This is a genomic window from Sphingobacterium sp. IITKGP-BTPF85, assembly GCF_001006065.1.
Lineage (GTDB): Bacteria > Bacteroidota > Bacteroidia > Sphingobacteriales > Sphingobacteriaceae > Sphingobacterium > Sphingobacterium anhuiense.
The window spans coordinates 1-57,671 of sequence record NZ_ASZT02000016.1 but is presented as its reverse complement, the minus strand read 5'-3'; the positions used below and the strand labels follow the sequence as shown (position 1 = coordinate 57,671).

At 37.8% G+C, this 57,671-nt stretch carries 60 protein-coding genes and 4 pseudogenes; 20 read left to right on the top strand and 44 right to left on the bottom strand.

The annotated features are described in order from the left end of the window. Nucleotides 1-37 precede the first annotated feature (37 nt). The 4 genes from L950_RS05310 to L950_RS05300 form a co-directional block, all read right to left on the bottom strand. Complete coding sequence (locus L950_RS05310) at nucleotides 38-403, bottom strand: response regulator (RefSeq protein WP_021188089.1); 366 nt, start codon at nucleotides 401-403, stop codon at nucleotides 38-40. Between the two features lie 101 nt (nucleotides 404-504). Next, nucleotides 505-1,239: a sensor histidine kinase gene (locus L950_RS29535; protein ID WP_197086265.1), complete on the bottom strand. Its 735-nt coding sequence runs from the start codon at nucleotides 1,237-1,239 to the stop codon at nucleotides 505-507. Next, nucleotides 1,173-1,982 carry a response regulator gene (locus L950_RS29530; protein WP_197086264.1) on the bottom strand — a complete coding sequence of 270 codons (810 nt, stop codon included), beginning with the start codon at nucleotides 1,980-1,982 and terminating at the stop codon, nucleotides 1,173-1,175. Before L950_RS29530 ends, L950_RS29535 begins: the two co-directional genes overlap by 67 nt. A 176-nt stretch (nucleotides 1,983-2,158) precedes the next feature. Beyond that, nucleotides 2,159-3,253: an acyltransferase family protein gene (locus L950_RS05300; RefSeq protein WP_021188088.1), complete on the bottom strand. Its 1,095-nt coding sequence runs from the start codon at nucleotides 3,251-3,253 to the stop codon at nucleotides 2,159-2,161. A 164-nt stretch (nucleotides 3,254-3,417) separates the two neighbouring features. Here L950_RS05300 and L950_RS05295 point away from each other — a divergent pair, with 164 nt between their 5' ends. The 5 genes and pseudogenes from L950_RS05295 (at nucleotide 3,418) to L950_RS29510 (ending at nucleotide 7,874) form a co-directional block, all read left to right on the top strand. Next, entirely contained in the window at nucleotides 3,418-4,632 is a 1,215-nt protein-coding gene (locus L950_RS05295) for a DUF763 domain-containing protein (RefSeq protein ID WP_021188087.1), read from the top strand. Between the two features lie 548 nt (nucleotides 4,633-5,180). Then, nucleotides 5,181-5,480 carry a DUF488 domain-containing protein gene (locus L950_RS05290; RefSeq protein WP_231576879.1) on the top strand — a complete coding sequence of 100 codons (300 nt, stop codon included), beginning with the start codon at nucleotides 5,181-5,183 and terminating at the stop codon, nucleotides 5,478-5,480. Between the two features lie 41 nt (nucleotides 5,481-5,521). Further along, a pseudogene (locus tag L950_RS37095) lies at nucleotides 5,522-6,735 on the top strand (trans-sulfuration enzyme family protein). Between the two features lie 327 nt (nucleotides 6,736-7,062). Next, entirely contained in the window at nucleotides 7,063-7,386 is a 324-nt protein-coding gene (locus tag L950_RS29515) for a WG repeat-containing protein (RefSeq protein ID WP_021188083.1), read from the top strand. A gap of 233 nt (nucleotides 7,387-7,619) precedes the next feature. After that, the gene (locus tag L950_RS29510) at nucleotides 7,620-7,874 is read left to right on the top strand and encodes a hypothetical protein (RefSeq protein WP_197086263.1); all 255 of its coding nucleotides are present in this window, start codon (nucleotides 7,620-7,622) and stop codon (nucleotides 7,872-7,874) included. 20 nt (nucleotides 7,875-7,894) lie between these two features. Here the strand turns inward: L950_RS29510 and L950_RS35005 are convergent, their stop codons facing one another. From L950_RS35005 to L950_RS34995, 3 genes are read right to left on the bottom strand one after another with little or no spacing between them, the layout of a single operon-like run. Then, complete coding sequence (locus tag L950_RS35005; RefSeq protein WP_052764314.1) at nucleotides 7,895-9,070, bottom strand: hypothetical protein; 1,176 nt, start codon at nucleotides 9,068-9,070, stop codon at nucleotides 7,895-7,897. After that, nucleotides 9,010-9,915: a hypothetical protein gene (locus L950_RS35000; RefSeq protein ID WP_052764313.1), complete on the bottom strand. Its 906-nt coding sequence runs from the start codon at nucleotides 9,913-9,915 to the stop codon at nucleotides 9,010-9,012. The genes L950_RS35005 and L950_RS35000 overlap by 61 nt, the downstream gene beginning before the upstream one ends. Nucleotides 9,916-9,947: 32 nt before the next feature. After that, on the bottom strand, nucleotides 9,948-10,079 hold the full coding sequence (locus tag L950_RS34995; RefSeq protein ID WP_260292297.1) for a hypothetical protein: 132 nt from the start codon (nucleotides 10,077-10,079) through the stop codon (nucleotides 9,948-9,950). A gap of 483 nt (nucleotides 10,080-10,562) precedes the next feature. Between L950_RS34995 and L950_RS29505 the strand changes: the two genes are divergently transcribed. Together L950_RS29505 and L950_RS29500 are read left to right on the top strand one after the other, a co-directional pair. Then, a complete protein-coding gene (locus L950_RS29505) occupies nucleotides 10,563-11,108 on the top strand; it encodes a family 10 glycosylhydrolase (protein WP_197086262.1) in 546 nt (181 codons plus the stop codon). Then, complete coding sequence (locus L950_RS29500) at nucleotides 11,074-11,961, top strand: hypothetical protein (RefSeq protein ID WP_197086261.1); 888 nt, start codon at nucleotides 11,074-11,076, stop codon at nucleotides 11,959-11,961. The genes L950_RS29505 and L950_RS29500 overlap by 35 nt, the downstream gene beginning before the upstream one ends. A gap of 77 nt (nucleotides 11,962-12,038) precedes the next feature. On the opposite strand, the gene L950_RS05265 is transcribed toward L950_RS29500, so the two are convergent. The 3 genes from L950_RS05265 to L950_RS05255 form a co-directional block, all read right to left on the bottom strand. Further along, complete coding sequence (locus L950_RS05265; RefSeq protein WP_231576876.1) at nucleotides 12,039-12,830, bottom strand: lipid II:glycine glycyltransferase FemX; 792 nt, start codon at nucleotides 12,828-12,830, stop codon at nucleotides 12,039-12,041. Next, nucleotides 12,827-13,162 (bottom strand): hypothetical protein, encoded by a 336-nt coding sequence (locus tag L950_RS31980; RefSeq protein ID WP_231576875.1) that lies wholly within the window; start codon nucleotides 13,160-13,162, stop codon nucleotides 12,827-12,829. The genes L950_RS05265 and L950_RS31980 overlap by 4 nt, the downstream gene beginning before the upstream one ends. A gap of 276 nt (nucleotides 13,163-13,438) precedes the next feature. Further along, entirely contained in the window at nucleotides 13,439-14,422 is a 984-nt protein-coding gene (locus tag L950_RS05255; protein WP_021188080.1) for a lipoate--protein ligase, read from the bottom strand. A gap of 356 nt (nucleotides 14,423-14,778) precedes the next feature. Here L950_RS05255 and L950_RS27590 point away from each other — a divergent pair, with 356 nt between their 5' ends. The 3 genes from L950_RS27590 (at nucleotide 14,779) to L950_RS05240 (ending at nucleotide 18,208) form a co-directional block, all read left to right on the top strand. After that, nucleotides 14,779-16,305: an NYN domain-containing protein gene (locus tag L950_RS27590; RefSeq protein WP_021188079.1), complete on the top strand. Its 1,527-nt coding sequence runs from the start codon at nucleotides 14,779-14,781 to the stop codon at nucleotides 16,303-16,305. A 708-nt stretch (nucleotides 16,306-17,013) separates the two neighbouring features. Next, nucleotides 17,014-17,541, top strand: a complete 528-nt coding sequence (locus tag L950_RS05245) for an RNA polymerase sigma factor (protein WP_231576874.1) — start codon at nucleotides 17,014-17,016, stop codon at nucleotides 17,539-17,541. Further along, nucleotides 17,531-18,208 (top strand): hypothetical protein, encoded by a 678-nt coding sequence (locus L950_RS05240; RefSeq protein ID WP_021188077.1) that lies wholly within the window; start codon nucleotides 17,531-17,533, stop codon nucleotides 18,206-18,208. The genes L950_RS05245 and L950_RS05240 overlap by 11 nt, the downstream gene beginning before the upstream one ends. A 78-nt stretch (nucleotides 18,209-18,286) precedes the next feature. On the opposite strand, the gene L950_RS05235 is transcribed toward L950_RS05240, so the two are convergent. The 3 genes from L950_RS05235 to L950_RS05225 are packed head-to-tail and all read right to left on the bottom strand — an operon-like array spanning nucleotide 18,287 to nucleotide 21,779. Continuing rightward, complete coding sequence (locus tag L950_RS05235) at nucleotides 18,287-19,522, bottom strand: Glu/Leu/Phe/Val dehydrogenase dimerization domain-containing protein (RefSeq protein WP_021188076.1); 1,236 nt, start codon at nucleotides 19,520-19,522, stop codon at nucleotides 18,287-18,289. 18 nt (nucleotides 19,523-19,540) lie between these two features. Beyond that, nucleotides 19,541-20,668 carry a 4-hydroxyphenylpyruvate dioxygenase gene (hppD, locus tag L950_RS05230; protein WP_021188075.1) on the bottom strand — a complete coding sequence of 376 codons (1,128 nt, stop codon included), beginning with the start codon at nucleotides 20,666-20,668 and terminating at the stop codon, nucleotides 19,541-19,543. 25 nt (nucleotides 20,669-20,693) lie between these two features. Continuing rightward, the gene (locus L950_RS05225; RefSeq protein ID WP_021188074.1) at nucleotides 20,694-21,779 is read right to left on the bottom strand and encodes a homogentisate 1,2-dioxygenase; all 1,086 of its coding nucleotides are present in this window, start codon (nucleotides 21,777-21,779) and stop codon (nucleotides 20,694-20,696) included. A 455-nt stretch (nucleotides 21,780-22,234) separates the two neighbouring features. On the opposite strand from L950_RS05225, the gene L950_RS05220 reads away from it, so the two are divergent. Further along, nucleotides 22,235-23,209: a fumarylacetoacetate hydrolase family protein gene (locus L950_RS05220; RefSeq protein WP_021188073.1), complete on the top strand. Its 975-nt coding sequence runs from the start codon at nucleotides 22,235-22,237 to the stop codon at nucleotides 23,207-23,209. 30 nt (nucleotides 23,210-23,239) lie between these two features. After that, nucleotides 23,240-24,145, top strand: coding sequence for a flavin reductase family protein (locus L950_RS05215; protein WP_021188072.1), 906 nt, complete (start codon nucleotides 23,240-23,242; stop codon nucleotides 24,143-24,145). Nucleotides 24,146-24,289: 144 nt separating this feature from the next. On the opposite strand, the gene L950_RS31975 is transcribed toward L950_RS05215, so the two are convergent. The 4 genes from L950_RS31975 to L950_RS05205 all read right to left on the bottom strand — a co-directional run bounded on the left by L950_RS31975 (nucleotide 24,290) and on the right by L950_RS05205 (nucleotide 26,883). Then, nucleotides 24,290-24,703, bottom strand: coding sequence for a hypothetical protein (locus tag L950_RS31975; RefSeq protein WP_231576873.1), 414 nt, complete (start codon nucleotides 24,701-24,703; stop codon nucleotides 24,290-24,292). A gap of 76 nt (nucleotides 24,704-24,779) precedes the next feature. After that, the gene (locus L950_RS31970; RefSeq protein ID WP_231576872.1) at nucleotides 24,780-25,457 is read right to left on the bottom strand and encodes a hypothetical protein; all 678 of its coding nucleotides are present in this window, start codon (nucleotides 25,455-25,457) and stop codon (nucleotides 24,780-24,782) included. After that, entirely contained in the window at nucleotides 25,427-26,056 is a 630-nt protein-coding gene (locus tag L950_RS31965) for a hypothetical protein (protein WP_231576871.1), read from the bottom strand. Before L950_RS31965 ends, L950_RS31970 begins: the two co-directional genes overlap by 31 nt. Nucleotides 26,057-26,448: 392 nt before the next feature. Continuing rightward, on the bottom strand, nucleotides 26,449-26,883 hold the full coding sequence (locus L950_RS05205; RefSeq protein WP_021188070.1) for a GNAT family N-acetyltransferase: 435 nt from the start codon (nucleotides 26,881-26,883) through the stop codon (nucleotides 26,449-26,451). Nucleotides 26,884-27,454: 571 nt separating this feature from the next. Between L950_RS05205 and L950_RS05200 the strand changes: the two genes are divergently transcribed. Further along, a complete protein-coding gene (locus tag L950_RS05200) occupies nucleotides 27,455-28,417 on the top strand; it encodes a beta-ketoacyl-ACP synthase III (protein WP_031287038.1) in 963 nt (320 codons plus the stop codon). A gap of 94 nt (nucleotides 28,418-28,511) precedes the next feature. Here the strand turns inward: L950_RS05200 and L950_RS05195 are convergent, their stop codons facing one another. The 10 genes and pseudogenes from L950_RS05195 to L950_RS05170 all read right to left on the bottom strand — a co-directional run bounded on the left by L950_RS05195 (nucleotide 28,512) and on the right by L950_RS05170 (nucleotide 37,239). Then, nucleotides 28,512-30,194, bottom strand: a complete 1,683-nt coding sequence (locus tag L950_RS05195; RefSeq protein ID WP_021188068.1) for a sodium/sugar symporter — start codon at nucleotides 30,192-30,194, stop codon at nucleotides 28,512-28,514. 37 nt (nucleotides 30,195-30,231) lie between these two features. Beyond that, nucleotides 30,232-31,559 (bottom strand): annotated as a pseudogene (gene xylA, locus L950_RS05190) (xylose isomerase). Nucleotides 31,560-31,570: 11 nt separating this feature from the next. Continuing rightward, nucleotides 31,571-33,046 carry a xylulokinase gene (locus L950_RS05185; protein WP_021188067.1) on the bottom strand — a complete coding sequence of 492 codons (1,476 nt, stop codon included), beginning with the start codon at nucleotides 33,044-33,046 and terminating at the stop codon, nucleotides 31,571-31,573. Nucleotides 33,047-33,560: 514 nt separating this feature from the next. Continuing rightward, complete coding sequence (locus L950_RS37090) at nucleotides 33,561-33,806, bottom strand: glycoside hydrolase family 95-like protein (RefSeq protein WP_410528094.1); 246 nt, start codon at nucleotides 33,804-33,806, stop codon at nucleotides 33,561-33,563. Nucleotides 33,807-33,860: 54 nt separating this feature from the next. Further along, nucleotides 33,861-34,961, bottom strand: a pseudogene (locus L950_RS28445) (glycosyl hydrolase family 95 catalytic domain-containing protein); the annotation flags it as partial. Next, nucleotides 34,922-35,581 carry a glycoside hydrolase family 95 protein gene (locus L950_RS28440; protein ID WP_262506997.1) on the bottom strand — a complete coding sequence of 220 codons (660 nt, stop codon included), beginning with the start codon at nucleotides 35,579-35,581 and terminating at the stop codon, nucleotides 34,922-34,924. The gene L950_RS28440 and the pseudogene L950_RS28445, both read right to left, overlap by 40 nt. A 2-nt stretch (nucleotides 35,582-35,583) precedes the next feature. After that, the gene (locus L950_RS34990; protein WP_021188064.1) at nucleotides 35,584-35,949 is read right to left on the bottom strand and encodes a glycoside hydrolase N-terminal domain-containing protein; all 366 of its coding nucleotides are present in this window, start codon (nucleotides 35,947-35,949) and stop codon (nucleotides 35,584-35,586) included. A 139-nt stretch (nucleotides 35,950-36,088) separates the two neighbouring features. Continuing rightward, nucleotides 36,089-36,421, bottom strand: coding sequence for a sugar phosphate isomerase/epimerase family protein (locus L950_RS29490; RefSeq protein ID WP_231576878.1), 333 nt, complete (start codon nucleotides 36,419-36,421; stop codon nucleotides 36,089-36,091). A gap of 104 nt (nucleotides 36,422-36,525) precedes the next feature. After that, nucleotides 36,526-36,807: a hypothetical protein gene (locus L950_RS29485; RefSeq protein WP_197086258.1), complete on the bottom strand. Its 282-nt coding sequence runs from the start codon at nucleotides 36,805-36,807 to the stop codon at nucleotides 36,526-36,528. A gap of 222 nt (nucleotides 36,808-37,029) precedes the next feature. Then, nucleotides 37,030-37,239, bottom strand: a complete 210-nt coding sequence (locus L950_RS05170; RefSeq protein ID WP_156169532.1) for a hypothetical protein — start codon at nucleotides 37,237-37,239, stop codon at nucleotides 37,030-37,032. 483 nt (nucleotides 37,240-37,722) lie between these two features. Between L950_RS05170 and L950_RS29480 the strand changes: the two genes are divergently transcribed. The 4 genes from L950_RS29480 (at nucleotide 37,723) to L950_RS27585 (ending at nucleotide 38,723) form a co-directional block, all read left to right on the top strand. Beyond that, nucleotides 37,723-37,878 (top strand): hypothetical protein, encoded by a 156-nt coding sequence (locus L950_RS29480; protein WP_197086257.1) that lies wholly within the window; start codon nucleotides 37,723-37,725, stop codon nucleotides 37,876-37,878. 20 nt (nucleotides 37,879-37,898) lie between these two features. Next, nucleotides 37,899-38,306: a hypothetical protein gene (locus L950_RS05165; protein WP_197086256.1), complete on the top strand. Its 408-nt coding sequence runs from the start codon at nucleotides 37,899-37,901 to the stop codon at nucleotides 38,304-38,306. Further along, nucleotides 38,293-38,448 carry a hypothetical protein gene (locus tag L950_RS29475; protein ID WP_021188061.1) on the top strand — a complete coding sequence of 52 codons (156 nt, stop codon included), beginning with the start codon at nucleotides 38,293-38,295 and terminating at the stop codon, nucleotides 38,446-38,448. Before L950_RS05165 ends, L950_RS29475 begins: the two co-directional genes overlap by 14 nt. 98 nt (nucleotides 38,449-38,546) lie before the next feature. Then, on the top strand, nucleotides 38,547-38,723 hold the full coding sequence (locus tag L950_RS27585) for an IS3 family transposase (protein ID WP_084825381.1): 177 nt from the start codon (nucleotides 38,547-38,549) through the stop codon (nucleotides 38,721-38,723). Between the two features lie 106 nt (nucleotides 38,724-38,829). Here the strand turns inward: L950_RS27585 and L950_RS05160 are convergent, their stop codons facing one another. The 13 genes from L950_RS05160 to L950_RS05100 form a co-directional block, all read right to left on the bottom strand. After that, the gene (locus L950_RS05160; RefSeq protein ID WP_021188060.1) at nucleotides 38,830-39,081 is read right to left on the bottom strand and encodes a CPCC family cysteine-rich protein; all 252 of its coding nucleotides are present in this window, start codon (nucleotides 39,079-39,081) and stop codon (nucleotides 38,830-38,832) included. Nucleotides 39,082-39,264: 183 nt separating this feature from the next. Next, nucleotides 39,265-42,156 (bottom strand): RHS repeat domain-containing protein, encoded by a 2,892-nt coding sequence (locus L950_RS05155; RefSeq protein WP_156169531.1) that lies wholly within the window; start codon nucleotides 42,154-42,156, stop codon nucleotides 39,265-39,267. A 61-nt stretch (nucleotides 42,157-42,217) separates the two neighbouring features. Further along, nucleotides 42,218-42,823 (bottom strand): DUF6443 domain-containing protein, encoded by a 606-nt coding sequence (locus L950_RS05150; protein ID WP_156169530.1) that lies wholly within the window; start codon nucleotides 42,821-42,823, stop codon nucleotides 42,218-42,220. A 37-nt stretch (nucleotides 42,824-42,860) separates the two neighbouring features. Then, entirely contained in the window at nucleotides 42,861-44,504 is a 1,644-nt protein-coding gene (locus L950_RS05145; protein ID WP_021188057.1) for a PKD domain-containing protein, read from the bottom strand. After that, on the bottom strand, nucleotides 44,501-45,304 hold the full coding sequence (locus L950_RS05140; RefSeq protein ID WP_197086255.1) for a hypothetical protein: 804 nt from the start codon (nucleotides 45,302-45,304) through the stop codon (nucleotides 44,501-44,503). The genes L950_RS05145 and L950_RS05140 overlap by 4 nt, the downstream gene beginning before the upstream one ends. Beyond that, nucleotides 45,261-45,872, bottom strand: coding sequence for a hypothetical protein (locus tag L950_RS05135; protein WP_021188055.1), 612 nt, complete (start codon nucleotides 45,870-45,872; stop codon nucleotides 45,261-45,263). The genes L950_RS05140 and L950_RS05135 overlap by 44 nt, the downstream gene beginning before the upstream one ends. 8 nt (nucleotides 45,873-45,880) lie before the next feature. Beyond that, a complete protein-coding gene (locus L950_RS05130; RefSeq protein WP_156169529.1) occupies nucleotides 45,881-46,843 on the bottom strand; it encodes a hypothetical protein in 963 nt (320 codons plus the stop codon). 889 nt (nucleotides 46,844-47,732) lie between these two features. Further along, complete coding sequence (locus tag L950_RS05125; protein ID WP_156169528.1) at nucleotides 47,733-47,957, bottom strand: hypothetical protein; 225 nt, start codon at nucleotides 47,955-47,957, stop codon at nucleotides 47,733-47,735. Between the two features lie 182 nt (nucleotides 47,958-48,139). Then, complete coding sequence (locus L950_RS05120) at nucleotides 48,140-48,610, bottom strand: DUF5675 family protein (protein ID WP_231576870.1); 471 nt, start codon at nucleotides 48,608-48,610, stop codon at nucleotides 48,140-48,142. Next, the gene (locus L950_RS05115) at nucleotides 48,588-49,139 is read right to left on the bottom strand and encodes a DUF6266 family protein (protein WP_021188050.1); all 552 of its coding nucleotides are present in this window, start codon (nucleotides 49,137-49,139) and stop codon (nucleotides 48,588-48,590) included. The genes L950_RS05120 and L950_RS05115 overlap by 23 nt, the downstream gene beginning before the upstream one ends. A gap of 71 nt (nucleotides 49,140-49,210) precedes the next feature. Beyond that, nucleotides 49,211-49,855, bottom strand: a complete 645-nt coding sequence (locus L950_RS05110) for a DUF6266 family protein (RefSeq protein WP_021188049.1) — start codon at nucleotides 49,853-49,855, stop codon at nucleotides 49,211-49,213. Nucleotides 49,856-50,300: 445 nt separating this feature from the next. Continuing rightward, nucleotides 50,301-50,684: a helix-turn-helix domain-containing protein gene (locus tag L950_RS05105; RefSeq protein WP_021188048.1), complete on the bottom strand. Its 384-nt coding sequence runs from the start codon at nucleotides 50,682-50,684 to the stop codon at nucleotides 50,301-50,303. A 111-nt stretch (nucleotides 50,685-50,795) separates the two neighbouring features. Then, nucleotides 50,796-52,076 carry a hypothetical protein gene (locus tag L950_RS05100; RefSeq protein ID WP_021188047.1) on the bottom strand — a complete coding sequence of 427 codons (1,281 nt, stop codon included), beginning with the start codon at nucleotides 52,074-52,076 and terminating at the stop codon, nucleotides 50,796-50,798. Nucleotides 52,077-52,355: 279 nt separating this feature from the next. Here L950_RS05100 and L950_RS05095 point away from each other — a divergent pair, with 279 nt between their 5' ends. The 3 genes from L950_RS05095 to L950_RS05085 all read left to right on the top strand — a co-directional run bounded on the left by L950_RS05095 (nucleotide 52,356) and on the right by L950_RS05085 (nucleotide 54,564). Beyond that, nucleotides 52,356-52,685 carry a hypothetical protein gene (locus tag L950_RS05095; RefSeq protein ID WP_021188046.1) on the top strand — a complete coding sequence of 110 codons (330 nt, stop codon included), beginning with the start codon at nucleotides 52,356-52,358 and terminating at the stop codon, nucleotides 52,683-52,685. A gap of 170 nt (nucleotides 52,686-52,855) precedes the next feature. Then, nucleotides 52,856-53,854: a helix-turn-helix transcriptional regulator gene (locus L950_RS05090; RefSeq protein ID WP_021188045.1), complete on the top strand. Its 999-nt coding sequence runs from the start codon at nucleotides 52,856-52,858 to the stop codon at nucleotides 53,852-53,854. A gap of 275 nt (nucleotides 53,855-54,129) precedes the next feature. Then, nucleotides 54,130-54,564 (top strand): hypothetical protein, encoded by a 435-nt coding sequence (locus tag L950_RS05085; protein ID WP_021188044.1) that lies wholly within the window; start codon nucleotides 54,130-54,132, stop codon nucleotides 54,562-54,564. A 52-nt stretch (nucleotides 54,565-54,616) separates the two neighbouring features. On the opposite strand, the gene L950_RS05080 is transcribed toward L950_RS05085, so the two are convergent. From L950_RS05080 to L950_RS29470, 4 genes and pseudogenes are all read right to left on the bottom strand, one after another. Further along, on the bottom strand, nucleotides 54,617-54,940 hold the full coding sequence (locus tag L950_RS05080) for a RagB/SusD family nutrient uptake outer membrane protein (protein ID WP_031287033.1): 324 nt from the start codon (nucleotides 54,938-54,940) through the stop codon (nucleotides 54,617-54,619). Beyond that, nucleotides 54,919-55,446 carry a RagB/SusD family nutrient uptake outer membrane protein gene (locus L950_RS34985; RefSeq protein WP_031287031.1) on the bottom strand — a complete coding sequence of 176 codons (528 nt, stop codon included), beginning with the start codon at nucleotides 55,444-55,446 and terminating at the stop codon, nucleotides 54,919-54,921. The genes L950_RS05080 and L950_RS34985 overlap by 22 nt, the downstream gene beginning before the upstream one ends. 35 nt (nucleotides 55,447-55,481) lie before the next feature. Continuing rightward, the gene (locus L950_RS34980) at nucleotides 55,482-55,994 is read right to left on the bottom strand and encodes a RagB/SusD family nutrient uptake outer membrane protein (RefSeq protein WP_031287029.1); all 513 of its coding nucleotides are present in this window, start codon (nucleotides 55,992-55,994) and stop codon (nucleotides 55,482-55,484) included. A gap of 121 nt (nucleotides 55,995-56,115) precedes the next feature. Then, nucleotides 56,116-57,671: pseudogene (locus tag L950_RS29470) on the bottom strand (TonB-dependent receptor); the annotation flags it as partial.

Below are 57,671 nucleotides of genomic sequence, written 5' to 3'. Positions count from 1 at the left end.
AAGTGATTTTATCAAAGGTTTTTAAGTAATTCAAATGCTACTCCAGATATTTAGCAACTATATTTTCAAGATCTTCTAAATCAAATGGCTTAGCAAGATAATCATCTGCACCTGCATCTGCTGCAAGAGACGCGATATCACTATTTGCTGTAACGTAAATAACGGGTATATGTTGAAATAAAGGATGTTGTTTCAATAGTTTTGTTGCTTCTTTCCCTCCAATATCCGGAATCCAATTGTCCATCAAAATCAAATCGGGTGTCAGTTCAGCAACCTTCTCAATAATATCGTGAGATGTCTCAGATATGGCAATATGATATCCCGCATCTTCTAAAATAATGGTCACAATTTCTAAAATGGAAACATCATCTTCAAATATTAAAATCTTCTTTCTATTATCCATGGCTCTATCTTTAAACTGTTCGTGCTAATTTTTTTGTAGTATGTTCATTTTCATCAAGGGTGATACTGAGGTTTTTCACATTTTTGGAAACTCGGGTAACTTTAGTGTACTACTCTTAAAGGAAGTGTAAAATAAAATGTGGTACCTTCAACTGCTTTACTCGTCATACCATATTGTCCCTCATGTTGACGGATAATTTCTGCACAGATATACAAACCCAATCCCAATCCCTGAAAGCGTACCGAAGTCTCCTCTACCCTATAAAATTTATCAAATATTGGCGTTTGATTTTGAGGCGGAACACCAATACCAAAATCTTGCACACTGACTTTCACTTCCTTATCATCCTTTTCCGTATGAATTATAATATGGTCAGAATCTGGTCCATACTTAATTGCATTGCTCATAAAATTGATCAAAACTTGTTCAATACGCATCTCGTCTCCAAAAATCGGGATTTCCAATTTTTCACCTGTGCGTTCAATATTTAATATTCTCTTTTCCTGAGTCTGATGCATCGTATCGACCACTGTATCAATCACAGCATCTAAATCAAAAAATTGGTGATCGACATATAATTTACCATTATCAATTTTTGAAATATCGAGCAGGTCTGCAACCAAAGTACTTAGTTTATTTAATTGTCCTTCAACCCGGTTCATATATTTATATGCTTTTGAATGTGGCTCGTCTTTTAAAGAACGATTCAGAAGTTGCACATAACCACGCATGCTTGTAAGTGGTGTTTTTAACTCATGCGACGCAATACTTAAAAATTCATCTTTCTTCTGTGAAAGCTGTTTTTGATCATCAATATCTGTAAAAGTACCAACCAATGGGTAATGAATTGATCCTCTTCAATAGGTACAATTCTTAAAAGATGATAACGGTAAAGTTGTGCATCTAGAGGTTTTATTCGAACCTCCATTTCCAGAGCAGTTCCTTTTTGAATGTGTGATCTTAAAGTTACCAGAATAGCTGGATCGTTTGGATGACATTCTGGAAAATCATTTTGCGTCCTAGAAAAAGTAAACCAGTTACGATTAACAAAATCAATCCTCACATCCGGTGTTACCGTAAATGCTATCTGTGGAAGAGCTTCTAATATCAAACGTAAATGATTGGCTTTGGCGACTAACGAATACTGGGCTTTTTTACGGCGTTCAATTTCGGCCTTTAAATCTTCTTGCACGGCATTAAGAACCAAAGTCTGTTCATATAGTCGATAAAAATTTTTTACTTTGAGCAGTAATATATTCATATCAACTGGTTTGGTCACATAGTCAATACTGCCAGATTTATATCCCTGTTCTATAAATCTCTTGTCACGATTAGCTGCTGATAAAAATATAATCGGAATATCTTTGGTTTTGGTATACTTTGCCAAGTGATCAGCCACTTCAAATCCATCCATATCGGGCATCTTTACATCAAGAATAATAAGAGCATATCGATTCTTAAATGTCTTTCTCAATGCTTCGTCTCCTGAAAAAGCGGTATCTACACTAAAACCTCTAGACTCTAACAGTTGTTGCAAGGAATAGATATTCTCTGGTTTATCGTCAACAATTAAAATCATAATTTAGTTCTTCTACTATTTGACTGTTTTTTATTTTGGGTATTAAATAAACTGTTTTTGTGCCGTAAGTTTATATAATCCTCCACGATAGTAAAATCAAAAATCAATCCAAATAGTTGCCATCTACTAGGTTAGCGAAAAAGATATAAATCACATTTTAAATCTTCACGAAATACTTATTTTATACAACAGGTATAAATCAGAAATACGATATAAAAATTCCCGACAGTTAATATGATTGGAGCAAGTTCCGGCCACTGGTTCTCTAAACCAAATGTCAAAGAATGAACTACTGATCTGAAGTTAACAAATTCACCAATAAAATAAGCAACAATAGAATTCATGCCATATATTTTTAACCATCTAAAGGGCTTAACCACCTTTTTAACATCAATCACATAATAAAATATAGCCATCAGGATAAAGCAGATTCCACCTGAAAACAAGGTCATACTACTGGTCCAGATACGTTTAATAATAGGTATTTGAAAATGCAATAATACTCCTGCCAATAAACATATAAAACCGATAGTGATCAAATCACGAAAAACTCTATTGGGATTAATACGTGCATTTTCTTTAATGATTTTACCTGCAAAACAGCCCATCATCACGGTAACTGTAAAGGTCAGACTGCTCCATATCCAAGAGTAGTCATAGGTGTCTGAAAAATCCCAAATGCCCTGATCCCAGTACACTCCATCCATCCAGGAACCTAATATTTTTTTATCCACACGAATTGCAAAGTTTTCTTGTGGGCTATAATTGCCGTCCAGTACAAATGGGATAGTATATACAACTAATAAACAGATGCTCAAAGTAATTACTTTTCGTATCGGCAAATTAAAGTAAGCTAATGAAGTGAATAAATATCCCACAGCTATGGCCTGCAATGTATTGGAATAAAGTTTGAAATAATGCCAATCAAAACTCAGTAGATTTCCCTGTATAATCATCCCTAGCAACCAAAGTATAGCAAAACGTCTAAAAATATGCCTATATATCGGTCCAACAGGTTGTCCGATCTTACTGTCAAGAGAAAAAGGAACAGTAACACCGGTCATAAATAAAAACAAAGGCATAATCAAATCCCATAATCGGAAACCTTCCCAAACTTCATGATCAAATTGATACAAAAAGGCATGATAATAAGAATTGTCCCATACCTGACCGATCGCTACTAGCACAGGTTGTAAAGCAACCAATAAAAATAAGTCAAATCCTCTTAGAATATCCAGTGACTCCAGTCGCTGTGATTTTTGGTCTTGCATAATTAAGTTTAGTTTAGGAGTGTTGTTTTGTAAGCGAATATATACAATGAAGACGAATAAACAACTGTTGCTATAGCCATTTTACCTGGTAAATCAAGATATAAAAAAATGAACTGTAATTTTTATTTACTACATTTACACTAATAATATTAGCAAAAAACAACATGAAACGTTCCGGGACAGCCGATTTACCTCTTCACTATGGAAAAGTGCCTGCTTGGCTTTATGAACGTATGTCGGCTTTGGGACTTTCTATAGTAGAGGCAATTTTAACGGAATATGGTAAAGATGAAGTACTTCGTCGTTTGTCCGATCCATTTTGGTTTCAAAGTTTTGGCGCTGTACTCGGTATGGACTGGCATTCTTCCGGCATCACCACATCGGTAATGGGTGCTTTAAAACGAGCCATCAATCCAAATTCCACATCTTTAGGTCTATACATTTGTGGCGGAAAAGGTAAGTTATCCAAAGAAACCCCAATGGAGCTATTGCGGGTAGCCGATCATGCTGGTCTTGCAGGAGAGGAATTAGTGCGTGCGAGCAAATTGACTGCAAAAGTGGACAACACCGCAATACAAGATGGATACCAATTGTACCTGCACAATTTCATTGTGTCCGATAAGGGAAATTGGACAGTTGTCCAACAGGGAATGCATGATCATGATGGGACTGCTAGGCGTTACCATTGGCATTCGGAACAATTAAAATCTTTCATCGATGAACCGCATACCGGTATTAACGGAATATCACAGGGACGAATATTAAACCTGACAGCTTCGGGCGCTTCTTCCAATAGACAGGGAATTCTCGCCATTGCAAAAACAGATCCTGCAAAAACAATACAAGAATTTGCACATTTGATCATGCCTAAAAAACACGATATCCAATCTTCTGATGTTGATCTTAAAAGGCTTGGCGCCTTATTATATGTAACTCGTGAACTACAGACCGACAATTTTGAAGAACTGTTGCTTTTAAAAGGTGTAGGCCCCCGCACCATGCAGTCCCTAGCTTTGGTCAGTGAGGTTATACACGGTGGTCCGGCCCGTTTTCAAGACCCGGCCCGTTTTTCATTTGCACATGGTGGTAAAGATGGCCACCCTTTTCCCGTGCTAATAACAATATATGACAATAGCATTGCTGTTTTAAGAAAAGGAATAGAAAAATCAAAATTGGGACAGTCTGATAAATTACGTACGATTAATAAACTGCATCAGATTGTTCTTCAGACTGAGGCGAATTTCAACCCTCAGTTTGATATTCAAGAAATCATTGAGCAGGAACGACGAGATTCATGGAAATATGAAGGTAGAACTGTCATGGGAAAAGCCCAGAAACCCGACCCAAATAAACCAGGCATTCAACTATCTCTTTTTTAAACTGATACTGCACTCAATTTCCAACAAGCTTCATCCATTCTCGCTAAAAACGAATCAGATTTCCTATCAATAAAGATGGAAATAAAAAGCTCCGAAATGGGGTTTCGGAGCTAACTAAACATAAATTGACCAAAGTAATAACAACTAATTACATGTCATTTTCTAGTTCTGCTCCTTCACATCATTTTATATCATTTTACCACCGTGTTCAAGGCAAATTTCAATACGATCATGTCATGATATTTGGTCTAAAATAAATATCGCATGTATAATCATTTGCGACTTACCACAATTACTGAAATAGGTATACAAATTACTGTTTAACATGCTTCATAAAGTGTGACATCGACTACAATCTATTAATAGTCGATGTCCTTTTCCATATTGATTCCTTTACCAATGAAATAAATAAGCGGTTTGTACTTATATTAATTATGCATAAATAGATTTGCTATCAGGATTTATCACTAAATTTAAACTATGCGACCAGATATAAGTATTAAACGTATCTATGAAGAAACCGATAGTCATGACGGTTATCGAGTTTGGTGGATAGACTATGGCCAAGAGGTCTTACTAAAGAAAAAGCTCATATTGACGAATGGGCTACTGCGATTGCACCTTCTACCGCAACCCGGCTCGCCTATACTCATGTTCCGGAACGATGGGACACCTTTAAAATCCAGTACAAAAACGAACTCCTAAAAAATGAACAGTTAATTTCTTATCTGGATAAATGGGAAGAGCATCCCATCATAACATTACTTTATGCTGCTAAGGATAAAGAGCACACGCATGCGCTTGTATTGCAGGAATATCTGATATTTTGCTACAATTCCCGAAAGTAATTTTAATAATAAAATCATCATAAACCTAAAACCTACACCCAATGAATAACAAAAGCATCGATTTTGGAACACTTGCCATACATCAATTGCATACTGATGGTCACCATTCTCATTTAGCACCCATATATGCCAGTTCCACTTTTACTTTTGACAGTGCCGAACAGGGTATGCGAAGATTCTCCGGTGAAGATTCTGGCTATATTTACTCCCGGTTTGGAAACCCAACTACTGATGCCACAGCTCAAGCTATAGCCGATCTTGAAACCTGGAAGATCTTAAATGAAGACGGAACGCCAATGCGCGCCAGGGCGCTGTTAACCTCAAGTGGACAGGCGGCGATGTCTACCTTATTTATTTCTTGCTTAAATGCCGGAGATGCACTATTGGCTACGCCTTCTCTTTATGGTGGCACTCATGAATTTATCACGAAAATGCTCCCTAAATTTGGGATCAAAACCTATTTTTCGGATATGACAGATGTTACTGAACTGGAAGCACTTTTGAAAGCAAATCCCGAAATTAAGCTTGTTCATTTTGAGTCCCCCGCTAATCCAACGATGCAATGCATCAATATTGAACGTGTTGTTCAGATTTCAAAAAATATCAGAAGCTAGTTTCTGTAGACAACACTTTTGCAACGCCTTATTTACAACAGCCGTTTAAATATCAGGTGGATTTTATTTTTCATTCCACTACAAAGTTTTTAAATGGACATGGTAGTGCAATCGGTGGTGTCCTGATTGGCCGTGATCTAAATGCCATGCAGACTTACGTGCACCAGACACATAAATTACTGGGTGTAAACAGTAATCCATTTGATGCATTTTTAGTTTTGCAGGGAATAAAAACGTTACCATTAAGAATGGAACAGCATTGCCGAAATGCCATGGATGTAGCCTATTTTCTGAATAATCATCCGGAGATTGCTAGCGTACATTATAACGGTCTACCGAGCCACCCAGATTTTGAAATTAGCAAAAAGCAGATGCGACATGCGGGATCCGTCATGAGTATTGAGCTAAAAGGTGGATATGAAAAATCAATTGATTTTGTCAATAAGCTACAGATATGTACACGAGCAGTTTCAATCGGCACCGTAGATACTTTGGTCTCGCATCCGGCCTCAATGTCCCATGCAGGTATACCTCGGGAAATCAGACTGAAAACCGGTATTACGGATGGTCTTATCCGCATCAGTGTTGGGCTGGAGTCCATCGAAGATTTAATTGCAGACCTCGAACAAGCTTTGCAATAAACTGAGCGGATCAGAATTTACATCAGAACCTTTTTATTAGATTTTTATTTTTAGTCCTATGAGATATTTCACACTGTCCTTGTTTTTAGTATTTACATACTGTAATCTGTTTGCGCAACGAAGCGACCCATGGTATGCATTTTACAATCAAGACAGTACTCTTATTGGTTTTAAAGATGGACTTGGCCACATGAAAATCAAACCAAATTTGAAGGTGTCACAAGAGCAAATCGTTTTGATGACATCCTAGCTGCTACTGAAAAAAATAATGGTCAATGGAATTCATTCTATCTAACAAAATCAGGCCGTAAAATTGGTCACGATAGCTTGCATATCATCGACAATGGCGCCGATTGTGAAAGTGAGGGGTTTATCCGATTTAGAGATCCGCAAACCTCTTTAACAGGTCTTTTTAACCGGAATGGCGATATCGTCATTCCCGCGATTTACAGTGGCTTGACTCGCGTTCATAATGGTCTTCTGGTTGCTTTAAAAGGAGCTACAAAAAAACGCGTCGGAATAGACAGCTTAATAACTTGGGTTGGTGGTGAAGAAGTACTTTTAGATACCAGTAATAACGTTATAATTGCAGATTTTGAATACCAACCAACCCTAAATTTTTCTCTCTTCAAAAAACAAAAGAATCTTTAGATGATCCCTCTCGAATTTCTTTTGTCGGAACTGACGGTTTACATTATTCCTTTATTAATTTTCAGAAAGAATTTGAAAATTGGTTAAAGACAGATTTACTCGTTGATTTAACAAAGTCAAAATTATTAAAGGCAACTTATTCACAAGTCACTTGGGAAACGTCCATTGCATGGGAAGCATCAGATAAGATCATGTTTATGGAACGCAATTTTGATCTTATAAAAAATAATTTGATGGAAACTACAAGCTCAGAAACGGACTATTTCATTTCTGCAGATGGCTTAAATCCTTTTATGTTCGATGCTCCAGAATTTCAGAAATATTTTAATAATTGTGGTGAATCAAAAGATTGGCTATATCCGACCATGTCTATAATTATATCCCATAAGAACAAAAAGGATTTGGTTCAGGATCATCTTGAATTCTTAAGAACAGATGAAGGGTATAAACTTTTATGTGTCACCATCAGAAAAGGTCAGTTAAAATAGCTTACACATGCAGACCTATATTACGATTTATCTTGAGGTGGAAAGAAAAATGACCTCGGACTAATTTTAAAATAAATCCAGACTGCTTTTGCCATTTTAATCAATTCTCCAAAGGATAAATTACGGGATCGAAATGCGAGCGTCAACGATAATGAAAAACTAACAGCAAAATTAAAAAAACCAATAAGCCCTATACCTAAAATGCCCCAGATCCACATATCAGTAGTCAGCGACATGTTATTCCCAAATAATCCTAAAGCTAAATTTCCGCTCGCAAAAGTAATGTGCCTAATATCTAAATTAAGACCTAAAAACATACCGACTGAAGCTGTTGTTCCCATAAAAACCCCGAACCAGATATTAGAAACGATCCCTGCCCATTTCTTTTCATAAAAACGGGCAACTTTTGCAGTTTTCTCCTTACCGAATACTTTCTTTAACACCGGTTGTTCCTCGATTCGATAATACACTGAATTGTGTTTATCACGGTTAGAGATACTACCGGCAATAATTCCTGACAAAAACAAAAAAACACCTGCTATGCAAGCATGCAAGATCATAGGAGTTTCGGTCGGATTAAGATCATTGACCAAGGTCATCCATTTCCCTGCTGCCGCATTATAATGGAAAAGTTCCTGTATACCCCAAATTAAAACAAGACTTACGGGAAAAGCCATTATCACATTACCTACAAATGCAATGAATTGTGAACGAAACAATCTTGCAAAAAATACTGCAAAATTCCAGTATCTATGTCTGGTCTCATCTTGTCCTGATGCCCCATTCTCAATTGCAGCAACTAAAGCAGAAGCAGTCATTGCGGGTTGCTTTGTCGCCAAGGTTGCTCCAAATAGATAAATAGCTGTAAATCCGATCGCATAATTTATACTATAAAGTAAAGCATGTCCAAATTCGCTTGTCTCTACTTTACCTAAAAACAATTTCAGGATACACATAACGCCTACAATGATGCCGCCACCACAGGCCGAGCGAAACATGTTCCAATATTCTTTCTTGCTGGAGGTAATATAATGCTCTCCGGTCTGTGCGGTATGGTGCGTGATTTCGTAAGCCAATAATTGTGTACTCTGTCCAACAAGTTTGCGAATATTACTCTTACGGCAGTTGTAACCAATTAACGTCTGAGCAAAAGCAATACTTTTATCAACCTTTTCCTGCTCTTTATCAATAACCAAAAAAGAAATGATGCTTTAATTCTTTCCAATTGTTGCCGGATCCTTAATAAAGATTGATTGACCTTAATTGAGATGCCAAAACGATGAGAGTTTGCAAAGGCGGTATCAATATAATTTTCACATTGCTTATGCAAAACCAGGATTTGTTTATAAGCAAGATCATCGGAGGTCATAAAATGCAAGTTACCCGCTAAAAAACGATCGTTAAGTTCGCTAAACTCACGCATGATGGCAATAAATGGACTATCAAAATTTTGAAATTCAGGAACCATCTTGTTGACATCTGTTTCCATTGCCCTACCTGTAATACGTTGAACCAAAACTTCAAGACCATAGAGAATCTCCTTGATTTTGAAGTTGACATCGCTCTCGTATAATGAATTGAAATCACATATCAGATAGAGTCGTTGCAACTGATCATTGGGAATGACGGCAACCCAATCTGCATCTTGCGAATGATAGAAAAGCTGATTTAACACATATTGCAATGTTGATTTGGGAGGTTGTGAAGGAAGGTATTTCTCCGTTATTCTCTTTTTGATCTCATACCTAAAATCGGCATAACTGATAATTCCGGTATCTGAAATTAATTGATCAAAATCTTTATGATCAATAACTCGACGCACATAAGAAGAAAAACTGAACCTGACATCAGGTGAAGCTTCTAAATAAATCAATAATGGCGCAATATCGACCTGGTAATATAACGATCGTCGCTTTGGTCTAAAGATATCTATTAATGCAGCCAAAAAGTCCAGCTCGATGTAGGCTGGATCACTAAGTTGAGCCTCGAATCTCTCAAAAAGTTGTTTTATCTCTTGACTGGCATTTACTTTTTCTCTCATGTAGAACAGCTTGAAATTGCGTAATAATAAAATTAGAGTATGATGATGCTATTTACATTATAAAATACAGCAGGCATATGGCTGTTAAAAATTTCTCTTGTACTATTGGAAATTTCTAAAATGGTAAAACCTAAAGTCATCGTAATAATTCGTATACTTTTCATTTTTTACATTTCTTCAATGATAATGCCACTTTATCATTGCGTACAGAGAACTGATATGTTCCTCATCATCATATTAAGAGTTCTCTCAACTGACCTTATTGCTTAAATATACGACACAAATGATCAAATTGTGAGGAAAATAGTTAAAATCTGTTAAAATTCATGATCAATTATATTAATCGGCATACTAAATGCGTTTAGTATGTATTCATAATTTAGGTTAATAATTGGTTAGTTAAAACGCCTGGAGTTCCCCGCTTCAGGCGTTTTTTAGTACACCATATAACGTTGTCTTTTAGAAATTTAACGCTATCCTTAATTTTTGCTAGATCAAACAATAAAAATCACTTTGTCTAATTAATGATTAAAACGAACCAAAAGCTATAACCATTTAGTCCAATTTGATGAAAAATATTTATATTGCAGCTTAAACAGTATAAATCGAAACATAACCAAAACCGTGTTTCAATAAAGCTATAAATTATGAATCACCTTCATTTGTCACGCATGCGTTTTTACATTCTTTTTTTCTTTGGGCTATTTCTATTTACCGCTTCTGAAACCAAAGCGGCCGAAAAGGATGGTCAGCCTATGTTCTGGACTTGGTTGGATTACAGACCTACAAGCAATTTTGATTCCTTATGCCGTGAAATGCAATATCTAGGTATTGACGGAGTGATGCTCAATGCACCATCACCCGACGATTACAGAGTTGCTATCCCGATAGCACATAAGTATGGGATTAAAGTTGTGGCTTGGTTATGGACCATGAATCTAGAACATGATCGCGAGAAGATATTAAAGGAACATCCGGAATGGTTCAGTGTAAACCGTAATGGAAAAAGCCTAGCAGATACAACAGCATACGTCGGTTATTATAAATTTTTATCTCCAGTCTTACCTGAAGTCAAAGACTATATTAAAAAGAAAATTGAATCATACTGTGCTGTAGAGGGCTTAGATGGTATATCGATCGATTATCACCGCTATGTAGATGTTGTGCTCCCAACTACACTTTGGCCAATATAATATTGTTCAAGATCGCGAATATGCGGCATGGGATTATGGTTATCATCCCGTCGCAATCCAAAAATTTAAGGAACAATATGGCTATGATCCTAGAACACAAAAAGATCCTTCCAGTGATCTTAAATGGAGACAATTCCGTTGTGATCAGATTACAGATGTGGCTAATATGATCGCAGACGTTGTACATGCTAGTGGAAAAATTATGGCAGCATCGCCATTTCCAACCCCTAAAATGGCATCCCGTATGGTAAGACAAGATTGGGGAAAGTGGAATCTGGATATGGTATTCCCAATGGTATATAGTAATTTCTACACGGAAGATGCTAGTTTCGTCAGAGACTGTACAATTGAAAATGCAAGAGATAAAAATAAAATGACCAGCTTATATTGTGGGCTGATGGCTAGTAATAGCGATGCTATGTTTACAGAGATGGACGAAGCTTTAAATCATGGTGCACAGGGAATCGCAATTTTTACGGTAAACAGCATCCGTGATCCTAAAGTCAAAGAAAAATTTAAAAATTATACTGCACAGGCAAAAGCAAAAAAAGCGGCTAACGATGGAATAATGCCTCTTGTTGGGACGAATAAGGTTGAAAAAGATCCTTTCAAAAAAGAAGGTATTATGAATTTGATCACAGCTAAAATCCAAAAGATGGTATCTGGTTCAGAAACTGCAACCAGCCTTCCTGCGGTAAAATTATCAAGTTTCAAAAAAGTAGCTTCCTATGATGTTACAGAACGTTATTTGGTGTCTGATAAAATCAGTAATAAAAAATTCCACGTCACTTTTTATTTTTATGGAGGTATCCTATCAGGCTGGAATGTAGACGCAGTAAAAGAAACCGTGTAAAATTACTCATCCAAGAAATCGGAACATATTTCAATATAGAAAAGGGTTGATCATAGCGATGATCAACCCTTTTTAATTTAACTCAAGTGGTAACTCTGGTTCTTGAATTCCATAGAAGTATAATATTTATATTTCTCATTATCCAGTGGATAATCCCAACAGCCCATACGATGAAAGATTTCACCACCAAAACCCGTTTTAAATCGGTACAATCCATACATCGGATGTGACTCATCTGCCTGCGGAGCAACTCCAAAAAAATCATATTCAGTACAGCCTTTTTCTTTTGCGATTTGCATAGCACGCCATTGCAATGCATAGGTTGCCATATAATTTCTATTTTCTGTGGCTGATGCTCCGTAAAGATATGTCCCCCTATTTGCTGACACGACTAAAAACATGGCTGCTAACGGTTTGCCCTCGACCTCAGCAACTAATAAATGAACATCTGCCGGTGAAAGGGTATCATTAGCACGAGCAGAAAGTACAATTCTAAAATAGCTGATATCATGTAAAAAGAAATTATTCCGCACTGCAGTCTGTTTATACAGGTCATACCAAATCGCTAAACTATCCATACCAAGAGAGCGAATGTTGACTCCTTTTCGCTTTGCTAAATGGACATTATAACGCGTTTTGGCCTTCATTGCACCTAATAAGCTATCTTCATCTTTTCTCAAATCCATAAAAATGGTATTTGAAGGTAAAATATCGGTATTGGCTTTTCTTAAGTTCCAATTATTGGTATTAAAATTAAAACGGATTTCCTGAATTTTTTTATCCGGAACTCCTAACCAGTTGCCATTGATATCATAACAGTCATCGTCTTTTGCCCAATGTGATTCCCAAGATAAATCATAACGAATCATAATGCAGTTTTAGGTAAACAAGATCTTAAACTCTCGGACAATTGCTCCAAGAAATAGCCTTGATTTTCAACCGATGGTTCGATCTCTGGTCCATAGGGAACGTAGGCAATACTGTGCTCCTGATCGATAGCCTGAATCAAAATCAATAGATCTCCTATAAAATAGGCACTGTCTTCGGAATCGACATAAAGATCTGCTATTTTAGTTTTAAAATTAAATGCTTTTGAAGTTACACCCTGTAACCTTTTTACTTCAGACCAATAGGCCGTTTGCTGAATGATTGATGTTTGATAAATCTGTTTAATTTCTTTGTCTTCTATTTCGGCAATCATGACGTTTTTTAATATTAAATCAATGGGCATTGAAATTTGAAACTTCCGTTTTCAATTTCAATGCCCAAAACGACAAACATAACCATAAAGATTAAAGACGGCAAGTCCATTTGTCAGGGACTTGTTAAAATGAAGCATAATTATCAAAGATGCGAGATCTTCTTGCTGACTTCAAATAAGAAAAAGGGTAAAGTAAGACTTAAAAATTATGAGCACTCTTCAAATTGGCTTAAAAATTCAATAACCAACGAAGAGTACTACTGAAATAACCCACAGTTATTTGAACAATTCCATTAATTCTGCAATATTAACTTTACCGAAGTAAGCCGTTACATCATGCTTTTCCAGTAATTGTGCAAGGTGGACAGTCTCATGTTTTTGTCCGATCAATATAATCTCCAGCTCCTCAATTGGTTTTGAAGCAAAAAAATCTCCAAATATCTTCGCCTTTTCAATATACCCTTTATGGACATCTAAATGTATTTCAATAAATCCAGCAGGTATCTTTATCGCTTTCTTAAAATTGTAATTAGGAGAAAAGCCAAAATTCCATTCCCAGGTACTGTACTTTTCTGCTACCAATTTTTCGATCCCCAGAATATCTTCATCCGTTAGTTTATAAATCTTAGCTTCAGGATTATTCTTTCTCATCTCCTCAATCAACAATTGCTTGAAAGCTGAGACTGTCATATCTTGTGGTAAGTACTCATTCAGATTAATTACACGTGCACGATTGGACTTGACAGCTTTATCTATAAACTTCAAAGGATTAACTTTTAGCGCATCGCCCAGCACCTCCATCTGTGAACTAATCAATAACGTACCATGTTGGATCATTTTTCCATTTTTTGCAAGTTTGGCATTTCCACTAAATTTCTTCCCTTCAATCAACAGATCATTTCTCCCCTCCAATTTTGCAGGTATGTTCATACTATTTAACAACGATACGACGGGCTGAGTAAATGTCGAGAAATCCATAAAATCATTTTCGCCCAACAAGATGTGAAAAGAAAAATTCAGATTTCCAAGATCATGATAAACCGCTCCTCCCCCTGACATCCTTCGAACGACCTTTATTCCTTGAGCTTGAACATAATCCAAGTTAATTTCAGCTAATGTATTTTGAAATTTGCCTATGATAATTGAAGGTGCATTAATATACAGAAGGAAAATAGCTTCTTTTGGGTATTTATATAATAAGTATTCTTCCGATGCTATATTAAAATAAGCATTATTAGAAGGTGAATCGATAATCAACATAAGATTGAAATTTTAACAAAAATAATAAGTTTTTGACAGAAAGACGATGCCGGGCCTTCAGTGCTTTATACAGGATCAAGTCTGGTCATTAATACCTTCATAAATAAACAGTTTTAATCTCTAACAATGAAATAGCTTCAATAATTGAAAAAAGGGGAACATGGATTAAGAAAAATATTAAATGAAACCATTATATTTACAAGAGAAGAGCTATTAAAATAACGTTAAATACTTTTCCACGAAGTGTATTACGCTGCTTTTTTTATCAACTATACTTCGTTCAGATTACATTAGAGAAATAAATGATTAGAATTTTATTGCAAAATAATAGATCGTGCATATTAAAGAAATAAGGGATGCCAGAAGAAACAGAAAAAAAAATAGCGATCTTAATTGATGCTGATAATATCTCCTATAAAAAGATAGAAGAGATATTGAATGAAGTAAAGCGATATGGGATCCCTACTATCAAGCGTATTTATGGAGACTGGACTAGTCCTTATGTTGAAAACTGGAAAGACAGTCTTTTGACTCATGCTATAACACCTATTCAGCAATACAGTTATACGCAGGGCAAAAACTCGACCGATTCGGCTTTGATCATAGATGCCATGGATATTCTACACTCGGATCGGGTAGATGGATTTTGCATTGTTTCAAGTGACAGTGATTTCACACGTTTAGCAACTAGGCTACGTGAATCAGGAAAACTTGTCATTGGCATAGGAGAAAGAAAAACACCAAAACCGTTCATATCTTCATGTGATAAGTTTATTTATGTGGAAATTCTTGAGAAAGAAGTTTCAAAAAAGGCGGTAAAAAAGAAAAACAATAATACCAGTCCGACGCCATCACCAATTGAACGGAATAAAATATCAGCATTGGATGAAGAGACGCTCGAACTATTAAAAGATACTGTAGATGATACGGCTGATGAAAGCGGATGGGCATTTTTAGGGGAAATTGGTAGTTTATTTAATAAAAGAAAACCTGATTTTGATGCCCGTAATTATGGATATGAAAAAATATCGCATCTTTTCAAGGCTTATAAAGAAGATTTTGAGATTGAAGAACGGAATACTGAAAAATCAAGAATAAAGAATTACTACATTAGAAATATCATCAATAAAGTCACACCGGCTACTCCTGCCGTCCCGAAAGCGGAGCATACTACTCCTAATCAATTAAAAACGACACAGTCTCACTCCAGTTCCGCGCAAACAGGACATAAAGGACATAATCAAGGAAAGCAAAACAATCCGGGGCAAAATAAAGTGGTAAATACACCGAATTCCACCAAAACAGAAAGTGTATCTAGTCATCAAGGAAAGACTGTGAATACGCAGAATCCCCCTGATCAAGCAGAAAATACCTCCGGAAATCAAAAACAAGAAAATACAAAATCAAGTTCTGCGAAATCCAAAAGTGCGACCAATAATCAGAAACAAGGGAAAGGGCAAGCTCACACTGAAAAAGCTGAAATTACTGTAACTAATCAAGGTAATGCAGACAATAATGCTTCAGAAGCTACTCAAACAACTGATGGAACACCTTCAACAGTAAAAAATACAACAATAAATTTAGAAACGGCAATCCTTCCCTCTAAAGGAAATCAGATCACTGCAGAAGATGTTACTAAAAATCAGATTAGGATAACGAAGGATCTAAAACAATTGTTCCCAAATAAGACAAAAAAAATCCGAATTCTTATTGATAATGAATATGAGTGTTCCTTTTCATATAGAAGGGATCGTTCACATGTGCTCAGTCTGGGAACTGCTGCCGCACAAGAGTTGGAACTTGAAGCAGGAATATCCATTAAAGTTACAAAACTAGGCGAAAACTCTTATCAATTAGAGAAAGTGATTAAAGAAAGTAACTAAAATTACTGTAAATCATGTAACATTGTTAATGTAACACCATTAATAATAATTAGTTTATCTTTTGGCATAAAATTTGAAATAACTTTTATTCATAGTTTAGATTAATAATTGGTTAGAAAATGCCTAAGGCTCCCAACCTGAGGCATTTTCATTTTTAAACCTTTATGCTCAGGTTCAGAATATTCTCAAATACTCCTCTAACCCTTAATTAAACACCTTTTAATCTAATAAACTAAAAGCTTAACATAATTTTAATTTAGGATAATTAACAAATTACTAAACGAAATATTAAAAATCAATATCATAGTTTTATTGTTATAGTATATAAATAAGCCATGCATAAATGATTTCCAAAACCGAAGTGAACTTAAAAGTACACAGTATGTATAGGGCAATATAAAAAGTTATGAGCTAACTTCCGGAACAATCAAATACCTAATGGATTACCAATAGCATTAATCCATTCGTAAAACAGGACAAAGACATGACGTAGGAAATTTATGGCAATCGTAATTCAGTTAGGCTATGTGCATTTGTAAATTCATCCGGATAAAATCTTATTTTTAGAACAGCCCAGAAGCCTTGATTTAATTTAGCAAAAAAAGTGTAACGAAACAACAAGACCCTGTACTTACTAACAAACAGAAAGGAACATATCCTTAAGCAGTAGGTTTATGAAAAGAAATAAGGCATTACTAATTAAAACATTTGCAAAAGCATAATATGCAGGCAGACTCTTTAATCGAAAAAACATTTTTAAACCTAGTAGAGGTTCACAAAGGCATCTTGCATAAGGTCGCTCGATTGTACATGGACAGTTCGGAAGATCGGGAAGATTTGCAACAGGAAATCATCATACAATTGTGGAGATCCTATCAGAACTTTAAAGGAGAGAGTGCCTTTTCGTCCTGGATGTACCGGGTGGCTATTAACACAGCCATTTCCTATTTTAAAAAAGAAAAACGAAGAAGTGATGTGTATACTTACGACAATATAAAAGAGCCTGAAAATGAAGATTACAATCCTGAAAAAGATAGACAGCTAGAGATTTTTTACCAGGCGGTACAGGAACTAAATGCGGTGGAAAAAGCTTTGATCTTTTACTTTATGGAAGGACTATCGCATCGAGAGACAGGTATACAGCTCGGTTTAAGTGAAGGAAATGTACGTGTAAAATTGAATAGAACGAAAGAAAAATTACAACAAATCATAAAAAAAACAAATTATGAATCTTGATGAATTAAAAACGGCATGGAATTCCGAAAGCACAAATGATGTGCGTATTCCATCAAAAATAAAACAGCTCGGGCAGGCTAAGCATCCTTTAGATAAACTAAAACGGAAAATGAAAAATGAATGGTATATGCAGATTATAGCTATCCTATTTTTACTATTCTTTCCACAAGTCATGCATATCCATCCATCGTTGTATATTATTTATTACACATCTTATGCTTTGCTGGTTATAATCTCAGTTTATTATCTCAGCCTTTTCCGTTTATTTTACAATAAGATCAACGATTATACAGCCGATACAAAGGATAGTCTATTGGAAATATACTATGAGCTTAAAATTAATATTGAGCGATACCATGCCTTTGGTTTTCTTTTACTTCCCGTAGCACTTGTGGCTATTGCATTATATGTAAATACAATTAAATTAGAAAGAGGTGAAAGTTTTCCTGCAGAATCTCACAGCGATATCATATCGTTTATCATTCTTACATTGGTTGTCAGTTTTACATTTATTTTATCCATTCTGGCTTGGACAAGATATTTTTATAGTCCTTATCTCCTGCAGTTGAAAAAAATATTGGATGAACTGAAAGAAGAAGAACTTAAAGAGAATGAGTTTAATATAAATCATTCGAATGAAAATATACAAAAAGACGGTAGGCAATAAACGATATCAAAAATCAATTACAGAAAAAAGCATTTGCTGAACGGCAAATGCTTTTTCCATTATATGTTGACATCTCGATTACACCAATTGTTTTAGTGCAATTTCATATGCTTTTGAAGACAGATGTATTTTGGATTCTGATATTGCTCTAATCCGATCTATAGCTTGCCCGATAACACGAGATACATCCGAAAATAACGCATCATCAGAAATTTCTACATTGGGTTGCATCAGATAGGCAAACACACGAGCCATACCACAATTTGCTATAAAATCTGGAATGACAGAGACTTGAGAATCGGCATATTCCATGACCGGTCCATAAAATATTTCCCGATCTGAAAAGGGAACATTCGCTCCAGAAGCAATCAACTCCAATCCGTGTGTGACTAATTCGCTTACCTGTTCTTTTGAAACCAAACGAGAAGCAGCTGCCGGAATAAAAATAGATGCACCCATACGCCAGATCTGGCTATTGACTTCTTCAAAAGATAACAAATCTGGGCTTGCTAGTTCATTTCCTTTACGATTTAAAAATAGTGCAGTGATCTCGTCTTCTGTAAAGCCCAACGGATTTATTAAACCTCCTGCCCGGTCAATAATGCCTACAATCTTAACCCCTAATTTGCTTAAATAAAATGCAGCCGCCGCGGCTACATTCCCCCATCCCTGTATAATTGCACTTTTACCAATACAATCGGTATCGTAACATCTGTAAAAGTGTTTAACAGCTTCTGCCACACCATAACCAGTAATCATGTCAGCAATTTTGTATTTGCGCTTCATATCCGGACTGTACTGCGGGTCTTCCAAAACTTTAGAAACACCGTACCGCAACTGCCCTATCTGATGAATTCGTTCATTTTCACGCACATTAAAATGTCCATTCAATACCCCCTCTTGCGGGTGCCAAAGACCATACTGTTCTGTCAAAGGAATAACATCATGAATTTCATCGACATTCAGATCACCGCCTGTACCATAGTAATTTTTAAGTAACGGAGTGACCACCTTAAACCATCTATCCAGTACTCCTTTTTTTCGTGGATCGGAAGGATCAAAGTTAATTCCAGATTTAGCCCCACCGATTGGAGGTCCAGAAACTGTAAATTTAACCTCCATGGTTTTAGCCAATGATTCAACTTCATTTTTATCTAACCCCTTTCTCATGCGTGTCCCCCCTCCTGCAGCGCCTCCACGCAAAGAATTAATAACGATCCAGCCTTCAGCCTCTGTTTCCGTATCTTTCCATTCAAATACAATCTCAGGTCTTTTACGCTCAAACGCCTGCAGCAGATCTTTCATGTTTTCCATATTCTCGCTAATCTATGATTATAAATTTCCTCGCTTTTCCTGTTCACGTTCTATTGCTTCAAACAAAGCTTTAAAATTTCCAGCACCAAAACTCTGAGCACCTTTACGTTGTATGATTTCAAAAAACAAAGTTGGTCGATCTTCTACTGGCTTAGTAAAAATCTGTAAGAGATAACCTTCATCATCACGATCAACAAGTATTCCGAGGTCTTGAATAATTTTTATTTCTTCATCAATTTGACCGACACGATCGGGTAACATATCATAATACGCTTCTGGTGGCGCTCCTAAGAATTCAACACCTCGCGCTTTCAGCTCTTTTACTGTTTTGACAATATCTTTCGTCGCTAATGCGGCATGCTGTACTCCTTCACCTTCATAAAACTCCAGATACTCTTCAATCTGCGATTTCTTTTGTCCCTCTGCAGGCTCATTAATCGGAAATTTCACATATCCATTGCCATTACTCATCACTTTGCTCATCAATGCAGAATATTCGGTATTGATCTGCTTATCATCAAAAGAAAGTACATTAACGAAGCCCATAACCTGCTGATACCACTCGACCGTTTCATTCATCTTGTTCCAACCGACATTCCCCACACAATGGTCAATATATAGCAAGCCTACTTCTTCTGGCTGATAATCACTTTCCCAGACTTGATAACCTGGTAAAAATACACCGTTATAATTTTTACGTTCTACAAATAGATGAACCGTTTCTCCGTAAGTATATATACCTGAGGTAACTGCCTCTCCATATTCATCAGATAATACCTGTGGCTCCTGATACACTTGAGCACCTCGCTTAGTTGTTTCTTCAAAAGCTTTTGTAGCATCATCTACCCAGAGGGCAAGAATCTTAACGCCATCACCATGCTTTTTAACATGTTCTGAAATGAGGTGGTCTGATCGTAATGCGGTAGTCAACACCAGACGAATCTTACCTTGTCTTAAAACATAGGATGCACGGTCCCGTACCCCCGTTTCTGGACCTGCATATGCTTCGGACTGAAATCCAAAAGCCGTCTTGTAAAAATGTGCGGCCTGCTTCGCATTGCCCACATAAAATTCAATATAGTCAGTACCGTTAATGGGCAAAAAATCTTGCGCCAAAGCTATTTTTTCAGCAAAAGTCTGTTTCATTTTAGATTTCTTTTATAATTTATTATTAACTCAACCAGGATTTAAAATATTCTTGATCTTCAATTTCCAAAGCTTCTTCTGTCAGCATTAATGGTCTAAAAGGGTCGATCATAACCGCTAATTCATCGGTCTGTTTCTGACCGATACTTTTCTCCACTGTTCCAGGATGCGGACCGTGAGGAATTCCTCCAGGATGTAGCGTAATTTGACCACGCTCTACACTTTTACGGCTCATAAAATCGCCATCTACATAATATAGAACCTCGTCGGAATCCACATTGCTGTGGCTATAAGGAGCTGGAATCGAGTCCGGATGATAATCATATAGACGTGGACAGAAACTACAGACAACAAAACTGTCGGTTTCAAAGGTCTGATGTACCGGTGGCGGTTGATGCAATTTCCCCGTAATAGGCATAAAATCATGGATTGAAAACGCCCAAGGATAGTGATAACCATCCCAGCCAATGAAATCAAAAGGATGACTACCATATATATACGGATATATTAATCCCTGTTTTTTAATTTTCACTTCAAAGTCACCTAATGAATCATTAGTCTCTAATTGTGACGGTTTTCTAATATCCCGTTCATAAAATGGTGCATGTTCCATCAATTGGCCAAATTCATTTCGATAACGCTTTGGTGTATGGATCGGCGAAAAGGATTCGATAATAAATAATCGATTTTCAGATTGATCAAAATGAATCTGATAAATCACACCGCGAGGAATAACAATATAGTCACCATATGAAAATGGAATCTGACCATAACCTGTTTTAACGACACCTGATCCCTGATGAATAAAAATAATTTCATCTGCTTGACTATTTTTATAAAAATAATCCGTCATAGATTGTCTAGGAGCTGCTAAGGATATATGCAAATCATCATTGACCAGAACCGGTACCCGACTTTCCAGATAATCGTCTTTCGACTTTATAGCAAATCCTTTTAGACTCGTGTGTTTCAAATGCTTTCGCCGTGCTATTTTAGGAGACACATCATAGGGTTCTCCAATCTGTTTAACTAATGTTGGCGGATGACAGTGATAAACCAACGAATATGTGCTTGAGAATCCGTGTGTAGAAACCAGTTCTTCGGAATACAAAGCACCATTAGGTTTCCGAAATACGGTATGCCTTTTAGAAGGAACTTCCCCAATTGATGATAAATTGGCATAAGTAAATAAGTTTTAAAAAGTGAAATGATATATATAGTGAAGCATGGATCAAACGAATGAAACAAGCACAGATAAATAAGAAAAGAGGAAAAATTTAATACTGCGCAAACACCACAGCAGCGATCAAGGCCTTCAAGAAAGCACTCATTCCGAAAATGACTCTTACATATGTGAGTCTGCTGGTGTTCATAATTGGATTTTTGTTTATATCAAATATAATATTTTAATTTTTAATAATTCATAAAAAACAAAGAAGTTAACCCCGAACTTCCTATATTTAACCAAATTACATCAAACACGGTGTACAAAAATTCTTTTTTAACGTTGAAAACGTACATATAAATAAAAGAGAAAACCGATTTCAATACTATATTCATGACATTATGAAACTTGTTACCTGTATTCTGGAAGATAGTGAACACCTTGCTTTTTTAATTGGTACATCTATATATCCTTGTGGGAATGTTGATTCTAAATTTCCAGATTCTATGGATAAATATCTCCATGCAGCTTTAAGTATCAAAGCCGCCATGAAGGATGCCTATCAAAAGCTTTTTAGTTCAAAAAATGAAGAAACACACCATACACTTGCTAACACAATTTTAGAAGCTCCCATACCCCGTCCAGGTTCTTTACGCGATGCTTATGCATTTCGTCAGCATGTAGCAACCTCCCGTAGAAACCGTGGTTTAGAGATGATTCCTGAATTTGATCAATTTCCTGTCTTCTATTTTTCAAACCACCGTGCTATCTACGGTCCAGGCGCTGTTTCCTGCATGCCCAAACATTTAGACAAACTTGATTTTGAATTGGAAGTTGCTATTGTTATTGATAAACAGGGTAAAAATATACCTGCATCAGAAGCGGACTCTTATATTGGTGGCTTCATGATCATGAATGATATCAGTGCCCGAACATTACAGATGGAAGAAATGAAACTTAACTTGGGGCCTGCTAAAGGAAAAGATTTTGCGACGGTGATAGGCCCCTGTCTAGTTACAGCAGATGAATTGGAAAAATATCGTGTTGATCCGCCCATGGGCCATATTGGCGTCTGTTATGATCTTGAAATGACCTGCTCAGTTAATGGAAAATTAGTATCCAAAGGAAACCTGCGCGATATGAACTGGACGTTTGCTGAAATCATAGAACGTGTATCCTATGGTGTTGAAGTATTTCCAGGAGATGTCATCGGCTCAGGTACTGTTGGTACTGGTTGTTTTCTGGAGCTTAATGGGACTGCGAAGCTGCATGATCCATCTCATAAAGAACAATGGTTACAGATCGGCGATCAAATCGTAATGGAAGTTACCGGTTTAGGTCGATTACAAAATTATATTATCGCCGCAAATCATTAAGAACACTAAATTAAATAAGCTACTCAACATATGACTACAGAAAAAACAACAGTAATAGATCCAGTTGAACAACAAGCAATATTTGATAATCTTATCAAATATGCGGTAGCTCCGCGTCCTATCTGTTTTGCAAGTACAATTGATGCGGCAGGAAATGTCAACCTGAGCCCTTTTAGCTACTTTAATTTTATGTCTCAGCAACCCCCTATCTGTGTTTTTTCACCATTGCGGCGAATGCGCGACGGTTCTACTAAACATACCTTGGACAACATGCTAGAAGTACCAGAGGTTGTTATTAATATTGTGAATTATTCCATGGTGCAGCAACAGTCTCTCGCAAGCACCGAATATGGAAAGGGAATTAATGAATTTGATAAATCAGGTTTTACAGCTATTGCTTCAGATCTGATCAACCCTCCACGTGTGGCAGAATCACCAGTTCAATTGGAATGTAAAGTTCATGAAATTATCAATCTCGGTGATGGTCCGGGAGCAGGAAATCTCGTTATTGCAGAAATAGTCCGGATGCATATTCATGAAAACTTACTAAATGATAAAAATGAAGTCTCACAGGAATCACTTGATCTCGTTGCCCGTTTAGGTGGGAATTGGTACAGTCGCGTAACAAAAGAATCACTCTTCGAAGTTCCAAAGCCACTCCGCAATTTAGGTATAGGAGTTGACGCACTTCCCGAACATATCCGTTATTCGGATATTCTTACGGGAAATCAATTGGGTCGATTGGCAAATGTAGAGCAATTACCTGTATTGAATGACGAGAAGACTTTATTAGTAAATCCTGAAATTATAGCAATCTGGGAACAATCTCACGAAGATCTTGCCCTAAGACGTAAGTTGCTCCAGATGTATGCCGCAAAACTGTTAGACCAAGGTGAATTGGTTTCAGCTTGGCAAATTCTTTTATTAAGAGTCTAATATTAAAATACCGTTCAAAATACCTACTGCCATGAGATATCAAACCAATAGCTCATGGCAGTTCTTTATTACTTAGCAGTCCTGGAAAGATTTATTAGTATCCCTGGATACATTTTTAAATTTCGTTCTAATCGTAGATATGCATTACTTAGGTCCTAAAAGCAATGCTATTTGGTCGTTTTTAGCTAAGTTAATGCCATCCAAAATCAATTTACTCCAATGTTGATGATCTTGAATAATTTCCAGCAATCGATTTTCAATTTGAGTTGCTAACAAATGATCTCCATCATGAATAGCCAATTCCAGTGTTTCAATATAAGCAAGCCAATCTTCGGGATAGTTATGTGTTATATTCTGATAAATCTCACTAAGTGAAACATCCGGTTCTTGACCTGTTCTTCGGTCACGAATAACTTTATAAAGCTTATTTTTTGATTTTTCGACCTCATTTTGCTGATGTACGATTGTTTTAGTTTCTGACACAAAGGCTCCTTGCTCATAAGCTTCTTTATCTGCTGCTCCACAAAAAACCGATACAATCTGTTTCCCTACAGCCATGTCATAAGTTCCCCATTCTGGATCAAATAGAATCTGACAGGATCTACTATCGACAACCTGACATGGGGAAAGGTAATCAATTGATTTTTTTATCCCGCTGTTCTATAGACTGAACAACTCCTCTTACCTCAATTCCAGAAGTAAAGATAAGTGTGGTGTGCTGCCCTATTTCAATGCCATATTCTTTTAGATCAGCAGCATCAAAATCTTCCAGTGCTTTGACTGCTCCTAACAGATACCCAACAGGAGACCCAAATCCATCAGCGTGATACGTCTTTCCATGACCAGAAAGCTGTCTATCTGCATAAGCTAATGCCGTTGGACCAACAGTCTTGATATATTCTATTTCACTCCCAGCAATACCTGTCTGAAAAAGTCCGGAGACCTGCAATCCGGAGTTATACACAATCGTACATAGGTTCTTACAGGCAATAGCCTTTTCCAAACCAACTTTTCCCCCTACCCGAAATGACATGGTATTGGCAAATTGATCTAAAACCTCTCGCAACTGATTAAAATCTTCCGTAACAAACAATTGAGGTTGTGGCTTCGTAATATCGTATGAATATGCTAATGCTTTCAATGAATAAGGTAATTTTGGGACTTCTTTACGCATACAGGACGCACTTTCTCCAATTGATGACAAAAGCCCTGCCCCATAAATTTTGGGATCATCTACTGTTCCAATTAGTCCATACTCAACCGTCCACCAATGCAATCTACTCAATAATGCCATTTCGGAAGGTTCACCCATATTTTCTTGTATCGCAATAAGCTTTGCTTCTGCACTTGACAGCTGCTCTTCGGTTGCACTACTACTTCTTTAAGGATAGAAAGGTTTCGAATTGCCTCGTACAGTTCAAAATCTTTCTCTGAAAACATTGCCTTTGTACCAATCTCCCCAAAATATTGCAAATATGCCGCATACTCAGGCTCTCCAATGATCGGAGCATGTCCAGATGATTCATGAATAATATCTGGTGCAGGAGTATATTCAATATGTTCAATCTGACGTATATCTGCTGCTACCACGAGTACCCGATAAGCTTGAAACTCCATAAAAGCTGCAGGAGGAATAAAACCGTCCACTGTAGCCGCTCCCCAACCCATATGTTTAAGACTGTCGTTCATCGTTTGCAGATTTGGGATTTCCTCAATCGTTAATCCTGCTTTATGAAGCCCTGGAATATAGGGATAATATGCAATATTACGGAGATATGCATAGTTCTGACGCATGACATAGCGCCACACAGCCTGATCAATTGCCGTATAACGATCATATTGTTGCGGTACAATAAAACGTTTCAGATGTTGGGGTAAGCGATTTAATACTGGGTTGCCGTAAGTTTCCATTTATAATTGAGCTATAAACAAATTTAACTTATTTTCTTGAAGATAAACGATAGCATATGAAACAGTTAGGTGTAGAAAAATCTATTTACACAAGCAAAAATGACAAGATTAGCAATGAAATCTTGTTCTTTTTACAATCTTCTTTGCACTAAGTTGAAATCATCTAACTAAAAGTCCGGATTAACTCAAATTTTCGCAAAAATTAATGATTCCTATATATCATAAACATATGCGCTTGCCCGTATGCAGCATGTTATATTTTAAAATGCAAAAAGCTCCTATTAAATCCCATCATACTTTGTAATAGTCATCTTTTCTAATAGCATACAGAACGTTGATACGGTTAGGTTCACCATGATAAGCCACTTCTTCCAAAGCTATTTTTTGTGCCCCTAATCTCTCCATTGCTTTTTTGATCTTTCATTATTATTCCCAACATGAAAATATACAGTATCCACATGATCAAATATATAATCGAGCATCATTTTTTTTACTTGAGGATTTACACCAATGCCCCAGGTCTTTGTACCATAAAAAGTGTAACCGATGAAAATACTGTTATCATCGGAACTATAATTGTAAAAACGTGTACTTCCTAAAATTTCATCGGACAGTTTATCCTGGATTAGGTAGGCACCTTTGCTGATTACCGCACCTTCAAAGAAATTTTCAAACACAGGTCTTTTATACCGATCTTTATTAGGGTGTTGCTCCCATACTTTAGGATCATTAGCGACAGCGAAAAGCCTTTCAAAGTCATTATCCTGTAGTGGAACTAGTCTGATCTTATTATTTTGGAGTGGTGCTTGAATAGAAAATGGAATCATTGCATATATATTTTAATAATAGAAATTCAATTGAGTAAGCTTTGTCTCTATAAAAAATGAGCTCCCGAACAACAAATTAAGAAAACCATTCGTTAATTCAACAGGGATCTATGAAATATTTCTGGAAATTTATTATTTTCGTTTTTTTTCCGGCAGGTTATGGTTAAATAATAAAAGAAGGGCTAAAAATCTAAATAACAGACTGTTTTTTACCGTGTTTTAATTGCATTACAATAATTTCACATATTTTGTCAACAGCAACTTTATCAAAATTATATTCTAAACAATAAAACTAAAACGGTATCATAACTAGACCGTTTTGCAAAACGGTTCAAAAAAAGTGATTCATCGTAATCATTTTGTCACAATCTTAATATTTTTCATACTGTTGTAGAAATTATCCTATTTTTACACCTCCTTTACAACTCTTTTTAGAAAAGAGAAAAAGGCAGAATAAATAAAATACTCATTAGAGATAATAAAATTAAACTAAATACCAAAAGGCGGATCATACTTGAATATGATAACCATAATATATGAATACAACTCTCCCGAATAAACTTACGCTGCAATTACCGCAATCGGAGGTTATATCCCTCAAAATAAACGAACAAATTCTGACTTAGAAAAATTATGTGATACGAATGATGAGTGGATCATCAAAAGAACTGGTATCAAAGAACGCCGCATCTTAGAAGAAGAATTAGCGACTTCTGACATGGCCGTTCGTGCGATTCAGGATCTCGTAGCAAAGTATGGTAAAGATTTAGCTGAAGTAGATGCAATTTTAGTAGCCACTTCAACTCCTGATATGCCCATGCCAGCGACTGCGAACATCATCGCTGAAAAACTAGGTCTTACAAATGTTTGGGCTTTTGATATAAACGCTGCTTGTTCTGGTTTTCTATATGCGCTGGATATGGGTGCTTCACTTGTTGAGACAGGACGATACAAAAATGTACTTATCGTAGGGGCTGATAATATCAGTACTTATGTCGATATCCTTGACCGTTCAACCAACATCCTATTCGGAGATGGTGCTGGAGTTGTATTACTACAACCTTCTACAGAAGGAGGTGTTATGGACGCATACTTGAGAAGTAACGGAGATGGTCGCGCTTTCCTAAATATTGAAGCAGGTGGAACCCAATATCCAATAAGCTTATCGGATAATGATACACAAAAAAGATACTTACGTCAAGACGGTAAAACCGTATTTAAACAAGCAGTACAATCAATGAGTGATGCCTGCACGCAGGTCATGCAGCGCAACAACTTAACCGTTGAGGATATCAACTGGGTAGTACCACATCAAGCAAACCAACGTATTATCGATGCTGTAGGTCGATCATTAAATATTCCTGAAGGCCGTACCTTAAGTAATATTGAGTACCTTGGGAATACAATCGCAGCGACAATTCCATTATGTATCTGGGAAAATGTAAAACAGATGAAGACTGGAGATCTTGTTATGTTAACAGCTTTTGGGGCTGGTTTCTCTTGGGGCGCAAGCTTATTCCGTTGGATGATATAATAAACTCACATTAGTAAGAAATGATATATAAAATAGGTCCGCTAACTGTAGCAGACCTATTTTTTTGTTTTATTTTTAATATTTATAGTTAACTCTACCAATAAATCATATATAGCGCAGTCGTTAACAAAATGATCAACAATGCCCCAATGACGAAACCTGTATGTGGCTTGAACATTGTTCGGTCCACTTCCAATCCTTTTGATACAACACCATTTCGCTGATCGATTAAACTAATGATCAACATACCCATAATACAGATGACAAATACAAAACCCATGCGGTCTAAAAATGGAATTTCGTACAGTCCTGACGCTTTATTTAAAACAGAAAAACCAGTCGAACTTAAAAACGACAGATCTGCTATATGCGGTAAAAATTTAAATAGAACAGATAAAATAAACCCACCTATTGTTGCAAATAAAGCTGCATTTGAAGTTGTTTTCTTCCAGAAGAATCCCAAAATGAACATGGCAAAAATACCTGGAGAAACAAATCCGGTATATTCTTGAATATATTGAAAACCACCTTTACTATCTATCCCTAAATGAGGTGCTATGATCACCGCAAGTACCATCGAAAATATAATGGTTATTTTACCGACATTGACCAATTGCTTTTCACTTGCTTTTTTATTGAATACCTTCTGGTAAATGTCCAATGAAAAGATAGTTGCAATACTATTCGATTTACCAGCTAATGAAGCAACTACTGCTGCAGTCAAAGCGGCAAATGATAGACCTTTTAAGCCCGAAGGAAGCAAGTTTAATAATACTGGATATGCACGATCTGGATTTACCTCACCATTCTGAAGCATTTCAGGTTGAAATAACCCATCCTTCCATAACACATACGCAGCTATTCCCGGTAAAACAACAATAATCGGCATCAAAAGCTTGAGGAATGCTGCAAACAAAATTCCGTTTCTAGCCGTTTTAAGATCTGCACCTAAAGCTCGTTGCGTAATGTATTGATTACAGCCCCAATAATTCAGGTTTACAATCCACATCCCCCCAATAAGAACAGTAAGCCCTGGTAAATCCAAATAATTCTCGTTATCCTGATGTAGGATCATATGAAAATGATCCGAGGCTTTAGTAGCCATAATCTGATATCCTTCTAGCACCCCTTCTCCACCGTAATTTTCTGCCACTAATTTCAGCGCCAAATACGTGGTTGCCAGACCTCCTAGAATCAAGAAGAAAACCTGAATAACATCTGTAAACCCAATAACCCGCATTCCTCCTAATGTAATAATAACAGCAAAGCAAGCGATAGCATACATACACACTTCTAAGTCGAAACCCGAAATGCTACTAACTGCGAGTGCTCCCAAATACAAAATTGAGGTTAGATTGACTACTACGTACAACATCAACCAAAATACAGCCATAATCATAGCAACGGTGCCGTTGTAGCGTTGATGCAGAAATTGAGGCATCGTAAATATCTTATTTTTAAGATATACCGGAATAAAAAACACCGCAACAATAATCAATGTCACAGCTGCCATCCATTCATAAGTAGCAATAGCAAGACCCATCTTAAAGCCCGAGCCGCTCATACCGATAAACTGTTCGGCAGAGATGTTAGATGCAATCAAAGAAGCGCCGATGGCCCACCAAGTTAGTGAGCCTTCTGCTAAAAAATAATCTTTAGAATCGGTACCATTGAGTTTGGTCTTCTTTTGCCGATAGACCCAAATACCGTACCCCGATACGATGATAAAGTAGATGAAAAAAACCAAATAATCTTTGGTCGCCAAGATATTATTCATATAATTAGAAGTAGGTTTATAATAAATGAATAATGTGCTATATATAACGGTTGATCAAATTCTCCATAAATTCCTGTTGACCACTCACCAACTTTGGTTCTCCTTCACGAATAGCATAAGCACGAAGATCTTCAAGAGATAGCTTCCCTTGTTCAAAATCTGCTCCTGCACCTGTATCAAAACTACTATAACGCTCTTTTCTCAATTCTCTATAAGGGGAATTTTGAAGTAAATTATCTGCAGTAACCAATGCGCGTGCAAAATTGTCCATACCACCGATATGTGCATAGAATAAATCCAAAGGATCTGTAGAATTACGTCTCACTTTAGCATCAAAATTGACACCTCCACCTTGTAATCCTCCTGCTTCAAGAATAATCATCAGTGATTCTGTCAATTCGGTTAAGTCTGTTGGAAATTGATCCGTATCCCATCCATTTTGATAATCACCACGGTTTGCATCAATTGATCCCAATAAACCAGCATCAGCAGCAACCTGTAGTTCATGTTGAAATGTATGGCCCGCTAATGTGGCATGATTTACTTCAAGATTAAATTTAAAGTCATCCATTAGATCAAATTCACGAAGAAATCCAATCACTGTTGCGGCATCGTAGTCATATTGGTGTTTTGTTGGTTCACATGGCTTTGGCTCAATGAAAAACGTACCTTTAAATCCATTTTTACGTGCATAATCTTTTGACATATGTAGAAATTTCGCTAAATGCTCTTTCTCTCTTTTCATATTTGTATTAAGCAAGGACATATACCTTCACGGCCACCCCAGAATACATAATTCTCACCGCCTAATGCAATCGTTGCATCAATTGCCGCTTTAACCTGAGCACCTGCATGGGACAAAACATGAAAATCAGGATTGGTAGATGCTCCATTCATGTAGCGATGGTGACTGAATAAATTTGCTGTTCCCCATAGCAATTTCACACCACTCTGTTGCTGTTTCTCTTTTGCATAAGCAACAATCTCATCAAGATGGCGTTCATTTTCATGAATATCATCGGTATAATCCACTAAATCAACATCATGAAAACAGTAATATGGCAACTGCATTTTCGTCATAAATTCAAAAGCAGCATCCATTTTATCTTTTGCACGCTCCATGATTGTTGCTTTCTTATCCCATGGAAAAAAATGCGTTTGACCACCAAATGGATCTGCCCCATTACCATTAAAAGAATGCCAATAGGCACAGGCAAATTTAAAATGCTCTGCCATGGTTCTTCCTGCGACAACACGTGTCGGATCATACCAGCGGAAAGCCAACGGATTGTCTGAATTTACACCCTCAAATTGAACTTGTTCTACATGTTTAAAGAACACATGATTTCCTGTCAAAATTTTCATCTTATCTTAATTTATAGTTTGTCTTCTAATAATTGTTTCCATTTAACATATACTTCTTCATATTGCGAAGTATGTTCTGGTTCGATTATTTTGTATTTTCGAAGCCCCTTAAAAGCTTCTTGTCGATCCGCAAATATGCCTATACCCAAACCGGCCCCTAAAGCAGCTCCAACACTACCATCATTATCATATAGCTCTACGGGTGTGTTTGTTACCCCTGCAAATGCTTCTTGAAAAACAGGGCTCAAAAACATATTGGCATGACCGGCTTTAATGACTTGCGGTGTGATCCCGTTTTCCCTTAACAGATCTAATCCATAGCGGAAGGAAAATGCTATTCCTTCTTGTGATGCCCTCCAAAGATGAGCCGTGCCATGTCTGAGGAAATCTAAATTTTGGATATGTGCTCCTATTGTTTTGTTATTCAACATCCGCTCGGCACCATTTCCAAAAGGCAGAATATTTACCCCTTCAGATCCAATTGGTATACGTGAAGCTTTCGCATTCATACTTTCATAATCATTTCCGTTACCAGTGACCTGACTGATCCAGCTATTTTGTATCCCTGTCCCATTGATGCACAATAGCACACCCAATCGTTCCGATTCGAACTCATAATTAACATGCGCGAAAGTATTTACTCGAGATTGCGGATCATGTGCTCTTTGATCAGTAACCGCATAGATAACGCCAGAGGTACCTGCAGTGGCAGCAACTTCTCCTGGTTCAAAAACATTCAAGGATAATGCATTGTTGGGTTGATCACCGGACTTGTAACAAACCATTGCTTGCGGTGATAATCCCAGTTCATTTGCTACATCCGAACGAAGCGATCCGTAATTAGAAAATACGGGTTGTACTTTAGGCACCAATTCGCGATCAATACCGTAAAAAGTTAGTAACGTATCTGAAATTTGCTGTTGTTCAAAATCCCATAGAATTCCTTCTGATATCGAACTTACATTTGTATTGATTTCACCAGTTAAGCGCATGCTCAGATAATCTCCAGGTAGCATAAACTTGTCTATTTTTTCATAAACATTTGGTTCATGTTCTTTCACCCATGCTAATTTTGAAGCTGTAAAATTACCTGGTGAATTGAGATGACTGTTCAAAAAACCCTTTCCCTCTAGTGCAGAAAATGCATTTTGACCTATATTTACAGCACGACTGTCGCACCAGATAATGGCATTACGTAGGGCGCGTTGCTCTTTATCTACCACTACTAGCCCATGCATCTGATAAGCGATACCGATAGCCTTAATATCCAAAGGGTCGTATAATCCAGATGCATTTGCTTTTTTAATGGCCAATTGTGTATTTGTCCACCACAGATTAGGGTCCTGCTCTGCCCAACCACCCTGTAGGGATATAATTTCTGCTTCCGTTTCAGGAAAATGACAAGAGATAATTTTCTTATTTGTAACTGCATCAATAACAGAAACTTTGATCGAAGATGTACCTAGATCTATTCCTAATAATAACATATTTATTCAAAATTATTTTTATATACCATTTCATCTTAACCTGGTCAATTAAACATTCGTACAGAATCAAGTAAATTAATATACCTCTCCAACGCTAGTCGTTTCTTTCGATCGTATTTTTTAAATTAAATGGCCTCTTTATTAATTTATGCTACTTCTATTTGAAGATTAAATTACTGAGGATATAATTTGGATCTGGTATGTTAGTTTAGAATCGTATAATACTATGTTTCTATCCCTTGACCAATATTATTGGTTTTCTACGTATCGCATTTATGCAACTCGTTTCTAACCTATAAATTTCAACAAATCAACTTTCGTTTAGAAGCTATATATTAACTTATTCTGACGCTATTTTAGCTTCTTTCGGAAACAACTTAAAAGGATTACTACAGTTCTTACGATACGACTCTAACCCTTTCACTAAAATGCATTAAAGTTTCATCTTGTCTAATCATAAGTCAAATCAGTTAATATATCAAAGGTTTTCCACAATCGGTAAAACCGGTTTAAATTACAATTGAACAATCAGCGGTTTATTCGCAGTTACTTTCATTGTTTTTACTTTATTTTTATAACGCACTGTTACCTTTTTAGTCTCTATGGTATATAAAGTAGCTGAAGTCAGTACTCCATTTTCCCACTTCATATCCACAACCAGTCCGTTACGTGCCCGCAATCCTTTCATTTCACCCGTTGCCCAAGTCGGTGGCAATGCTGGTAAAAGATGAATCTCCTGATTATGGCTCTGAATCAGCATTTCGGCTATACCAGCAGTACCTCCAAAATTACCGTCTATCTGAAACGGAGGATGCGTGTTGAACAGATTATTTAATGTTGTTTTAGCTAGGAGCTCCTGCACATTTTTTCCAGCCTCATCGCCATACAACAAACGTGCATAAAAATTAATCATCCAAGCTCAACTCCATCCCGTATAGCTTCCCATACGGTTACCTTCATTCTCATTATAAAAACGACGACGGGCTATCGTTCTGCGTGCAGCTTCAAAAATTTCAGGGTCATTTGCATTAATTGATTTCCCGGGATATAAACCAAAAAGATGCGAAATATGTCGGTGCCCCGGTTCAACCTCTTCATAATCCTCTATCCATTCCTGAATCGTGTTATAGCGTGGACTAATTTTAACCGGAGGTAGTTTTTTCATTGCATTTTTCAAGCGATCAGAAAAATCAGATTTTTGACCTAAAATTGTTTCTGCTTCCACACATGCTTGAAATAATTCATTGATGATCTGTACATCCATGGTGGCACCATACGTTAACATAAACTGCTTTCCATCAGCCATGCGATATTGATTTTCAGGAGAATTCGAAGGAGCTGTGACCAAATTTCCATTTTTATCTTCGACAAGATAGTCCAACATAAACTGCGCTGCTTCCTGCATTGACGGGTAAGCCTCTTTCTTCAAGTATTCTTTATCCTTTGAAAACAAATAATGATCCCATTGATGTAGTACCAACCATGAAGCTGCGATAGGAAAAGTACCCCATCCAACACCATCCGTTATCGCGGTACGTCCGAATAAATCCGTGAGGTGGTTCATTGTCCATCCCGAAGCATTGTATGTTTTCCGGGCGGTGACACGACCGGGTTCACGTAAAGCCGAAATAAAGTTTGAAAAAGGTACTACCGTTTCAGAAAGATTACACACCTCTGCTGGCCAATAATTCATCTGGATATTGATATTGGTATGAAAATCAGAACTCCATGGCGCATTCATATCCTGATTCCAGATACCTTGTAAATTAGCAGGAAGTACACCTGGCGCACGGGATGATCCCATCAATAGATAGCGTCCATATTGAAAATATAGACTAATCAGAGACAAATCCAGTTGACCGTCTTTCACCATTTTTAGACGCTCATTGGTGGGCAACAGAGAGGGGGTACCCATATTAAAAACCACACGGTCAAATAATTTACGATGATCCTTACATGACGTTTCTCAGCCTCGTCAAAGGGTAAATTTTTAACCTTATCGATGATTTCCTGACAACGTAAAAATGGATCGATCGTACGATCATAATTTAATATCGAGAAATTATAGTCGGTCGTAGCGGTAAAATAGAACAACACCTCATCGGCATCTTTCACAAAAAATGAATTGGCTGTCGCCACTAGGCTACCTCCTTTGTTTACGCCTCGCATCAAACCTGCAAACTTCATATGTAGACCTGGTTCACTCGCATCTTTATGAGGCAGATCTGCAATCTGTCCCTGTATGCGCAGTTCCTTTTCACTCTGTGGCATCGCAGTAGCATCCTGCTCCCTGCCGTACGATAAACGGAAAGTAAGTTTACCCGGTTTATCTGCCGTCAAGCGGATGACGATCACATTGTCAGGAGCCGAGACAAAAACCTCTCTTTTATACTGTACCCCATTCAATTGATAGTGGACAGTTGTAATACCACTTTGAATATCCAATTCACGTCGATAATCAGTAATCTGTTCAGGTTTAAACCGTTCGTTCGCAAACTCAATCTTCAAATCTCCAAAAGACTGATACGAACGTATTCTTAACGGATCACTTTTAGGTGTTTTTCGGATAGCGCAGCAGCTTTTTCAATTTCACCAGCGATCAATAACGCTTGTATTTCTGGCAATTTTGCAGCAGCATCTGCATTTGCATCTTGTTTGGTACCTGCCCATAAACTTTCCTCATTAAGCTGTATCGTCTCTTTATTATAATCTCCAAATACCATAGCACCCAAACGGCCGTTCCCGACCGGCAATGCTTCATTCCAGTTTTTAGCAGGTTCTTTATACCATAAAACATGATCCTGATGTTGCGCCCTTACATCCACAACAATCATAAAGAAAAGCAAGAAGGATAGCCATACTTTCACTGTTGTAAAATATGGGATTAACTTAGTTGAAAACATATAATTTATTCTAAAGATCAAACAGCACAAACACCTTTAAAATATCCCGTTGACTCGGCCAAACCTGCCAAAGGATTCTCCATATCTTTTTCATGTTCCAAGCTACACTTACCACTATAGTTCACCTTACGCAATGCTTTTATAAATAAAGGAATATGAATGACTCCGCGACCAAGCTCACAGGTAGTCCCTTCCGCAGTTGCTGAAGTGACATTTTGAGGTGTATATCAAATATTCTTTTGTGATATTGTTGTAAATCTTTGATCGCGTCCTGTCCATCCCGCGTATCATGTCCCATATCAAAACACATGCCCAGGTTAGCATCTAAATCTTTGATCAAATTGTAGATCACAGTTGCATTCGGGTACAATTTATCTTCAGGACCATGATTATGAATCGCAAAACGGATACCTGTTTCCTTTGTCTTATTAGATAGATAGGTCAAATCTTCTTTATTCGGAATACCGATGATTAAATTAACTCCTACACGTTTAGCATAATCGAAAGCATCGTCGATTGCTTTTATCGAATTGGTGTAAATCGGACCTACAGCATAACCCGTAACACCAGATTGCTTTAGCTTTTCATGAAATTACTAATTTCGGTTGCTGTACTCTTAAAAGGAAGATGAAAATCTTTGATGCATAGGTATTTAATATCCATCCGCTTCATCATACTTAAAGACTCGTCTAACTTAAAATTGACAAAACTATAACCTGCAACTCCCAAATGGAAGCCATCTTCTTTTCCTTTTTTTACTAAAGTAGTTGCTTGTGCCTCCAATTGAAATGTACTGGCTAAGGCTAATCCAGATATTCCCAAAAATCCCTTTTGGAGAAATGCTCTTCTTGCGTTCATAATAATCTCGGTATTACTCGAATGGTTTAATTGATAGTGGTCATACCTGCTGTCGACCTAGTTTTAAAGATATTAATTTAACGCTAAATAACCGATAAATCACAATAATTTTACGCTCCAAAAAAGTATAATAGCGTTACAACGCTTCATACAACAATTGCCTAACATTTGCTTATTTAACTTAATTTCAGTATCTTACATAAATGTGATTAAAAAATGAGATTACGCTACGTCCTCGTTCATTGATAACGACATCTCTCCTTCTATCTTTCTGGCTTTAGGCAGATCGTCTGCACTTAGCGATTCCTGCTCTTCGTAGTGAGCGGCATCAACTATTTTTTCATTTTTATATTCAGTATGAAACAAAACATTATGGTCATCTATCCGAAGAAGACCTCTACTCCGGTCCATGTTCATTATAGCATTACGCAACAAGGAAATTTTAAAACTTTCACCTGCGCAGTACCCGGTATCGAGGAGATTCCAACCTGGCTGGAACTACGCAAATTGAACTTGTTGCAATGAAATATAACGGTAATTTTGAACTTCTATTTGAACATAGGAAGTATGAAAAAAATATGGATACTGTACTCTTTATGGACAAAGTATTTGAAAGCATTATTGCTGTTTCAAACTAACTTTGGATATCAAAACTTTTCTTATGCACAAAAAAAGAAATAACCTCGAGTAGGTTACTTCTTTTTACGTAAAAACTGCTACAAAATAATCATGTCCAACAAAGAAATATTATTCGTATGATAAAAAAACATCTCAATATGCTACCAAAGTGCAAAAAAACACTTAAAAGAGTGTGGCTTACCTCATACATGCAATTTAAAATGAGATTTCTGTTAAAAAATATATTCAGCTCCAGAAATTAATGTAATGATATTATAAATTTGTATTTTTGTTTAAATGCGGGATAAAAAGCTTTACATAATTGCAGGTTGTAACGGAGCTGGGAAGACTACAGCTTCTTTTACTATTTTACCTGAAATCTTAGAATGTAAAGAATTTATCAATGCTGACGAAATTGCTAAAGGTTTGTCTCCTTTTCAACCTGAAAAGTAGCCTTTGAAGCAGGTAGAATCATGTTAAAAAGAATAGACGAATTATTTTTAGAAAATGAAAACTTTGCATTTGAAACAACATTAGCGACAAAAAGTTACAGAAATAGAATAATTAAAGCAAAAGAGCAAGGGTATCGCGTTACTTTGTTATTTTTTTGGTTACAGAGTATAGATCTTGCTAAAGAACGTGTAAGAACTAGAGTTTTAGAAGGAGGTCATCATATTGATACAGATGTTATTGCCAGAAGATATATGAATGGCATTAAAAATCTTTTTAATATATACTTACCAATCGTTGACGGAGCTTTAATATTTGATAATTCGGAAGGAAAACATGAGCTATTAGCTGAAAAAAAAACTGACCAATTATTAAACATAATAAAAGAGAATAAATTTAATCTATTAAAAAGCTATTATGACAACGATTGACATTCAAGAAGAAGAGAAAATCAAAATCCTCAAAGGGCTCGAAAAAGTATATGAAAAACTGATCGAATTCAAGAAAAACAAAAATAGTGAATTAGTGGTATTACGGAAAAACAAAATCGTGAAGATTAAGCAGAAGGGCTAGAAAATCTGATTCTAAATAATGCAGTCTTATGTGTTTTCACATCAGGACATAAAAATGTCAGTAAAGCGGATTTCTCCGATTTACTGACACATAGGTAAATTAAAACCGAGTGTTTCTACCATCATAAGTTTATCGACAGGGAGAGTGCAAAGTTAGAGGTGTTTAGGTACATCGAAGGATTTTACCATACCAAAAGGATACATTCTGCTATTGGGTATAAAACTCCAAATGAAATGGAATTGTTTTATCACTCAAAACACAAATTAGCAGCATAAAAAGTCTCCACTTTTAAGTTGCAATTCCAGCTCGCAACACCTTCTATTCAGCCATACTAAAATTTCTGAAAACAGTCATTGTTCCCCCCTTAGCGGCAAATATATTCTACTCTTTAATTTCATCTTTTTTAGGTGATCGCACAAGGTTTACAAATCTCCCCTCAATTGCCCCAAAGGATTTAAAATTCTCTCTTGCTTCTCGTAAAGAGACTAAGTTTGGTCCGCCACTATCATCAATATGTTCTTCTTGATAAAAATCTTTTTGCCAAAAACAAACTGGACAAATGTCAGAAATCACATCAATATCAAGTGTTAAAAAGCCACAACAGGTACACTTAGTTTTATTAGTTTTGTCCATATTATTTATTCCATTTAGCAACCTGTTCTGCCCAGTATTTAGCAGGGTCATTAAGTCTTCTATAAAAAGTTTCTACAACACCATTAGGTCTCATTACTCCAAATTCACCTGTCCTCATATTTATTCTGAAAGTATATCCAGCTGTATTTGTAAACCCTTGAATATTCCCACCCACAGACCCATCTAATAATGAAAGTGCTCGTTTATAATAAGCATTTTTTGTAACTGCCCCCCATTCACCAGCATGCTTTCCAAATGGTATTCAAATCTCGAAAATCTACTATATGCCTCTGGTAAAAGCTTAGTTCCCGTCTTAGCAGCAATTTTACCAGCACCCCGAATAGCTGCACCTCCTATTTTCCCTATAGGAAGTATGTTGGCCGCACCAAATATAGCTTCGCCCATATTCATGTTGTCACCGTAGATATTCTTTTCCGAAAATGCATATGAAATGCTATTCAGAACAGCTGTGGTGGGCAAAAACTCATTAAACTGTCTCAGCCAGGATTCGAAAGGACTGAGCGAATTACCAAATGTACTATTTTCTGACCATAATGCCGCAACCTGTCTTTCAACATTTTGTATACCGGAGGCTAAAGATGACTCATTGTTTACCTGAACAGTTACGGAATGAAGCAGGATAGACAAACTGGCATTCCCTCCTGTGTGGCTTCCGCTATTAAATGTATTGGCTGCATCGGAATAGCTATTGGCGATTCCGCCTGTACCCCACGCACCTGAATCATTGATCATATAGGCTATGGACATAAATGCATCAAGATCATTCATAGGTGCACTGTCCCAACCTGAATTACTTGAATAATGCCAGTTCTGCCCCGTACCCAAAGCATAAATGGCATCAATGATCACATTGCCTCCACCGCTTCCTCCTGGTGCTGCTTTCAGACCTAAAGGATCATTGAACATCATCGGATTATTGGAACCATAATGATATGTACCATAGCCCACACTACTCGAGGCCAGAGGGTCCGGACTTGCAAATCGACCCAATGCCGGATCATACATCCGGTAACCGGTACGGTAAAGATCTGGAAGATTGCCAAAGGCATTTTCCCATTCTGAGCCTCCATTGTACAGTTGCCGGTTAGCTCCACTTGGAATCACTGTGCCCGGAAACTGAAGTCCAAACGGATAATAGCTGTTTTCCTGACGCACAACAGCCACGCCACCCTGCTCCTCAAAACTCACCCGGACATTACCCTGATGGTCGGTAAGCATGTATTCGGACTTTAAGGTACCGCTTATATTGCGAACGCGCCCCTCTGATGTTGAAAAATAGGACAATGAACTGTTTTCATAAACATAACCGCCAATATAATCCAATGTTTTGACAACTATACCGCCCTCAAAATGACGGGTACGTAACAGTGCACCTCCTGCTGTATAGGTATAATCGACATAACGCCCTGTAGCAGTTGTTACCGTAACTTTGGCAGTCAATCCCAATGTATTATAACTTAGGGATATTCCTTTTTTGGGATCAACAGCGAGCGCGCCAACTGCATCATATGCATAATCTGCGGTACTGCCTGTCAGGTTACGGAAACCATAGGTCCCTAGACTTCCGGTAGCAGGTTCCGCTACATTGGTCAGCTTATCTCCGGAATAGCTATAGGTCAGATTGTCGATACTCGTGAGCGTTCCCGAGATTAAAGCGTTGCGCTGTAAGGTCAGGATATTACCATTGCCATCATAGCTCAGTCCTTTTTCATCAAATCCGCCCGCACTTCCCCAGCTAGCCGCACCCAACCTGTCCTTGTAAGACGTGGATTTCATACGGTCTAAAGGATCGTAAGCCATGAGGTACGTTTTTTCTTTTGGATTGTTGTCCGATGCTGTCTTTGATCTCCACTTAACAGCGGAAATGCGTCCGCTGTAATATGCGGTATTGCCCAATGCTGCCTCTACCTTATCATACAGCAGCTCCATCCCGAAGAGATCATTGGCATCATCATTATGGACAGAAGTACCTAAGTTACTGCTGTTGATGCTCAATAGCTGTCCGCGTATATTATAGCGGTAGTCTATGGACTGCAGAAAACTGCCGCCATTATTGGTACTGTGCAGTTTTTTGTCGATCAGCTGTCCCAGTTCATTATAAATGTAGTCTGCGACACGGATCGTGGCTGCGCTGCCATACTTTTGATCTACCTGACGCAAACGGCCCACATGGTCATATCCGTACATATTGTCGACCGTAATGGTGGACAGGGTGCCGCTTGCCCCTATTTTCTTGATACTGCGGCTGCGCAGGGTTTTCCCTGTGAAATCTGAAACCTGGGTCTCGCTGTCTTCCAGGTTGCTGTTGAACTGGTTGTTGCTGCGCGTCTGGATAGCTTCGCCTCTCTCGTTGTAAAAATAAGCTTGGGTAAGCCAAACACTGGATAACCCGTCACCGATGCTGCGCTCCCTGACAACGGTCAGCATGCCCTGAAGGAAACCGGAGGTTGCATGCTCTCCTTCCAGCCCCTGTTGCTGATAACTATAATCTGCTGATCCGTCTTTATTGAGGTCATAGTCATCGAAATAAACATAGGCTAATGGCTCCAGAGATGTGGTCGGAAATACAGTATTGCTATAATATCCAGTGGTAGCGCTATTGTTACGGCGTTCGTAACGTACAGCACTGTAGTTGAGACTCTGGACATAACTCTGCATAGCTGTACGGGTGGTGCGCTGGTTATCGCTATAAATACCCCTTCCAATAGCCTGGTCACGTACATCATACTTCACATAGTGCCATTTATTTGCCGCACGGAGCTGTGCGTCCTGAACAAGGACCAGACGGTCCAATGGATCGTAAACGTAATATACTGTACCGGCTGCGGGTTCTCGCTTTTCGATCAGCTGGCTTTTGTTTGAATAGAGATAACTAAAGATCTGATCGACAATACTCGCCTGAAGCAGACTCCAGTTGCTACTTTTCCGCATGGCAATAACTGCTTTTGGAGGGATCATAAAACGTATATTGCCCAGATCGTCATAGACATAATAGGTATCCAGCCAGGTTTCTGCTGCGCCCTCCACCGTTTCGTTCAGATAGCTTCGACTCAAAACAGTCCTGCCATCTCTGTCGACAAACAGCTGTACACGCTGTCCGTCGGAAAGCGTCGTTTCACTGACCCGAAGTGATCCGGCAGCATAGTTTGTTCCTACAGAGCCATCGGCATTCCATTGTCTGGCTCCATCTGCTGCTACATTTGCACGGTAGGACTGACTGCTGGCGTGCTGACTGCTGATGGTTCTCCCCGATGTTGCCTTCCTTTAATATACGGCCCAGCGGACTGTTCTCAAACAGGCGTGCACTATAGGGTTTGGTATCCTTGGCGATATTACCGGGACCATTGGTATAGAATTGGGCCTGCTCCTGTAAAGATTGGCTACGGTACAGACCATCGGTGGCATTGACCTGATAAGGCAGATAATCCATAGCATTGCGCCCGGTATTGTCATAGGCAACGGGCTGAACAAGGTCTTTTAATGAAGGGCTGGCACCAACATTGATCTGCTGTACAGTTCTTCCTAGTCCATCCTGATAGACACGGCTACGGACCCTTTGGTCCGAACCTAGATCCAGTGCTTCCGCTATTGTTTTTACTCCTGAAACAGTGATAACATCCTGTTGTACGAAAGTTCGCTGTTGATACTGGCCATAACCACGGATCAACGTGAAAAGACCCATGAACAATATCGAGGTGCGTAAGATTAATTGGAATTTCATAGTTACTCAATAAATATGGGTAAACACTCCTGTAATTTTAAAAAAAGTGTATCCAGTTCTGACCGGCAAGGTTAGAAGAGAATTCAAAATAACCATTCTGTATGGGCTGACAGACCTCTTCTCCATTACTTAGACTAAAGCCTACACTTTTGAATCCTTGAGGACTATATCTAGGTTCATAACCACCCGTTGCATAAACTCTAATCGTATAATAATCTTGCCGCACAGATTTATAAGGACTATTCCAATTAAGTTCATTACCCGTAAATAAATATTTTAATTGAGTTCCTTTATAAAATTCTACTTTTGTAATTGTTCCACCGGACTGCTCCCCTATGAGTACCTGAACGGAAACTGTGCTATCGTAAGGGGTTACCTGGATCGTCTTTGTTGAGGATATGCTACCGTAAAGCGGAGAGGTTTTATTGACAGAAACCGTAAAAGTCCCCGTAGTACTATAACTGTGCTGAATATTTTCGGCCGAAGTAGCTACCGCGGAAGAACCGTCCCCAAAATTCCACAGATACTTTACTCCCTGATTTTGAGAAACAAACCCCGTCGCATTAAAAGTAATAGCTTTGTTAACAGCAATTCCATCATGAGAGATTCCTACTGTCATCTCGTCATTTTTGTTGACATACTGCTGCGTCATTACGATATCTTTATTATGATCCTTAACTGACACCAGACGTCCGTAGCCATCGTAATTAAAGAACTGACTCTGTCCATTTATATTGGTTTGAGAGGTTTTAATCCCCAAGTCATAATTTAGAGTACCTACTGTTAGCACTGCTCCTTGAGGATATACCTGAATATCATCGAGTAAAACTTCCTGAAGGCTCTTGACTTTTATGGTGAAATCTGCCGGAAGATGTGAGACCGAGATTACCTGCTGGTACATCTTCCAGACATTTCCGGTATTGACATAATTTATTGATGTATTTTGTGCAGCAACAGAAGCCGCAGATGTTGTGACCGTAAAGCTTCCTGAAGAGGTAGACTTCACCCAGAAAGAAATTACATAATTTTGGACATCAATGTTTTTTATGAAATTCTTAAAAAGGACCAGATTAGGCACTGTCTTTAGCATTGCCCAACCTGAACGGACTTCAGGCCCTCTAACAAATTCGTAAGGTAAAGTTGGGGCCTCCACCTGCAGACCATTCTCATAATCTGTTAGCGCATCTTCAAATGTATTGACTGCAATTTCATTTACACTTGCTCCCTGAGCCTCTGCATAGGATAAATACCCGGAATACAGCGTCGACACACGCCCACCTTTATTATTGTCAGATGACCGTAAAAGTCCTTTAGAGTTATAATCTGTATAATTCTCTGATGTCCAGTAGCGGCTATCATTTTTAAATGCACCCGCAGTTATACTGGAAGTTTGAAAATTGATCACCCCTGCCGGTTCTTGGAAAATTAGTTTCTGCGCAGGTAGATAACGCGTAATGCCCGAAATCAGGAAGGTTTTAAATGTTAATAGTTCTGCCGAAACTGTCTTTTTAACCCCCGATCGTTCGATTGTTCTATAGGTTTCAACAGGCGCATTGATGTTTAAAGCGGCCATTTCTTTGAGCGCTATACTGGAACCATCATTTACGGTTGAAAATACGTAGTCCTTTACATATTTGGAACTGGTACTCTTTCGTGTCCCATCACTGCCATAACTGATCACCTCTGTCGGTAAGCGATGAAATGGCTCCCATACACATACTGGATCGCCGTGCTATCTTGAAAAACTCCACTGCTGTTGTCATAACTTAGAACAGACTGCCGGACAAACTGTTTCCCCTGGCCAATTAAAATCGGATACTTGCCATAATAGGTTGCTGTACCTATCTGTTCCATTTTCAAGCCATATTGTAAGACGGGGGAAGAACTTCTGATATAGCTGTTTTTTTTCTCCAACACCTTTTGGCCGCCCTGATTAAAGACGGTCTCACTCAATAAGAAGCCCCGCTCAAAAGAAAAGTTTTTGTTTGGAGAAAAAGGAAAAATATTGTTGCCGCCAACAGGAAATCCGATAGTGCTGCAGTTGCTCCTGGCTACAAAATTCCTGGTTGGCTGCCAGTCGGGAGCAGATGAACCATCGTAATACATCGCAGGTCTGTTATAACTGTACAGCGTATTGCCATTGCCATTTATCCGCACACGTACGTGGTTATATTGAATGTGTTCAATTTCTGGGGACAAACCTTCATCGGATGCCACAATAGAATTGCGCCAGAGAGTTTCCGTGGTACCACTTCCGGTATAGGGCTGTACAAAGGCCATAAGCGGTAAGCTAATGGGGGCACCACTTGATTTACCCGATACGGGATCGATATATTCAATGGTCCGCAACTGGTCATTGTTCGGATTCTCCCCGTCACTGATCCGCAACTGTGCCACACGGACCCCACCCCCATTCAGGGTGATACCGGCCTGTGGATCATGATACTGATTGTTCATAGCTGACTTCGCTAAAACCGCCATTGTTCAATGTGATACGTGTGAGCATACCCATTTTAACATTTTCTGCATGTGGTGAGCGAGAAGCTCCTGTTATAGAATAGGGATAGAACGAAGAAACGGAACTTGGAAGATCGTGACGCAAACGGTCATGCAGATCACTGCTGGGATTGATGTATACAGCAGGTCTCAAAGTTGTGTTTACCGCACCATTATAAAAACCCCAGGTATCCAAACTTTTAGACGATGAATCAGGAAGATTGATCGTATGGTTTGAACTATACGAACTTGTACTCGTCTCGGACAAGCCATGATAATCAAAAATTATTTTTTGTCCGCCATCGGTAAAATTCACTAAGAAGTACCGATAATAATCTGAAGTACTGCTGTTGTTGCTTTTCGCAATCGCATAGTTAAAGAAACATCTTTTTATTATGCTCTTCGGTTGTAAATGGGGCTCAGCAAATATCAGTTCAGATTCCATTGTATATACAACAATCTGTTCAATTAAATTAGTATTGGTACTGCTATTCTTACGATAACTAAAATTTACGCTCAACACACCTAGATTATCCGGCTTTCTATCAATCATTATTTCTTTTATATGTTTTTGATTGCTGGACTCTTCAATCTTATACTGTAGTGTCTTGGTCGTGGAAGTACCGACATAAAACTTACATCTCGGGATGTTGTTATTGAGTTCTGTTCATATTGAAAACTGACAATATTACCATTAGGATCTGTTATTTTGGACAGTGACCAACCATTGTTAAAAGAAATACTATTCTTAAAGAGTTCATATTCCCTCTTTAAATATGAAATTGCACTCGGATTTAAGGATGTTGTTTTTTTTGTATTCCGGGTTGCCTGATCAAACTGATACACCAGTCCTGCTCCATTTGTGATTGTAAACTTCTCAAGACCATAACCGGAAGTAGACATGGTATGTTGAATCTTAAGATCAAGATCGTCAAGAGAAACTAAGTTATTGTTTACATCAAACATTAAGGTTGTGGACAGTCCAGGTGCATTGACATGGAAAAGATCGGGCTCTAAGTCCCACAGATTGGGAAAATTTGTACTCAGGTAGCTCAAATCGCTTGTTTCGTCTGGACAAGTGGTCACATTATTATCATTGCCAATAGTAAAATTTTGAATCTTATTGGCATAACCACTGTGTATCCATCCTTTACGGCTGTCTGCTCCGGTTCCTGAATTCACCTCATCTGGAAGATCGCGCAGTTCTCGAGAGATCGTTCCCCCACCGGTTACCGACCAGCCCATTCCGGCATTTCTCTCAGTCTCCTTCACCCTTATTCCACTGGAATTGTACTGAAGACTAATAGGGACCGAAATACTTCCCTGTTGAATATTGTAAATGGGAATAGATGAGGTTGCTGATCCTGTAAATAAATTGGCATCGATGGTCTGCGCTTTCAGGTATGTAAAAGAACCTTGATAAAAGGCAAAAAAACTCAAAATAAAGAGCAGTCTTACAGTCTTAACGATTCGTTTAATTATATCAGTAGGATAATGATTGGGATTAATTACGATTGCTGACAATAATTTTCCTATCGAACAGATGACATTGTTTAATGGGCGTTTTTTAATACAGAACAAAAGTAAACAGACTATACTGAATATCAAAACATTGATTAAATACTCCATAAATTTCACAACTGGCTAAATACTTAATCTAAAGTAGTAAAAAAAATAAAATGTCAGCACACATTAACGAAAATAAAATTCACTAAATTATAATTTTGCATTTTTTCATACCGTAAATGCACCTTTCTTGACAATGTTTTTCTCGCTAAAAAAAACACAGAGATCAAGAATATTTGGTAGAACTGTACGTGATAGATGTTAGACAATTAGGGCGCAAAGAAAGAGCCGAAGCAAACTCGACCATTTCCATTTAAAAAAAAATGTACTGTTGGATCCAGGATGATCTAGTCCAGAATTACGCGATTGACCATCACAACTAAATGAGCGACGTTTTTTATAATGGATGATATTATGATTTAATTCGTGAGAATCCAGCAATTACAATATGTGGATTTAATATATCTAGCAATAGGAAAATTTAAAGGTTAGAGAGTTAGTGGGGCAGAAAGAAATTGACGGGGTAAACCAGTGACAGAGTGACAAGGTCAACATAGGAATTATAAGTTTATTAGAAAGTTAGTAAGGAAGTGAAAATAGAAACAGTTGCCGGGATAGTTAGATAAAAAGTAAGCACCGAAGGTGCAATACTCTTAGCAGATCAACGACACGGCGTTTTGCATACTGCACTTTCCATTAGCGTTTTCTAATTCGGGATACCAATCGGCTGGTTATATAGCTCACGATAGTCCCTACTGCAGCCATGCAAACTGTCTGCAAAATATCACCGAAAGAAAAACTCGCCCAGATGGAACATATTGTCCCACCCAAAGCACCAAAGCGGATATCATTCAATTTCATCAGGCACCTCCTTTTCTTTATGAGACACAATCTGCTCTGGTGGCGATGACTCATCCTCTTCTTTTTTATCGTTATCATCCAGTACCGTCTCCACTACACCAAGTCCAAGAGCAATGTACTTGATAATATTTAAAGCTTTTCCCGGCAATTTAATCGGCGCCAGCAGCACAACTTGCAGAACACGGCCTATTTTTTGAATTATTTTTTTCATTTGCATAAAAGTTAAAAGGTTAATAAATAATTAGAAGGTTATGCAGTTAGTAGGTTAGTAAGAAGTTATAAGTTGAGAACGTTAGTAGGTTAAATAGTATTCCCCGTCCCCCCATTAATTGTTACTCCGTCACTACTCTACTCATTACGTTACTCCTTTACTAGTCACTTCTTTACTTGTTACTATGTTACTTCGATAAACACTTCCCCTAATACCATTAATTCCACCAATAAGGGATACAATTTTTTGTAAGCGGTAATTGATTGTTCTAAGCGATAATCCCCTTGCTCGAACACATATTGAGTACCGACCAATAGGCAACCCGCCGTTTCCTTGTGCGTATTACCGATGTGGATATAGACATAGCTAAAGCCAGGGATATCTTTGATCTCGATCATACCACGATGCATCTTAGGATACCGATCATAATAATTACCGTTCATCCCTCCATCACGGTTGAAACCAAGCTTATATCTTCCAGCGGGAATACAGGTACTGCCTGGTATTTTTTTTTCACGGGGGATGTCCTCCAGACCATAGCATATAAACTGGTTATTCAGATAAATTTCGGACAGGGTACTGTTCTTCCCCTGCTGGATACGGATCACTTTTAAATGCATAACCATCAGATTAATATTTCCCCAGATACTCACTTCTTGAGACTTTCCGTTTATCCCGGTCATGCAGCATCAAGTAAAGATGCACCTGTTTTCCCTTCAAAACAGAAGGAAGCTCAAGCATCATGCACGCATCCTTTCGGATTACCTGCTGTTCATTAATCGCCGCATTGCCCGCTTCAACATCATAAGCACATAACACCAGCTCATCATCCCAGTTACTGTGATCAGGAAAAAAACGACCCGGTAAATGCCACTTCAACGTAATAAAATCACCTCCCCTTTCCACTTTGTCGAGCAGTACCTGGGCCAAAGTTCCTTCACTTATTTTTGCTTTAGCAGGGTCGATCGTAATATCCGGATATTCTCCCGTGAGCGCATTGCATAGATGATGGGACATGGCCCTGCCAAGAGCTGTTTTCCCTTTTTTCCGTGTTGCAAAACCGATCTGGATCAACAGGTTTAGCGGATTGAGAAAATAGCGGACTACTTTGAATCCCAACTGGATAGATTTAACTTTATTTGGTTGCGACTTCGTTTCTTTTTTATTTGATATCACTAACATATCGCTATATTTTAAAGATCAGAACCAGGAGAAACTTACGCTTCTCCCAGTCTGATTCAGTAATAAATTGATTACAGTAAATCTACCTCTCCCAGATAGGTACTGCCCGAAACCTTGGTTCCCTTACGGTCAGCAAAGAATATCCATACATGACCTTTCGCTCCAAGCAGGTGATCGGGTATGGTGATATCAATTGCGCCGTCGGCACGCATAGGTGGTGTCGGAGCCGTCATAAACTCGTTCGCTGTCGGCTGGTATAGCAGGATAATCACCTGATCATCGGCCTTGGACTGGTATAAGGTATTCAGCGTCACATCCCAGTTTATAGACAACAGTCCTAAAGAAGCCGAAACACCTGTTGCACCGCCACCGATAAATGACCCCGAACTGATTTCGATTTTGCTGTAGTCCAGCTCAAAATTTGGATAAGTTCCGATCACGGCTTTATCAATATTTTGTCTCAGCGCGACATTGGTCGGTGTCATCCTATCGGCCTTCACCAGACCGAATCCCAGGCGTAGTATCGGCGTTATCGGCATTAAGAATTTCGTCATTGCATAAAAGCGTGCCTGCACGATCAATTGCTCTTCTGAAGCTGCTTTTGTGCGCTTTCTGGACAGCCCTCTAATGTAGTCTATACCCTTCCAGCTGGAGCCTATCACACTTCCGGTTTTGCCTCTAAAACCCCCATTTGCACCCTGTCTGATTGTTCCCATTTTTTTAAATTTTAAAAGATTTAACCATACGTAAAAGCCTGATAAATACCGGTATATTATGCTTTACGAAGACAAACATAGCACCTGCGAATAGGGCTTGTCAATAGGCTAAAGAAAGTTGTCGGTGTTTGTCGGCGTACCAGTATAATTTTGTCGGTGCTATGTCGGTGTCTCTCGGCATAGCACCCGGACCTAGGCATCCTCAGACAATAAAAAACTTAGTTTCACCGCTGTATATGGGTTCCTTCTTGCCACCATTAGGCTACCTGCTAGCAACATTCTTTTACCAAAAGTCGTGACAGCACCGTATGTGTATCGTACATGCGCCGTCCTTGCATCGGGGAAAGGACGGTGCAGCAGCATTGCAAATACTTTTCAATAGTGTTGAAACTTAAAAGCGGGTTAAAAGAAGGTCCGAACAAGGTTAAAAGAAGGTCCCAAAAAGTCATGGTAGATTTATCGGTTTATAACCACGGTATTCGATGTAAAGCTGTACTACATCCCGTTTTGAAAACCGATTCTTTTTCATATTTTTAGCGATCGGACTGATCAGACCCTCCTTTACCTTGCGTTCAAAAGTGCGTTTTGAAATAGCAATAAACGTGGCAGCCTCTCGGGTATCCATCGTGCCGATGAGTCCGGCATATTCATCATTTTGTTGATCTTCCAGCAGCAGCAATACACGGTCAATTTTAGTATGCAGCAATGCTATTGCCGCATGTGGATGAGTTGGAATATTGTAAGAAAATTTTGTACCAACGCATGTTGCATTTGTTGCATAGCTATTGTAGGACTCCTGCCACGCAGGAGTATTTTCATAAAAAAGCATAAGTAGGTTCGATAAGGGGGCGACCTACCGCCGAGATCCATAACCGTGCAACGCAGTAAACTTGCGCTGACCGGTCCGATCGATCTGGTTTATAATTGGTTAATTTTCAATTTATGTCAACGGAACAAAAGTGTTCCAACCTTCGTAACTAAGATCAAATCGCGATTTCAAAAACTCCTCTATATATTTATTCTTTACCTTACTTCCTTGTGCACATATTTTTAGCACTTCATTTTGGGTCAGATTTTCTCTTAAAGCCTGTAAGGTCTGGCTTTGTATCTTGATATATCCACCTGTTCTATAGTCCATAAAACACACATGCATCATATTGATATAATGCGCCTTATTGACTTTAACCAACCATTTTAGAAAACCTTTATTTTTCAGGGTATCAATAATTTTAGGACAGTCAATCCGCATTCCATCGGTCAATATGACAACAGCATGATTAGAATGCGACTCTATAGCAAAAATATGGAACAGTGTGACACTTTTGAGATCGTTAAAAGATGGCTCAAGCCTAGTTGGGCTTTTAGCATATAAGCTGGCATAAAGATTCTCGAGCAGGATATTATCCAGACCATCACGCTCATTCTCCGCCTCTTCTAGTACCTCCTTAAATAGCTGTTTTAACGGTATTGCATGGAGCAGTTGCTCATCTGCTGTACTGCGAACTTGATGATCAGCAGCAAATTCCGACAGCGCATCTTTAAATAGTCCTTTTACCTGGGTATCATGCCATCTATTTTCCAGTACGGATATTATCTTATCCTCCACAACTTTCGATAGCTTTTCTACAGTATCAATTTGGGTATCAGGATGCATCGGTTCACGACTAGCAAGGACACCGGCACCATCAACTCTTTCTTCTATGATTACCTGAATGGGAAGTTCATGCGGAAAATACATGATCAGCACGTTACGTTCCGGATTTGCATCCAGCCAGACCGTAAAAGCTATCATGATGACCAGGTATAACAGAAACCGAGATTTCGCATGCTCCCACAAGATTGCATACATCTGTTCACCATCATACCAGATATACTTAAATACGATCAAAATGCATAGCCCTAATCCAATTGGCAGGATATAAAACAAGACTCTAGCGGTTCCATTCTTCCATACAATCTTAAAATCATTTTCTTGAATGGTACCTTTCCGTTGAATCAGAATACCCATTGCCGTTATAAAAACAATCACTAATGCTGTGAGCAGAAAAAGAGAACCAAATTTAAAAGAAAATATCGGCAAGGTTGTCCAGGTATAATTATAGGTAATCTTATTGTACAGCAAAGGTAAACAGATAAGAATCAGATAATAAAAATAGTATGACCTGAACTGTCGATATAAGGCATTAATCATTAACATACGGTTCTCAAAAAGGTTAATCATATTTACTGGAAAAACATTATTTAATTAGGCTAACATGCAAGTTAATAAAATTTCACCATTAAACAAAGCCGTATGTAAGTATAAAATATAGGTCAGAACCATTTATTTAAATAAATTTTAAACTCCTTTTAAAATTTAAAGGGCTTTTTTAGGGTACTTTAATCTCAAATCCCCACTTTAATGGCACGTTTTACTCTCCCTTAGCCTATAAGTAGCTAAGAGTTCTTTTCGCAAAAAGATATATTTCCCAAATTTGAAATTCAACAATTATAACAAACAATGAATATTTTAATCTTTAATCAAGCAGGAGTCAACTATCTGCAAGCGCACATCCTTGGACTTTCAATGGCACTATTGCTGATTGAAATGAACGAAATCCGAACTGATTTTGATAGTTGGCTAAACAAATGGTTTAACCTTACGACAAGCCAGCTGTCACAGCTCCAAAATATGGACCCGGCGTTTAAACAAGAATTAGCAAATGCCATCGCCAACAACTATGCTGCGGGCCTAACCGTCAATTTTATTAAAGAAGATAAAGACGAACAAGAAGTACCAGACAAAAAAACATGGTGGTTCATGGATTGGACGAGTGGCAAGATCCCGTAGGGAGTCATTTGACAAATATGCTTGTTCTTCCATTGATGATCCGTATACAGTACAGCTAAACTGAGCTACATCAACGACAATTGCTTGAGGGGCGGAACCGAGATCCCCGCCCCTCAAGCAATTCCAAAAACTCCTTTATAAATCCTACTTCATTATTACCTATTATCATTATGAAAAAAGCATTACAGATTGATCTCAATCATATTTATGGAACTGCATGCCTGCAAAACCAATTAACGATCAATCCATCCGTCAAAATGGCAAACGGAACTGTTTCATATTATGAAAATCAAGCCAACGAAGCCATCTTACAAGAATTTGATGGTCTATTGGGGTTTATCAATCTATTAGATCTAAAAACGACAGGCAAAAGCACCATTCCACTGCACGTAACCGGTGCCGATATCCACATCATCCATCTACTAGAATCTCAGTCGCCTATTCAAATCAAAGATCTGCAGACAAAAGAAGTCTACGCCGTCAGCCCATCTAGAGGACGCTATCTTTATTTAACTGCCGGCAATTATGAACTCCATATCGCCAAAGGCAGAAGCAGTATCTTTAACTTCTATTTTCGTTGCAAAATATTTCGGGATGACAATGAACGGGCTTTCAGTTTTTTGCATCCACTTATTTCTGCACACCGTAGCAGTAGTACCACATCCTGCTGCAGTATTGATTTTAAAGTCGGCCCACGTACCAGAACTCGTATCTACTACCTCTTGACAAAACTTAAAAAGGGAGACCTGGACAATGAAGAGCATATTCTACGCGAACTCAAAGAATTGATTAAACTATCCAATGAAAAAATATTTGAGGAATATGAGGCCATCATTGAAAGTCGAGACGAGGCAAAACTTATCCGAGCTGAGTTGGAAAAACGTATACATGAGGAAGGTCAAAAATTTATTATTGAAGATCTATCTCAGATTTTTGGTAAAAGCATACAGTATATTAGGAGGATATTCAAAAAGGAATACAAGCAGTCTTTACAACAATATCGCAACGATATACTGATCATGCATGTAAAAGAACAACTACTATTGCTGCGTAATAGCACGCAGACTGCATATCAATGTGGATTCAACAATACGCAACACTTCTGCACTTTCTTCCAAAAAAGAACAGGAATGACCCCTGGTAAATATCTGTCCGATCAAAAAGAATGATGAACCAAAGTTTCGACTTTTAGAATAATGCTATTTCTCATCTGACAATTCGAATCATCAGATACTCCCGACCTTAGTCTTATCAATAGCGTATATAAAAGGTAAGAAAATATGATACTTTTAAAAAACTACAGACGGAAATTTGCACTCTTCCCGATTTAGGCTTCCCCCTCAACATTGTTGACAGGTAAGCCCAAAATTAGGAGATCTCCAAATCAGGAGATGAAAAAGGATAAATAAGAAAAAAACAAACTTTAGTTCGCACTCATCTTCAAGTGCATAACACTGCCTATGGCAACTATAAAAAACAACTGGTTACGTACCAGCACATTGATATTATTAGGATTGGTTATGGCATTCGGCGCCCAAAGTTTACCAATAAAGAAGAGGTAAAAGTAGAGAAGAAACCTGCAAAAGTGGTTACTAATCAAACATGGTATTTTATTGGAACTTCAAGTGATGATCCTACAGATGCAAGCAAATATTCAACAAGTCTACCATCAGGAAAAAGCTGTAATAGTGCTCCATTCCAGACTGTATGTGAAATTCAAGCACCTGCGAATCCATCAAACTCATCACAACCAGACATGAACCATTTAGTATCTAGTTCACAAACCGTTGAACAGCGTATCGAAGAAGCAATTCAAAGTCTAGAACCAACAGAGACCCCTCTAGAAAATGAGACAGTCACTGCTTTTAGAAAAAACTAATTTAAGTAATTCAGAGGTATCGAATTGTACCTCTGAATTATACAATACATGATTACCTAACATTCTGCTCTAAGCTACCCAAGACAATCGCATTTTCAGGAATAGGATATATATAACGTCGATCATTAGGTGGTAGATTAAACTTTTTCAAGTCTCCAGCGATATTCAATTCCCTCTTTAAAGTCGTTGCAAAATTAGGATCAAGGTTCAGTCGTTTTAAATCTGACCAACGTACCCCTCGAAACAATAACTCTTTCCTTCGCTCTGTAAATACATACTTTAAAGCACTAATATCATCATTAAACTGTGGAACAGTATAGATTCCTTGTCTATATCTATTAATTAATAATTTCTTCATAAATTGAAGACCTTCCATTTTTCTACCTCTTCTAATTTTACACTCTGCCAATATGAGATAGATTTCATTAGTTGAAAGACCTGCAAAATAGGTTGAAAATTACCAACATAATTACCTTTGAAACCAATGACTCCTTCCCCTTTATCTTTAAAATAGATGAATTTCCTGAGATCATCCAAATCATATTGTCGATATAATGCTGGCGATATATTCACATCATCCTCATTCAGCAACTCGGCTCCTTCCATCGAATAAGCCAGATAAATCATTTCCTCATGCAATGCCGCAAATGGTCTATTGGATGTTACATCTAATTGATTAAAATCAATTAAATTATTCATCAGACCATAAACTTTACTGGCATATAATTCTGCCTGTTCATAATCCTGCATATAAAGATATATTTTGGCGAGTGCTGCCATCGCTGCAACTTTACTAGGTCTTGTTTTGACTATTACTTGATCAGGCAACAGCTCCATCGCAAGCTTTAAGTCTGAAATAATCAACTCAAAAGTCTCCTTCAATGTCGATCTTTTAACCTTTAAATTGAAGTCAGATGTTAATCGTAAAGGTAAACCCGAACTTCATTATCATTCCCTTTTTGATAGGTATCACTATACACAAGAGCTAAATAATAAAAACTTAAACCACGAATAAAATGTGCCTCCCCTAATAATGTAGACTTTAAGACATCATCATTTGTCGAAATTCGATCTAAACTTTCCATAACGACATTGGCTACCAATATAGTTCCATAGCTGTTTTGCCAATTCCCATTACTTGTATTCACAAATTCCTTATTCCAAAAATAAACATCTTGAAAAAGCTGATATTGAGAAGATATTTGTTCATAATTTAGATAATAATCATCTGTCCCCAACTCAACAAGACCGGGATAGGTTTGATTGACCCTATTTTCATTATCCAATAATGCTCTGATATCTTTCAAAGTTTCTACTGTCGTGATAGCAACATCTGGCTTTACGTCAAGGTACTTCTCACAACTTGAAAAAATAATCATCACAGAACATACTAATACTGCCCATGAAATGCATTCGTATTTCCTTTTCATAATTTTCAGTTTAATATGATAAATTTAATCCGATTGTAAAATTTCGCTGATTTGGTAGACCCAAAAGTCCGGATCATAACCAGATTTAGTCGCGCTCCAAAGTATACACACATTGTTAACATTAAAAAATAAACGCATATTTACTTTTTGTACAGCAAAGTTTGGATAGATTGGGAATAAAAACAAATTGGACATCTTGTAATTTGACAATATCAGACTTTTCAATATTAGCTCCAGAATTAGCATAAAAAGTATCTCGATTTGTATCTGCAGGATACTTCATTGATGGTACAGTAGTGATCAATTCATCTCCAGCTTTTTCCCATCTTTTATTATAATCTGAATGTGACACCCAGCTATTAAATAAAGCCGCATAACGGATCGTTTCCTTTTGAAAATAATGTCCAAATTTATAACTGATATTAAAAGACAATGAAAGGCTCTTCCAATTGATTTCATTTCTAAAAGCACCATAATAGGGAGCCAAGGCTGTACCGTGATAGTTCAAATATTGAATAGAATCACGTAACATATTACGATAATCTTTTGACAAATTTCCTTTATAAATACCTTGCGGGTCACCTTCAATAGGGTCTAAACCTGCAAATACATAAGAAAATACGGGATAAAGGCTTTTATCTTTCACAGGACGCATCGAATTGCCAGTATTAGTGGTATAAGTAGACCCCGTACTCAAGTTACCATAAAACTCCAAGACCTTATTTTTACTACTTGAAAAGAACACACTTGGACTCCAAAGCAAATTTCCTTGACCAACTTTTCCTGATAATTTTAGATCAAAACCTGTATTCTTCAATTTGCCAATATTTTTGGTTGTATTGAAAAAACCAGATGTTGGATCAATTAAATCATTTGCCAAAAGATCAGTCGAAAGTTTATCAAAATACTCCAATGTCCCGTTTATTTTATGGTTAAATATTCCAAAATCTAACCCGTAATTGATCATCCTAATATCTTCCCATTTTAAGGATGGATTTGGAAGACTACTGATAAATGCTCGCGGTAAAGTTGTCTGTGCACCTGAGGGTGGCTTCAAATAGTTAATAATCGGATTTGATCCAGTAATTCCACCAATATTTCCACTATGACCATATGTCCATCTTAATTTTAAGTAATTCAATGCAGGTATAGACTCCATCCATTTTTCTTTCGTCAGCACCCAAGCTGCCCCTAAAGACCAGAGTGGTTTCCAACGATCATTAGTTTTAACACCAAACATATTCGAAGCATCACGTCGTGCAGAAGCACTGATGGTATATCTATTTTTTAAAGTATAGGCTGCATTCCCAAAAAATGATAAAAATCTATGTTCTCGCAATCCATCAGACAATACATAAGGAATACTTTGCCTACCAGCCAATCCTTTATAAGTCTGAAAGAGAGTCGTATAATCAACTGGCTGATTTGTCCTCAAGTAGATATCATAACCATAAACCCGACTCCCTGAGTTTTCGGATAGTCGTTTAGAAATCTCAGAACCAATCAACATAACAAATGCATGTTGGTCTCTTACATAATCATAATTTAACTGTAATCGACCTCGATTGCTCAACATCTGGTCCGTTGAGGAGGTCTTTACTCCTCCTTTGGGAACAAAAAAATTAACAACTCCATTCGTTTGGCTTGCATATAAATTGATTAAATTTCGGGCGAAAA

Bases quoted from the DNA above. Each gene is read 5' to 3' on its own strand.
- L950_RS05195 (WP_021188068.1), bottom strand. From the start codon at position 30,194: ATGAATAATATCTTGGCGACCAAAGATTATTTGGTTTTTTTCATCTAC.
- L950_RS05135 (WP_021188055.1), bottom strand. From the start codon at position 45,872: ATGATTGATAGAAAGCCGGATAATCTAGGTGTGTTGAGCGTAAATTTT.
- L950_RS05185 (WP_021188067.1), bottom strand. From the start codon at position 33,046: ATGTTATTATTAGGAATAGATCTAGGTACATCTTCGATCAAAGTTTCT.
- L950_RS05090 (WP_021188045.1), top strand. From the start codon at position 52,856: ATGAAAAAAGCATTACAGATTGATCTCAATCATATTTATGGAACTGCA.
- L950_RS05080 (WP_031287033.1), bottom strand. From the start codon at position 54,940: ATGGAAGGTCTTCAATTTATGAAGAAATTATTAATTAATAGATATAGA.
- L950_RS05300 (WP_021188088.1), bottom strand. From the start codon at position 3,253: ATGCAAGACCAAAAATCACAGCGACTGGAGTCACTGGATATTCTAAGA.
- L950_RS31980 (WP_231576875.1), bottom strand. From the start codon at position 13,162: ATGATTGCCGAAATAGAAGACAAAGAAATTAAACAGATTTATCAAACA.
- L950_RS05115 (WP_021188050.1), bottom strand. From the start codon at position 49,139: ATGTTAGTGATATCAAATAAAAAAGAAACGAAGTCGCAACCAAATAAA.
- L950_RS05220 (WP_021188073.1), top strand. From the start codon at position 22,235: ATGAAACTTGTTACCTGTATTCTGGAAGATAGTGAACACCTTGCTTTT.
- L950_RS29480 (WP_197086257.1), top strand. From the start codon at position 37,723: ATGCGGGATAAAAAGCTTTACATAATTGCAGGTTGTAACGGAGCTGGG.
- L950_RS05215 (WP_021188072.1), top strand. From the start codon at position 23,240: ATGACTACAGAAAAAACAACAGTAATAGATCCAGTTGAACAACAAGCA.
- L950_RS05265 (WP_231576876.1), bottom strand. From the start codon at position 12,830: ATGATTCGTTATGATTTATCTTGGGAATCACATTGGGCAAAAGACGAT.
- L950_RS29530 (WP_197086264.1), bottom strand. From the start codon at position 1,982: ATGATTTTAATTGTTGACGATAAACCAGAGAATATCTATTCCTTGCAA.
- L950_RS05205 (WP_021188070.1), bottom strand. From the start codon at position 26,883: ATGATTCCATTTTCTATTCAAGCACCACTCCAAAATAATAAGATCAGA.
- L950_RS05295 (WP_021188087.1), top strand. From the start codon at position 3,418: ATGAAACGTTCCGGGACAGCCGATTTACCTCTTCACTATGGAAAAGTG.
- L950_RS05235 (WP_021188076.1), bottom strand. From the start codon at position 19,522: ATGGAAAACATGAAAGATCTGCTGCAGGCGTTTGAGCGTAAAAGACCT.
- hppD (WP_021188075.1), bottom strand. From the start codon at position 20,668: ATGAAACAGACTTTTGCTGAAAAAATAGCTTTGGCGCAAGATTTTTTG.
- L950_RS34980 (WP_031287029.1), bottom strand. From the start codon at position 55,994: ATGAAAAGGAAATACGAATGCATTTCATGGGCAGTATTAGTATGTTCT.
- L950_RS29510 (WP_197086263.1), top strand. From the start codon at position 7,620: ATGGAAACTACAAGCTCAGAAACGGACTATTTCATTTCTGCAGATGGC.
- L950_RS29485 (WP_197086258.1), bottom strand. From the start codon at position 36,807: ATGAACGCAAGAAGAGCATTTCTCCAAAAGGGATTTTTGGGAATATCT.
- L950_RS05095 (WP_021188046.1), top strand. From the start codon at position 52,356: ATGAATATTTTAATCTTTAATCAAGCAGGAGTCAACTATCTGCAAGCG.
- L950_RS05110 (WP_021188049.1), bottom strand. From the start codon at position 49,855: ATGGGAACAATCAGACAGGGTGCAAATGGGGGTTTTAGAGGCAAAACC.
- L950_RS05165 (WP_197086256.1), top strand. From the start codon at position 37,899: ATGTTAAAAAGAATAGACGAATTATTTTTAGAAAATGAAAACTTTGCA.
- L950_RS31965 (WP_231576871.1), bottom strand. From the start codon at position 26,056: ATGGAAACTTACGGCAACCCAGTATTAAATCGCTTACCCCAACATCTG.
- L950_RS31970 (WP_231576872.1), bottom strand. From the start codon at position 25,457: ATGGGTGAACCTTCCGAAATGGCATTATTGAGTAGATTGCATTGGTGG.
- L950_RS05310 (WP_021188089.1), bottom strand. From the start codon at position 403: ATGGATAATAGAAAGAAGATTTTAATATTTGAAGATGATGTTTCCATT.
- L950_RS27590 (WP_021188079.1), top strand. From the start codon at position 14,779: ATGCCAGAAGAAACAGAAAAAAAAATAGCGATCTTAATTGATGCTGAT.
- L950_RS05140 (WP_197086255.1), bottom strand. From the start codon at position 45,304: ATGGCGGTTTTAGCGAAGTCAGCTATGAACAATCAGTATCATGATCCA.
- L950_RS05160 (WP_021188060.1), bottom strand. From the start codon at position 39,081: ATGGACAAAACTAATAAAACTAAGTGTACCTGTTGTGGCTTTTTAACA.
- L950_RS05255 (WP_021188080.1), bottom strand. From the start codon at position 14,422: ATGTTGATTATCGATTCACCTTCTAATAATGCTTATTTTAATATAGCA.
- L950_RS05240 (WP_021188077.1), top strand. From the start codon at position 17,531: ATGAATCTTGATGAATTAAAAACGGCATGGAATTCCGAAAGCACAAAT.
- L950_RS31975 (WP_231576873.1), bottom strand. From the start codon at position 24,703: ATGGCTGTAGGGAAACAGATTGTATCGGTTTTTTGTGGAGCAGCAGAT.
- L950_RS35000 (WP_052764313.1), bottom strand. From the start codon at position 9,915: ATGAGAGAAAAAGTAAATGCCAGTCAAGAGATAAAACAACTTTTTGAG.
- L950_RS05105 (WP_021188048.1), bottom strand. From the start codon at position 50,684: ATGCTTTTTTATGAAAATACTCCTGCGTGGCAGGAGTCCTACAATAGC.
- L950_RS05150 (WP_156169530.1), bottom strand. From the start codon at position 42,823: ATGAAATTCCAATTAATCTTACGCACCTCGATATTGTTCATGGGTCTT.
- L950_RS29475 (WP_021188061.1), top strand. From the start codon at position 38,293: ATGACAACGATTGACATTCAAGAAGAAGAGAAAATCAAAATCCTCAAA.
- L950_RS29500 (WP_197086261.1), top strand. From the start codon at position 11,074: ATGTTGTGCTCCCAACTACACTTTGGCCAATATAATATTGTTCAAGAT.
- L950_RS37090 (WP_410528094.1), bottom strand. From the start codon at position 33,806: ATGCTGATTCAGAGCCATAATCAGGAGATTCATCTTTTACCAGCATTG.
- L950_RS29505 (WP_197086262.1), top strand. From the start codon at position 10,563: ATGAATCACCTTCATTTGTCACGCATGCGTTTTTACATTCTTTTTTTC.
- L950_RS34995 (WP_260292297.1), bottom strand. From the start codon at position 10,079: ATGAAAAGTATACGAATTATTACGATGACTTTAGGTTTTACCATTTTA.
- L950_RS05100 (WP_021188047.1), bottom strand. From the start codon at position 52,076: ATGATTAACCTTTTTGAGAACCGTATGTTAATGATTAATGCCTTATAT.
- L950_RS34990 (WP_021188064.1), bottom strand. From the start codon at position 35,949: ATGTTTTCAACTAAGTTAATCCCATATTTTACAACAGTGAAAGTATGG.
- L950_RS05125 (WP_156169528.1), bottom strand. From the start codon at position 47,957: ATGAAAAAAATAATTCAAAAAATAGGCCGTGTTCTGCAAGTTGTGCTG.